General features: G+C 32.9%; 51 protein-coding genes and 1 pseudogene. 7 read left to right on the top strand and 45 right to left on the bottom strand.

Annotated features, from left to right (window positions below):
* The 5 genes from ACIBF5_RS31150 to dut all read right to left on the bottom strand — a co-directional run.
* The coding region (locus tag ACIBF5_RS31150) for a phage terminase small subunit P27 family (protein WP_396816462.1) at positions 1 to 462 on the bottom strand (462 nt) is incomplete at its 3' end.
* A gap of 142 nt (positions 463 to 604) precedes the next feature.
* Positions 605 to 745 carry an HNH endonuclease gene (locus tag ACIBF5_RS31145; protein WP_350666655.1) on the bottom strand — a complete coding sequence of 47 codons (141 nt, stop codon included), beginning with the start codon at positions 743 to 745 and terminating at the stop codon, positions 605 to 607.
* Positions 746 to 1,438: 693 nt separating this feature from the next.
* Complete coding sequence (locus ACIBF5_RS31140; RefSeq protein ID WP_002468152.1) at positions 1,439 to 1,885, bottom strand: transcriptional regulator; 447 nt, start codon at positions 1,883 to 1,885, stop codon at positions 1,439 to 1,441.
* Between the two features lie 208 nt (positions 1,886 to 2,093).
* Positions 2,094 to 2,219 carry a transcriptional activator RinB gene (gene rinB, locus ACIBF5_RS31135; protein WP_350666660.1) on the bottom strand — a complete coding sequence of 42 codons (126 nt, stop codon included), beginning with the start codon at positions 2,217 to 2,219 and terminating at the stop codon, positions 2,094 to 2,096.
* Positions 2,220 to 2,760: 541 nt separating this feature from the next.
* Positions 2,761 to 3,183 (bottom strand): dUTP diphosphatase, encoded by a 423-nt coding sequence (gene dut / locus ACIBF5_RS31130; RefSeq protein WP_002468111.1) that lies wholly within the window; start codon positions 3,181 to 3,183, stop codon positions 2,761 to 2,763.
* A 44-nt stretch (positions 3,184 to 3,227) separates the two neighbouring features.
* Here dut and ACIBF5_RS31125 point away from each other — a divergent pair, with 44 nt between their 5' ends.
* Complete coding sequence (locus ACIBF5_RS31125; protein WP_350666653.1) at positions 3,228 to 3,557, top strand: hypothetical protein; 330 nt, start codon at positions 3,228 to 3,230, stop codon at positions 3,555 to 3,557.
* Positions 3,558 to 3,764: 207 nt separating this feature from the next.
* Here the strand turns inward: ACIBF5_RS31125 and ACIBF5_RS31120 are convergent, their stop codons facing one another.
* From ACIBF5_RS31120 to ACIBF5_RS31090, 7 genes are all read right to left on the bottom strand, one after another.
* A complete protein-coding gene (locus ACIBF5_RS31120; protein ID WP_002468121.1) occupies positions 3,765 to 4,217 on the bottom strand; it encodes a DUF3310 domain-containing protein in 453 nt (150 codons plus the stop codon).
* Positions 4,214 to 4,573 (bottom strand): SA1788 family PVL leukocidin-associated protein, encoded by a 360-nt coding sequence (locus tag ACIBF5_RS31115; RefSeq protein ID WP_002468115.1) that lies wholly within the window; start codon positions 4,571 to 4,573, stop codon positions 4,214 to 4,216. The genes ACIBF5_RS31120 and ACIBF5_RS31115 overlap by 4 nt, the downstream gene beginning before the upstream one ends.
* A complete protein-coding gene (locus tag ACIBF5_RS31110) occupies positions 4,574 to 4,771 on the bottom strand; it encodes a hypothetical protein (RefSeq protein ID WP_002468127.1) in 198 nt (65 codons plus the stop codon).
* A complete protein-coding gene (locus tag ACIBF5_RS31105; protein ID WP_002468165.1) occupies positions 4,772 to 5,179 on the bottom strand; it encodes a RusA family crossover junction endodeoxyribonuclease in 408 nt (135 codons plus the stop codon).
* An 8-nt stretch (positions 5,180 to 5,187) separates the two neighbouring features.
* A complete protein-coding gene (locus tag ACIBF5_RS31100; RefSeq protein ID WP_002468151.1) occupies positions 5,188 to 5,433 on the bottom strand; it encodes a hypothetical protein in 246 nt (81 codons plus the stop codon).
* Between the two features lie 154 nt (positions 5,434 to 5,587).
* Positions 5,588 to 6,358 carry an ATP-binding protein gene (locus ACIBF5_RS31095; RefSeq protein ID WP_038399446.1) on the bottom strand — a complete coding sequence of 257 codons (771 nt, stop codon included), beginning with the start codon at positions 6,356 to 6,358 and terminating at the stop codon, positions 5,588 to 5,590.
* Positions 6,359 to 6,370: 12 nt separating this feature from the next.
* Entirely contained in the window at positions 6,371 to 7,144 is a 774-nt protein-coding gene (locus ACIBF5_RS31090) for a conserved phage C-terminal domain-containing protein (RefSeq protein ID WP_002468137.1), read from the bottom strand.
* A 43-nt stretch (positions 7,145 to 7,187) separates the two neighbouring features.
* Between ACIBF5_RS31090 and ACIBF5_RS31085 the strand changes: the two genes are divergently transcribed.
* Positions 7,188 to 7,670: a hypothetical protein gene (locus ACIBF5_RS31085; RefSeq protein WP_002468164.1), complete on the top strand. Its 483-nt coding sequence runs from the start codon at positions 7,188 to 7,190 to the stop codon at positions 7,668 to 7,670.
* Positions 7,671 to 7,685: 15 nt separating this feature from the next.
* Here ACIBF5_RS31085 and ACIBF5_RS31080 read toward each other — a convergent pair.
* The 6 genes and pseudogenes from ACIBF5_RS31080 to ACIBF5_RS31055 all read right to left on the bottom strand — a co-directional run.
* Positions 7,686 to 8,285 (bottom strand): annotated as a pseudogene (locus ACIBF5_RS31080) (putative HNHc nuclease); the annotation flags it as partial.
* An 83-nt stretch (positions 8,286 to 8,368) separates the two neighbouring features.
* Positions 8,369 to 8,923, bottom strand: coding sequence for a single-stranded DNA-binding protein (locus tag ACIBF5_RS31075; RefSeq protein ID WP_049374172.1), 555 nt, complete (start codon positions 8,921 to 8,923; stop codon positions 8,369 to 8,371).
* A gap of 28 nt (positions 8,924 to 8,951) precedes the next feature.
* Entirely contained in the window at positions 8,952 to 9,728 is a 777-nt protein-coding gene (locus ACIBF5_RS31070; RefSeq protein WP_061749171.1) for an ATP-binding protein, read from the bottom strand.
* Entirely contained in the window at positions 9,729 to 10,214 is a 486-nt protein-coding gene (locus ACIBF5_RS31065; RefSeq protein WP_002468176.1) for a siphovirus Gp157 family protein, read from the bottom strand.
* The gene (locus ACIBF5_RS31060) at positions 10,198 to 10,392 is read right to left on the bottom strand and encodes a hypothetical protein (RefSeq protein ID WP_350666648.1); all 195 of its coding nucleotides are present in this window, start codon (positions 10,390 to 10,392) and stop codon (positions 10,198 to 10,200) included. Before ACIBF5_RS31060 ends, ACIBF5_RS31065 begins: the two co-directional genes overlap by 17 nt.
* 313 nt (positions 10,393 to 10,705) lie before the next feature.
* On the bottom strand, positions 10,706 to 10,921 hold the full coding sequence (locus ACIBF5_RS31055) for a hypothetical protein (protein ID WP_002468180.1): 216 nt from the start codon (positions 10,919 to 10,921) through the stop codon (positions 10,706 to 10,708).
* Between the two features lie 84 nt (positions 10,922 to 11,005).
* Here ACIBF5_RS31055 and ACIBF5_RS31050 point away from each other — a divergent pair, with 84 nt between their 5' ends.
* The gene (locus tag ACIBF5_RS31050; RefSeq protein ID WP_396816460.1) at positions 11,006 to 11,233 is read left to right on the top strand and encodes a hypothetical protein; all 228 of its coding nucleotides are present in this window, start codon (positions 11,006 to 11,008) and stop codon (positions 11,231 to 11,233) included.
* Positions 11,234 to 11,341: 108 nt separating this feature from the next.
* On the opposite strand, the gene ACIBF5_RS31045 is transcribed toward ACIBF5_RS31050, so the two are convergent.
* Positions 11,342 to 11,830 carry an ORF6C domain-containing protein gene (locus ACIBF5_RS31045; protein WP_038399444.1) on the bottom strand — a complete coding sequence of 163 codons (489 nt, stop codon included), beginning with the start codon at positions 11,828 to 11,830 and terminating at the stop codon, positions 11,342 to 11,344.
* Positions 11,831 to 12,117: 287 nt separating this feature from the next.
* The gene (locus ACIBF5_RS31040; protein WP_038399443.1) at positions 12,118 to 12,999 is read right to left on the bottom strand and encodes a DUF3102 domain-containing protein; all 882 of its coding nucleotides are present in this window, start codon (positions 12,997 to 12,999) and stop codon (positions 12,118 to 12,120) included.
* A gap of 48 nt (positions 13,000 to 13,047) precedes the next feature.
* Between ACIBF5_RS31040 and ACIBF5_RS31035 the strand changes: the two genes are divergently transcribed.
* Positions 13,048 to 13,266 carry a hypothetical protein gene (locus tag ACIBF5_RS31035; protein ID WP_038399442.1) on the top strand — a complete coding sequence of 73 codons (219 nt, stop codon included), beginning with the start codon at positions 13,048 to 13,050 and terminating at the stop codon, positions 13,264 to 13,266.
* 175 nt (positions 13,267 to 13,441) lie between these two features.
* Here the strand turns inward: ACIBF5_RS31035 and ACIBF5_RS31030 are convergent, their stop codons facing one another.
* Positions 13,442 to 13,654 (bottom strand): hypothetical protein, encoded by a 213-nt coding sequence (locus tag ACIBF5_RS31030; RefSeq protein ID WP_038399441.1) that lies wholly within the window; start codon positions 13,652 to 13,654, stop codon positions 13,442 to 13,444.
* Positions 13,655 to 13,825: 171 nt separating this feature from the next.
* Here ACIBF5_RS31030 and ACIBF5_RS31025 point away from each other — a divergent pair, with 171 nt between their 5' ends.
* The 3 genes from ACIBF5_RS31025 (at position 13,826) to ACIBF5_RS31015 (ending at position 17,073) form a co-directional block, all read left to right on the top strand.
* Positions 13,826 to 14,437, top strand: coding sequence for a LexA family transcriptional regulator (locus ACIBF5_RS31025; protein ID WP_038399440.1), 612 nt, complete (start codon positions 13,826 to 13,828; stop codon positions 14,435 to 14,437).
* Between the two features lie 214 nt (positions 14,438 to 14,651).
* Positions 14,652 to 15,809 carry a CapA family protein gene (locus tag ACIBF5_RS31020; protein WP_038399439.1) on the top strand — a complete coding sequence of 386 codons (1,158 nt, stop codon included), beginning with the start codon at positions 14,652 to 14,654 and terminating at the stop codon, positions 15,807 to 15,809.
* A gap of 214 nt (positions 15,810 to 16,023) precedes the next feature.
* Positions 16,024 to 17,073 carry a tyrosine-type recombinase/integrase gene (locus tag ACIBF5_RS31015; protein WP_396816459.1) on the top strand — a complete coding sequence of 350 codons (1,050 nt, stop codon included), beginning with the start codon at positions 16,024 to 16,026 and terminating at the stop codon, positions 17,071 to 17,073.
* Between the two features lie 1,578 nt (positions 17,074 to 18,651).
* Here ACIBF5_RS31015 and ACIBF5_RS31010 read toward each other — a convergent pair.
* The 24 genes from ACIBF5_RS31010 to ACIBF5_RS30895 all read right to left on the bottom strand — a co-directional run bounded on the left by ACIBF5_RS31010 (position 18,652) and on the right by ACIBF5_RS30895 (position 41,104).
* Complete coding sequence (locus ACIBF5_RS31010; protein WP_038399459.1) at positions 18,652 to 20,115, bottom strand: SH3 domain-containing protein; 1,464 nt, start codon at positions 20,113 to 20,115, stop codon at positions 18,652 to 18,654.
* Positions 20,090 to 20,500, bottom strand: a complete 411-nt coding sequence (locus tag ACIBF5_RS31005) for a phage holin (protein ID WP_002468157.1) — start codon at positions 20,498 to 20,500, stop codon at positions 20,090 to 20,092. Before ACIBF5_RS31005 ends, ACIBF5_RS31010 begins: the two co-directional genes overlap by 26 nt.
* Before the next feature lie 63 nt (positions 20,501 to 20,563).
* Positions 20,564 to 20,962, bottom strand: coding sequence for a YxeA family protein (locus tag ACIBF5_RS31000; protein WP_038399458.1), 399 nt, complete (start codon positions 20,960 to 20,962; stop codon positions 20,564 to 20,566).
* Positions 20,963 to 21,119: 157 nt separating this feature from the next.
* Positions 21,120 to 21,527: a hypothetical protein gene (locus ACIBF5_RS30995; protein WP_038399457.1), complete on the bottom strand. Its 408-nt coding sequence runs from the start codon at positions 21,525 to 21,527 to the stop codon at positions 21,120 to 21,122.
* Positions 21,514 to 21,939, bottom strand: coding sequence for a hypothetical protein (locus ACIBF5_RS30990; protein ID WP_002497615.1), 426 nt, complete (start codon positions 21,937 to 21,939; stop codon positions 21,514 to 21,516). Before ACIBF5_RS30990 ends, ACIBF5_RS30995 begins: the two co-directional genes overlap by 14 nt.
* Positions 21,936 to 22,559 (bottom strand): poly-gamma-glutamate hydrolase family protein, encoded by a 624-nt coding sequence (locus ACIBF5_RS30985; protein ID WP_038399576.1) that lies wholly within the window; start codon positions 22,557 to 22,559, stop codon positions 21,936 to 21,938. Before ACIBF5_RS30985 ends, ACIBF5_RS30990 begins: the two co-directional genes overlap by 4 nt.
* Positions 22,560 to 22,563: 4 nt before the next feature.
* Positions 22,564 to 23,778 carry a BppU family phage baseplate upper protein gene (locus tag ACIBF5_RS30980; RefSeq protein WP_038399456.1) on the bottom strand — a complete coding sequence of 405 codons (1,215 nt, stop codon included), beginning with the start codon at positions 23,776 to 23,778 and terminating at the stop codon, positions 22,564 to 22,566.
* A complete protein-coding gene (locus ACIBF5_RS30975; protein WP_049386821.1) occupies positions 23,778 to 25,640 on the bottom strand; it encodes a M14 family metallopeptidase in 1,863 nt (620 codons plus the stop codon). Before ACIBF5_RS30975 ends, ACIBF5_RS30980 begins: the two co-directional genes overlap by 1 nt.
* Positions 25,641 to 25,655: 15 nt before the next feature.
* Complete coding sequence (locus ACIBF5_RS30970) at positions 25,656 to 25,829, bottom strand: hypothetical protein (RefSeq protein ID WP_002504159.1); 174 nt, start codon at positions 25,827 to 25,829, stop codon at positions 25,656 to 25,658.
* Positions 25,822 to 27,363, bottom strand: a complete 1,542-nt coding sequence (locus tag ACIBF5_RS30965) for a prophage endopeptidase tail family protein (RefSeq protein ID WP_350666639.1) — start codon at positions 27,361 to 27,363, stop codon at positions 25,822 to 25,824. Before ACIBF5_RS30965 ends, ACIBF5_RS30970 begins: the two co-directional genes overlap by 8 nt.
* A gap of 27 nt (positions 27,364 to 27,390) precedes the next feature.
* A complete protein-coding gene (locus tag ACIBF5_RS30960) occupies positions 27,391 to 28,224 on the bottom strand; it encodes a phage tail domain-containing protein (protein ID WP_002468177.1) in 834 nt (277 codons plus the stop codon).
* A gap of 1 nt (position 28,225) precedes the next feature.
* A complete protein-coding gene (locus tag ACIBF5_RS30955) occupies positions 28,226 to 32,986 on the bottom strand; it encodes a phage tail tape measure protein (protein WP_049386822.1) in 4,761 nt (1,586 codons plus the stop codon).
* Positions 32,987 to 33,014: 28 nt separating this feature from the next.
* On the bottom strand, positions 33,015 to 33,143 hold the full coding sequence (gene gpGT, locus ACIBF5_RS30950) for a phage tail assembly chaperone GT (RefSeq protein WP_396816463.1): 129 nt from the start codon (positions 33,141 to 33,143) through the stop codon (positions 33,015 to 33,017).
* Positions 33,144 to 33,199: 56 nt separating this feature from the next.
* A complete protein-coding gene (gpG, locus tag ACIBF5_RS30945; protein ID WP_002485828.1) occupies positions 33,200 to 33,562 on the bottom strand; it encodes a phage tail assembly chaperone G in 363 nt (120 codons plus the stop codon).
* 70 nt (positions 33,563 to 33,632) lie between these two features.
* Positions 33,633 to 33,818, bottom strand: a complete 186-nt coding sequence (locus ACIBF5_RS30940) for a hypothetical protein (RefSeq protein ID WP_002456405.1) — start codon at positions 33,816 to 33,818, stop codon at positions 33,633 to 33,635.
* Positions 33,819 to 33,836: 18 nt separating this feature from the next.
* Positions 33,837 to 34,466 carry a major tail protein gene (locus ACIBF5_RS30935; RefSeq protein ID WP_145466028.1) on the bottom strand — a complete coding sequence of 210 codons (630 nt, stop codon included), beginning with the start codon at positions 34,464 to 34,466 and terminating at the stop codon, positions 33,837 to 33,839.
* 12 nt (positions 34,467 to 34,478) lie between these two features.
* Positions 34,479 to 34,883: a hypothetical protein gene (locus tag ACIBF5_RS30930; RefSeq protein ID WP_002485830.1), complete on the bottom strand. Its 405-nt coding sequence runs from the start codon at positions 34,881 to 34,883 to the stop codon at positions 34,479 to 34,481.
* A 4-nt stretch (positions 34,884 to 34,887) separates the two neighbouring features.
* Positions 34,888 to 35,286, bottom strand: a complete 399-nt coding sequence (locus ACIBF5_RS30925; RefSeq protein WP_225540280.1) for a hypothetical protein — start codon at positions 35,284 to 35,286, stop codon at positions 34,888 to 34,890.
* Positions 35,287 to 35,288: 2 nt separating this feature from the next.
* Complete coding sequence (locus tag ACIBF5_RS30920) at positions 35,289 to 35,618, bottom strand: hypothetical protein (RefSeq protein ID WP_002456401.1); 330 nt, start codon at positions 35,616 to 35,618, stop codon at positions 35,289 to 35,291.
* Positions 35,608 to 35,949, bottom strand: coding sequence for a head-tail connector protein (locus tag ACIBF5_RS30915; protein ID WP_002456400.1), 342 nt, complete (start codon positions 35,947 to 35,949; stop codon positions 35,608 to 35,610). Before ACIBF5_RS30915 ends, ACIBF5_RS30920 begins: the two co-directional genes overlap by 11 nt.
* 18 nt (positions 35,950 to 35,967) lie before the next feature.
* Positions 35,968 to 37,326, bottom strand: coding sequence for a phage major capsid protein (locus ACIBF5_RS30910; RefSeq protein WP_038399451.1), 1,359 nt, complete (start codon positions 37,324 to 37,326; stop codon positions 35,968 to 35,970).
* 41 nt (positions 37,327 to 37,367) lie between these two features.
* Positions 37,368 to 37,925 carry an HK97 family phage prohead protease gene (locus ACIBF5_RS30905; RefSeq protein WP_038399450.1) on the bottom strand — a complete coding sequence of 186 codons (558 nt, stop codon included), beginning with the start codon at positions 37,923 to 37,925 and terminating at the stop codon, positions 37,368 to 37,370.
* Positions 37,915 to 39,147 carry a phage portal protein gene (locus ACIBF5_RS30900; RefSeq protein WP_038399449.1) on the bottom strand — a complete coding sequence of 411 codons (1,233 nt, stop codon included), beginning with the start codon at positions 39,145 to 39,147 and terminating at the stop codon, positions 37,915 to 37,917. Before ACIBF5_RS30900 ends, ACIBF5_RS30905 begins: the two co-directional genes overlap by 11 nt.
* A gap of 205 nt (positions 39,148 to 39,352) precedes the next feature.
* Positions 39,353 to 41,104, bottom strand: coding sequence for a terminase large subunit (locus tag ACIBF5_RS30895; protein WP_038399448.1), 1,752 nt, complete (start codon positions 41,102 to 41,104; stop codon positions 39,353 to 39,355).
* Positions 41,105 to 41,200: the final 96 nt, after the last annotated feature.

Below are 41,200 nucleotides of genomic sequence, written 5' to 3'. Positions count from 1 at the left end.
TTCATCAACACCAAATTCATCGTAAACCGATTTTGCTTTATCCTTTTCAACCGGTACAACTAAACGCATACGACTATCAATTGTCATACCCAATTTGCCACATATGCTTATAATTTCTCTTGTAGTATCCATGAATGTGACATATGGTCCTGTTTTACGATGGTTATCTGGTTGATACGTACCAACTTGTTGCATTTCTTGGTATGCTTCGTCACTAATGTCGACTAACTGGCAATATTTCTTGATTAAACCATAATCTAGTTCTGCAATTGGTAATTGTTGTAAAAGAGGAACAACACGCACCCATTCTTTAGCCGCACCTTCGGTTAAATCTTCAGGTAATTTTTTTGCATCAATCTGATCAAACTCATAAAGCCCATTTTCAACGTTTTCTGCTTCTTGTAATTCTTCTTTGGTACGGTGCCCTTGTTTTTGTAGGTTCAATTTACGTGGTCTAGCCATCTGACCACCTCCTTTTGTAAAATTACAACATTAAGTTTTGGGAATTTGGTCGGAAATGAGGCCGGCTCGTTTAACTCGAAACTTAGAGCCACAGGGGGTTTAGAACGCCCCGTTAATTTTATAAGAACATATATTATAAAAATTATTTTTTGTGAATTTTATTGTGACACCCGATACAGACTACCTCTAAATTATCCATATCCAGTCTTTTACCCCAGTCCTCTTTTAGTTCTACCTTATGGTGAACAATCAAATCTTTATCATTCACTATGCCCTTATTCAAACAGTGTTGACACAAGTAATTATCACGTAATAATACTTGTTTACGTAACTTACGCCACTGAGAACTGTTGTAGAACGATGTATACTCTTTGTTGCGCTTATTATGCCTAACCTCTTGGTTATACCTTTGTACATTGGCTTTCCTATAGTCTTGTAGCTCGCTTTGACTATAAGTTCTGTTTCCTAATCTAACTTTTGGTTCTTTAAACAAATTTTCTTTTCAACTTCTTTCAAAGAATTTTACTTCAATTACAAATATAAAAAATAAAAGACAAAACGAAATAAGATTTATAATCTCAAATCATTCTGTCTTTTACATAAAAAATATTTTATTATTAGAATGTAAACAAATTAAGAAAACTTTTTATTCATTAATACAAACAACAAACTTCATTTCGTAATAATCTTTTTGTTTCATTCAATCTTTTAAACTAAAGAAACTTTTTAGCTTCATTGAATGTTTGTTACACATAAGAATTTACTTAAATTGATATGATAACCTTCAAAAGATATATTGAAGGTTATATACAACACATGCACTTAAGCACTGCTTTATTAACATAAGCCCTTAAATATAGGTGCTAAGAAACACAAGGTCTTTATAATTGAGGGGTAAATAACCATGTGTTTATATTAGGTACGATACAAGAATACCCTATTGACAACCCGCAATTCACTATACGCCCAATTGCGACTAATCGAAGTATATCCATCCAATCCTTTTTGCTACATCTCTCATTATTTGATTACGCATTCTAATAGCCGAATGTTGACTAATCACCTTGCCATCTTCTCTACATTTAGTTAACTCGTGAGCGATATCTTCCCACTCATATATTAATAAGTCCTTTTCCCAATATCTGTATTCAATAATAGCTTTCTGTTCAGGTGTCGCATTTCTATACACATCTTCAACCGCTGTGATAGTTGCCTGTAAGTTACGATATTTATCATCTTTATGTAGCTCAATTATTTCATTTTCTACAGGCCTGCTTGGAAGATTAGATTTACCCCCACCAGTATTTGTATCTTGAGGCTGATATAATAATTCGTATCGTCTGTATAATAACTGTCCTTTCATATCTTCATAATTACGAAAGAACTGTTCTAACTTTGGTATGTCTTCTTTACCTAGACTCATAAGAAACCTCCGATACTTATTTTCTATTATCTTTAAAATATTTAATCTGCTTATTCAATAATTCATTAAGTTGTTTATGCTCGCTTAGTTTAATTCTCAATCCAGTTTGAACACATAATGATATTAAGAGTGCAATAGCTAATATAATCGAAATGATAATCCACATTTAAAATTCATCGTCCTTTCGTATATAATTTTCTATATCTATTTAATCGTTCTTTTCATAAAAATCTTTAGGTACTTTGACACTATCATATGAGGTAAGCTTATAATATATTTCTCTTCCAATCCATTTACCTAGTTCATACATAGCGATAGTAAACCATATTCTCATTAATCTCTTAATCATTTTATCGACTCCTTTAAAATTACAATTTTGTAAGATTAAGAAAAACTCCTATAAATCTTAAAATTATTGCGTTATATTTGCAGTATAAATTTGGAGGTGTAGCTATGGACAAATCAGCAAATAATATTCTTTCTTCATTTTGTTATTTCAGTGTGTTTTTTGCACCATTTATCTTTCCACTCATAGTTTGGATATTGGCAAGTGGAGATACTTCAAGACATGCTGGAAAAGCTTTACTTTACCATATTTTGCCAATCATCTTTTTCATCGTGTCATTTCTAATCCTTTCTGCATATAGTTACGATCACAATAATATAACGCTGACAGTAGGTCTGATTACAGCCTTCCTTACATTTTACTATATAATTAAAAATTTATATTTAGGAATAAAATTACTTTTCGCATAAAAATAAAAAGTCTTTATAGGCTTTTTATTTTTCTTTTTTAATTATTAATTTATTGCATTTCTTACCCCACTTTTCATTACTCTTTGCGAAGTATTCTTTTAACCTCTTCTAATACGTCTTTATTCTCCTGTGCTTCCATATGCACCTCTATCACTTTCGTTTTCGAACCAATCCACCTGCTTAGGTTTAGGATATACAACGGGAGCTATAACCAATTGTGCAATTCGAGTGCCTTTTTCTACTGTGATAGGTTCATCCCCAATATTGTCAGTAATAACACCAATTTCTTTATTGTACGTGTAGTCTATAGTCCCAAAGTTAACGCGCAATTTAGTTTTTAATGTTTTACCAGATCGTGGTCTTACCTGTGCTTCATAACCAAAAGGTAAATCAATTGCTATATCAGTTTTAACCACTTTAGTTGTGTTTGCAGGTATGTGAATCGTTTCTGATACATAAAGGTCTAATCCGCTATCTGTAGGATTTGCTCTTTTAGGAATTGTCGCGTTCACAGATAATAATTTAATCTCTAAGTACTTCATTCTTATTCTCCTATTCTGATATAATTAACCTATATAAAGATAAGGTGGTCTTAGCTTTGAACATTTCAATGTTTTTGAAGTTGCGTACTTGCGTAAGAGAAGGCAGTGTTAAAATGCCATCTGACTATAAGCACTTTGAATATATGCTATCCAAAAATTGGATTGTTCCAACGATTGTCTACTATAATACTGATTTAAGTGAAAATACTCCTTTAATGACTCCAAAATATAGTGACTATGTTGAAGCAACAAGAGAAGGCGAAGAAAAGTATTATTCAGTAAAAGACTTTTGGATTAAATGGATACTAATTTTCATCTTCTCTTTTTTTGGAACATGCGCAGTTATTACTGGAATATTAATAAAATTGTTATAGTAATAGATAATCAGAATTCATCTCAAGCACTCCCTATTTGTTTTTATATCTTCTATTTTAACTTTCATTTTTACTTTTCTAGATGTCATACCAACTATGAATCCTTTGACACCCAAATTTCTCAATTCATGTTGTACCTCTGTAGGTGTTTTACCCTTAGTTTGGTACTTGTATGTCTGATTAATTGTGTCAGATAGTTCTATTGAGTTATCTGCCATTCTCTAGAGCTCCAACAAATCTATTAGCATATTCTTCCAATTTCTTTTGATTTTGAATATCATTTTCTTTTCTCCCTGTTCTAAGTGAATATCTCATCTGGGTGAATTTCATCGCACCTCTAAATTCCTCTTCAGTGAATTGTTGACGGCAAAATTCGATTAAGTCTATACCTTTCTCACTATTGTAATGTGACGGGTGGTTAACCTTATCATCTAACGTCTTTTTAGTTTCTTCATTTCCATTAGGTAATGAGTAAAAATCATAACAATCATCAATAGTCCAAGTTCTCTCGTCAATTGCTTCTACATCAGCAACCCATTTATCTATATCAAGACTTGACTGAACTAAACGATAAACATTTTTTATTTGCACTGTAATTTCAACACCGTTAACTTCTTGGATTCTGATTCTATCGCCTATAATCAAATCTTTAATACTCATGATCTAACCACCCTTTTTGGAAAAATATCGTACTTCATAAGGTGTACACACCATTCTCTTCTAGGATGTACTTGAGGCACTTCAAATAAGTGCGGTTTCTTGCGTTTCAATTCCTGTAATCTGCGTTGCTCCATTCTCTCTTTATAACTTGTGATTTCGTCCTCTTTAGGTTTCAAACTATCCCACTCACTACGTCTTACTCCAATAGATGCTTCTATTGCATCTTCAAACTTCCAACCAGAAGCCAATCTTTGTCTTAAGATATCTGAATTGATATCTGCTTCTTTCATTTTCTCTACTACATCTGGTGTAATAGAGAAGTATTTATTTTTAACTCTCATTTTTGTCGCTTCCATTTAATTCAACTCCCATCCAGTTTCATCTATATCTACTCTCACAAATTCTGCTTCTGACAAAAACTTGTCTTTATTATCGTGGTATAACTTGTTATAGAATTCTTCCTCTTCATACATATCGCTTACTCTGTTGACTTCAACAGGAACTTTTATTTTCATATCAACTTTCGCTTTAATTTCTATTGTCCCTTTGTACATTCACTCCACTTCCTCTACATTCATGATTATTTTTGGTTCTTCTGCATATTGCTTAAAGCTTTCAATGTGTGCAATTTGGTTATCATCTTTCCATAAGTGATCGTTAGCAGCGTCTAGCACTGTTTTGATTAAATTGTCTATATCTGGTTTCGTACGTTTGTATTGACCTATCGATATTAACTTTTGATTCTTTGTCCAACTCTTAGGTGGTGCGAAGTAAAAATATATTGATACTTTCAATCTACTGTTCAACATCTTTTTAGGTAATTGACTCTGTATATATGCTTTATGCTTCGTATAAGACGTTGGCATGTATGTTTGAATGAATTTACCTGCATTTCTAAAACGTGGACGAGGAGAGCCAATAGGTTCCTTATACGTATCATTGAAATTAATCTCTATTTCCATAACTCACCTCAAAATAATAATTCGTTAATTGTCATTTGTTGTTGCAGTTCTTCTTTTCTGAACAACTTGTGTTTACGTTTGAGTTTTTCTAGTTCATCTTTCGTTACCGTTCCTGAAAATGTGTTTCTAAAGTGTATCCCTGCACAGTTACCTAATTTATAAGTATCTTCTCCTAGCGGCGTTACACTACACATCTTCCAACCGTCAATTTGATACAACATGTATTGCTTTTTAAGTCCGTCGATAAGTCCCATTAGGACACCTCCGTTATTGCCTGTCTGTTGCCTTTTTCTTCCAATTTGTCATTGATTAACTTGATGAGTGCAGCTTGATTCCCACTGCACCAATCAATCATTTTTTTAGCATACACATCGGAACACTCAAGTATTTGCATAACATTCTCTTTCGTTACCATGTGTCACGCTCCCTGTAATCATCTCCTAGTACCTTTACAGTCCTAGCGTTATGTTTCATTCTTGAATTGATCCGTTGCCAATTCATATTTTGATTGAGTTCTTTATCACTAAAATTTGTAGTGAAAATATTATTCTTTCCAACTCTGTTATCTACAATGCTGAATAGTTTATTTAATGTGTGTTCAGTGTTTTCTACACCTATATCGTCGAGTACTAACAAATCTATGTTGCTTAGCAGTTGTACAAGTTCATCTGTTGTTTCTGCAGCGTTCTTGTTGTATGTCGCTTTAATACGCTCCATTAACATTGGAATGTGCATAAAAGCCACTGAATATCCTTCGTTTTTAATTGCTTTAGCTATGGCATACGCTATATGGCTTTTTCCGGTACCGTATGAGCCTTGTAAGATTAAAGACTTAGGTTTATCTACAGAAAAGGTTTTAACGTACTCTATAGCTGTTTTTTTGGCGTATATTTGTTTTTCGTTTTGGGGTTTGTAATTGTTTACTGTTGCATCTCTTAGCGAACCATTTACAGTAGATTGATTGAAGATATTATTTATATATTTTTGCTTACGTTTCTTCTCTGCTTCTTTACCAGCTTGTATCATTGAACAGTCACAACCATGTCTGAACTCATGCCCGTTACTAAACTTGTAATAGTCGTATGTGTTTCCACACTTATTACATTTAAGGTTGTGTTGCTCTTCTACGATGTTTTTACTAGGTTTGATATTTCTAGCTAAACTTTCCATTGATTGCATTTATAATCACTCCTAGTCCCAATAACTCTCGTCATACTTCATACGTTCTAACTGATCCATACCAGTTGATTTTGTCTTTTGATTTAGATAACCTTCAAATTTAGTACCGAATAACGTTTCAGGTCGAAGGTACTTATCACTGTCTGTGTTTAACCACTCATCAGTTTTGACATCAATTACCTTTTTAAAATCGTCCAATCTAAAATCTTGGTTCCATCTTGCTTCAATAAACTTTCTTGTTTTAGCTGTTTTATGCTTGAAGTTTTTACCAGTTTTCTCATTAAGGTAATCAACAATTTCTTTATAAGGTATTCGAGACACAGTCGGGTTGCCCGACAATATATTATTGTTAGTAGTCTCTGTAGTAATGTCTGTGTAGTCTCTGGTATTGGTTGTATCATTTTGATACACTCCATCGTTTCTTTTTGATACGCTCGTCGTATCATTTTGATACGATGGTCGTTTCACATCCTCTAACTTTCCATAATTAATGCTATACCATTTTGTTTTATCGAATTTAGCTTTGTTGTAGTTACCTACATGCAATAAATCTTGTTTTTCTAAACTATATACAGCACGCTTAATTGTCATCACAGACCAAAAAGGAAAGTGTTTTTGCCATTCAGAAAATGAATTGTATATCCAGCGTCTACCATCGTAGTTATGATTGCTTTTCTTTAACCAATAGTGCATTTGTTGTAATACAATTGCTTCATTAAGTCCTATCTCAGTAGCTAACTTTGGTAAAACTAATATAGGATAATCATCAATCAATAAGTTGTTCATCTACTCAACTCCTTTTTGATATAATATTTTCGAGGTGATAAAAATGAATTGGATTTCTTTAATTGCGTTAATAGTTTCAATAATTTCTTTATGTTTAACTGCTTATAAATACTGGCGTGACTACAAAGAAAATCAATTAAATATTTCAGTAGATTTAAAAAATCATTTTGTTTCTGGCGAAAGAAATGTATTTGAACTGAATGTAGTAAATGAAACTAAAAACCCAGTTTCTATTACTAAAATAGTTTTAATAGACGAAAATAAAGGCTTAAAATTCGAGTGTATTCAAAACAAAGTGTTATTAACTAAAGGTAAACATATTAGAAATGAAAGCAGTTTGTTACCAATTAATTTAAACGCTTATGCTTCTCATAAGATGTTTATTGTTTTTGATTTAAAACAAATTTTAGATATTTATAATTTTGAAATTTATACTAGTAAAGGTGTTTATATTACTAATTACAAAGAGAAACAATTGAAAGAACAACCGCTATTAAACTTAGGATCAGTATCGATAAATAAATGATATGATCACGTTTTTTCATACATTTTTCTCTCCTTTCAGGATGGCGTTTAATTTATCATCAACTTTTATCCAACTATCTTGTAATTGGTAATATTTGTTAAAACTGTCTATCCCCATCTGATGTTGAATTGTATGGTGCTTACGACATAACGCTAATACGTATTTATCGTAGTGGTCTATCTTGTTCCTGTTCATACCTCTACCTACTGTTTCAAAGTGTGCTAAGTCTGAATTAGGTTTGCCGCATATCACACAATTTCTGTTAATCGTTGACCAATATAGATAACTCTTATCTTCTTTCATCAACTTACTCGTCTTTAATCTCATAGGAACTTGATGATGAAACATAAAAGCAATAATCATTTCGATTAATTCTCTTGCTATTTTTTTAGAACAATTCTTTAAACTAATAGAATCATAGCCATTCATTATTTCTAATTCGAATTGAAAATCTTGCCTCATAGCTTCTTTAGGTTGACCTAAATGTAATTCAATATCTTCGCATAACAAGAAAATTGTTCTGCGTTGTTTATGAGTTATCTTTTCGTGGTCTGGCACTTCTATATCTGCGTTGAGTGAGTAACCATTTTCCAACAAATCGATATGACTTTGTTCTAATTCAACACCAGTAGCAACGACGGAATAAGTACCGTCGTTATCTCGCTAGTATCTTGTAATAAGCTGCATTTAATCACGTCCTAGAAAGCTAAATCATCATCACTAATATCAATTGGTCCATTAGCATTTGCAAACGGATTATCTTGTTTTGTCATTGGCGTTTGCTGTCCGTTAGCTTGTTGTTCACGTTGTTTCATTTCATCAGTTTTAGGTTCGGGTTTATTTACGATTTCGTCACCTTTGTTCCAAACTTTTACAAAAGATAATCTAACGAAATACTTTCCTTCATCTTCGTTAAATTTATTTTTAAGTACGATTGTTCCTATTTTGTTAATTAATCTGTCTGTATCGAAAGTTAAATCAGGTAAATTAAGTTGAATTCCTAGTCTGCTTAATAATTCAATGTACTGTCTTTCTTGGAAGTCTTGTTGGAATGGTGGTACAAATTGATTATGTTTGTATTGTTTACCTTCGTTATTTTCAAATACGATAGTGAAATATCTTCCTTCTTTGTCATTAAATTCAACATCTTTAACTTTAACTGTGAATTCTCCTGCTCCTAAGAAGTCTCCACCTTTTATAAATGCTTCTTGATTAGTTTCTTTAGTGTGTTGTGATTGTCCTGTGATTTTCATAATTTTATACCGTCCTTATTAGTTATTTTTAATTTCCATTTCTGATTGCTTGTACAACGTCTGTAATGCTTGGGTTTACAAATTTCTTATTGTTAATTGTTATATTGCTTACATGTCTTATTTTGGTTTCAAATAAATTAGAGGGTTCAGCATTAAGTACATACTCATATGACTTTTGTCCGTTTTTCTCATGCTCCTCAATTGTCATTCTTGCTAAAACATCTGATTGACTTACAACTGCTTTTCTTATTTGATCTTGTGCCTCAATCGTGATAGTGGGATTAATCGTGCTGCCCTCATCGTCTTTATCTTTGTTGATACCTTCATGACCGCTTATTGCTAAATGGAATTGATATTGTTCTTGTAACTTAGAAACATATCTGTACATATGCACAATACGTGTCGCACATTCTCCCCAATCATTAAATGTCGGTTTCTTAGTCTTACCGTTCATGATGTCATCTATAGTGATGTCACGAAGTTTTTGTATCGTTTCGATTACTATGACATCGATTTTCTTTCCGTTATCTCTAAGTTTTTCGATAATTTGAGGCAACATTTTTATTACATAAGCAAAGTGTTTGTAGTTTTTGATTTGTACTACTGCGCCATCTTCTGTAACTGTTGTTCCATCTTCATTAATATCAAGCACAAGCGCGTTGTTATCTTTGGTTAAAAAGGTCGTTTTACCTGTACCGAATTTTCCGTAGATAGCGAATTTATAAAACTTGTTAGCATTTTGTTTGCTGATATCTTTAACCCCTAGTTGAGTTAGGATATCTTGCTCTTGTTTTTCTTCAGTCATCTATCTTACCCTCAAACTTCTACTTTGTTTTAGTTCTACTCCTTTGAGTTCTAAACCGCCTTTTATAGCTTTCAATAACTCTTTTTTGTCTAGCTTTGGTTGCTGTTCGATGTAGTATTGTTTAGGTATTAAACTTTCATCTGTAACATCTAAACTAGGTGGATTGTTAGCGATGCTGTACGAATTAAGCGCAGTTTTAAACTTCTCTTTACCTGTCTGCTCCATAACTTCCTGTAAACTTTCTTTTAAACGTTTGACACCGTTTTGATTAGAAGTTTTACGTTGTCTTAAACGCTTTATTTCTTCGTCTATAGCATTGTTATCTGCTTCTAAAGACTTAATAACTGCTACATATCCATCTGCTTTTTCTTCGATTGCATCGTTTATGCTTGCTAGCGTATCTTTTAAAATTTGTTCATCTTCTTGTTCAGCGATAAGGTCATAAACTTGTTGATAATTATCTTTTAATTCAAATAAGTTGCTCATCGATTAGACACTCCCCTGCAATTACTTTTTTAGCAACTTCTAGCTTTTGTTTCATTTTATTAATAGAATCAATGTTTCTAAATTTAAGACTTTGACACCCATATTGATAATGGCTTGAATAGTGCCAAAACTCACAAACTACATTACCGTCATTGTATTTTTTAAATTCAACTTCCACATTTTGATTGCTATACATAACAAGTTCATTCAGTATTCTCGATGTATCTAATAATAATTGTGAATTCATAATTGACTTATCATCACCTTTTTTGGTTTAATTAATTCATAGTATTTTAATACTGTCTCTTTCTCTTACTGGTAGACGTTATTACGTCTACTAGTTTTTTTAGTTACATTTAGCCATTTCTCCCAAAAGAACGAACTAAAAATTAAAGCGAACATCGAAATTCCTAATACTGTCGTGAAACCAGCACCTAACATTAATGTTATTATCATTGCGTTAAACATCGTCATGTAACTTAGTAAGTACTTCATTTTGTTCTCTCCAATTCTTTCAACACCTCATCAGAAATATTATGATAAGGAAATTTTTCTCTAACTAATTGAATAGGTATCTTTCCTCTTATTGCAATGTAACCTTCTTCTTCTAGCTCTTGATTGAGCTCTCTGATTATTAATGATGCTTTTGATTTAGAAACTGATAATATTTGCGCTAACTCTTTTGCTTGAAGTGAGTTTTTAATCATGTTTATATCTCCTAATCTATTATTATTCTTTCGTCTAAAATTAATTTTTAACTCGATTATTACTTCTTTATCTTTTCATGTATAATGAATGGCAAAGGGGGTTTTATAATGAATAAGATTACGAAAGAAGAATTATCTGAGCTGATTAATCAAAGAAATGATTATGCCGAAGAAACATTTGCTGAAATGTTTCTAGAAAGGGATAGTGAAAACCCTAATGTCATAGCAAATAACTATTTTGAATCTTTCGCACTTGCTAATGACAAGATGATTGAAAAATTGTTAAAGAATCTTGATTTATTAGAAGATTAAATTTCCATTAGAGTTTCCTCTTCACTTGTAAAAGTGTGATTAGGAATCTCTTTTTATTAGGTAAATCTTATCCTCTAAAAATTCTTTTCTTTGCCCCATAATTCATTTCTATATCAAACCAGGGATATTCCAACTTGCTTTATCTTCAAGTTCGTTGGGCTTGAAATCTTTAAACGCAATCATTATCAAAAATTGTTTAGTACGGTCATAATCAACTTTTTGAATTGCTGTGTATCTCGGGACGTTGAAATACTCTTTTAAGCGTGTCCACATTGCACGAATAAATTGTCCTTTTTTCTTTTTGAATAATTCATTTTGGTACTTCATATCTACTGGAATACCATTTTTGTAATACTCTCTTGTAAATTGGTTTGCTTTTGACTGAACAATTGACTGCAGTTCCTTTTGCTGTTCATAAGTTATAGGTACTTCTTTCTTGATTTCTTCTACCATATCTTCTACATATGACACTCGATTTTCAACGTGATCTTCCATATCTAACATTCTTTCAATGATTTGTTCTAACTGTTGCCCTTGTTCATTCGTTTGTTTAATATGATTTTGTAAAAAAATTAATTCATCTTTACGCTTTGCCATTTTGAATTCCTTCTTTCTGTTATAATTTTTCTATATACATTCGGTATCTATTCCAGTACTACAACAGCTCGCTACATCTGTTGCTAAACAAATGTTTGGTTTACAGTAATTTGAACTCTAATCCATTAATTAAGACATATAAGTTTTTATTAATTTGTGGAAAGCGTTCAATCAAGTGGTCATAATTATCTACTAACTCATTAGATACAAATATTAGTCGTCTATTACCTTTCTTGTCATAGTAGTAATAGATGACTTTTTGTTTTTCTTCTTGCATTGCTTTCCTCCTAATTTACGACGATTCTTCCGTTTAACATTGCTTCTAAATTGGTTGTAAATTCTTTCAGTAATGCTACATTTTCTTGTAGTCTTTCTTTCGATTTCGTATTCGCTTTGATGACTGTATCTAGTCTGTATGTCTCAACCGAATTTTCTTTGATGAAGTTCTGAATACTAATTGATATCTTGTGTGCGTTGATACTTGATTCACGTTCTAACCTCGTTAATTCTTTTTCTTCGTATGCTTGGTTAGGGTCGCTGAAACTGTTTCTATATCGCTGCAATTCATCTCTAAGTTCATTAGCATTGTTATTTTCACGTTCGAATTTTTGCTTGAATTGTTCGAGTTGTTGCTGAATTTCATCAGGTATAACCTCTTTGATAACCTCTCGCTCAATCACTTCAGGTTCTCTATTCTGTTCATCTTCGAGTTTCTTACGTGCAATTGACTCTGAACGTTGTGCTTGTTCCACTTGTGATTGGAGTTGTGCGTTTTGTTCATCACGTTGTTTGAGTTGACGTTTTAAGTCTTCTAATTCTCTATTTGTCATATCTATAGGTTTTTTCATTTCGCCAGAAGATGTTTCAAATTCTTCCTCTCGTTGTTCCTCGGGAATGGTCGCTAAAGAATATAATGCTTTAATCCCTAAATGGTTCACCGGTGAATCATTTGAGAATTCATCACTTACTTTTATAAATTTAGTTGCTTGCCCTCTACTCATATTTATTGATTGCAACCATTCAGACCACTCACCATGTGCTAAGTCATTTTCTTTAACATGTTTCAATCTTCGACCAATCTCGAAAATAGACTGACCTGCAATATTTTGATAACTCTTGATTTCCGTTTCTATTGTGGTTAAGTCGTTGCTGAGTTGTAATTCTTTCAATCGTTTATGCTCCTTTTTGCTATACTCCTTATAAAAGGAGGTGATATTGTGAACATTGATAACATCCGACAATTTCTGGATCGATACGAGGATATGTCTTTAAAACTTCACTTAGATAATGGCGATAAAGTTGAAGTTTTAGAAAACACACCTTCAATCGCAGGTATTCTTCAAGTCGAAAAACCTGAAAAGATCATCGTTAATTTAGACAGAGTGGTTTGGATAGAATATTTTAATACTAGTTCTGAACCACCAAAATTTATCTAGTGACTTCTTTGTAAGCTAAGACCAAATTCGCAGTTGCCTCAATCAACTGTGGGTTTGGGTTTTTTTGTATTACTTTTAATAAAACGTTAATTGTTCTGAACATTTCAATTGGATCATTTTGTAATTCGTTCAATTAATCCACCTCCTCCAATGTGTCTTTTATGACACTAATTCTTCAAAAAAAAATATCGTTCATTTGGTCTCTAGTTAAATTTAGAACTTTAACTATAGTCTTAATTTCTTTAATGTCGAATTCTTGCTCTCCTCTAATCCTGCTATAATAGGCACTTTTAGAAAGTTTCAGTCCATGTTCGTTTAACTCTTTTAAAAAATAATTTACATGCATCTCTTTCATCGCCAAAGCAGAATAAAGTTTTGCTTTGTTCATTGTTTAACACCTCCGTGTCTTTTAGGATACTTTAATAATACATACTATGAATCTTTAAGTCAACACAAAAGTGTCTAAAAATACATTTTTATTTTAATTTCCTATACAAGTGTTGCTTTTAAGATACTTAAGTGCTATATTTAGTACATACCAATTAGGAGGAAATTTAACATGAAACCCGACATTAAAAGTAGACGTAAAGAATTGAATTTAACTCTAGAACAAGTTGGAGATTTAGTAGGTGTTGGAAAATCAACTGTGAGAAAATGGGAAACTGGCGACATAGAAAATATGAAAAGAGATAAGATTGTAAAATTAGCAAAAGCATTGAGAGTATCTCCTTCATATATTATGGGAATAGAAGAAGAACAACCTCAAATAGAAACCCTACCAGTCAAAAAGATACCAGTCGTTTCTAAAATATCTGCAGGCTTACCTATCTATAGTGAAGAAAATTTAATCGATTATATATACTTTGCTACTAACAAACTTAATTCTGATAAAGAAGAATTTGGCTTAAAAGTGTCTGGCGATAGCATGGATAAAATATTTCAAGACGGCGATATAGTTGTGGTAGAGAAAGATTCTATAGTAGAGAATGGTCAGTTAGGCGTTGTTATGATTAATGGTTATAACGCGACTGTTAAACGTATTAGATACAATGGTGACCAAGTTATATTAATTCCAGAATCAAACAATACAAACCACTATCCACAGGTATATGGCAAAGATGACGAAGTAAAAATAATTGGTAGAGTTGTAGCAAGTCAAAAGTTATTTTAATGAAAGGTCAATTTAATAAACTACATACAAAAGGGGTCTATGAATGAAAATTTTAAATTATCATATTAGCTATGATCATATTGAAGATTTATACACTGTTACAGCCGAAACTGATAACGGAAAAACTTTCTGTTACACATTTTCAGATATGTATACTTTAAAAGATGTTAGAGAAACATTAGAGAGAATTGCAAGTGAAATAGATAAATAAACCATGAAGAAGGTATGTAAATTGAAAAAGATAATAGCTATAGTTTTTTTTAGTCTATTAGCAGTTATAACTATAATATTTGCTGAAATTGACACCCACTTTAATCATGAAAAAGTTTCTTTTGTTGCAGTTGGAGATAATTTAATTCATCCAGTTGTATATAACGATGCAAAAACCCGTCACAATGACTATGATTTTTCACCAATGTATAAAAACGTTAAACCTTATATAAAAAAGTTTGATATTGCTTACATCAACCAAGAATCCCCAATGGGAGGGGATGATATACCTTATTCAGGTTTTAAAAGGTTTAATACTCCTAGCGATTTGTCGAAATATTTGGTTGAATCAGGATTTAATTTAATTAACGGATCAAATAATCATGCTCTCGACAAAGGTACACATGGCGTTAATCATAGAGTTAATCTATGGGAAAAGTATAAAGAAAAAGGAGTTATGTTCACTGGTGTATACAAATCTAAAAAAGATAATGAGAAACTTCAAATTATAAATAAAAATGGAATAAAGATAGCAATACTTAATTATACATTTGGTACTAATGGACTTAAACCAGAAAATAAATATCAAATTAATTATTTAAATGAAAATAAAATAAAGCGAGATGTCAAATACGCTAAAAAAAATAGTGATGCTGTTATCGTTTCAACTCATTGGGGACAAGAGAGTCATCATTATCCAAATAAAAAGCAAGAAAGATATGCTAAAGTATTCGCAAATTCAAATGTCGATGCCGTAATAGGTATGCATCCCCATGTAATTCAACCGGTAAAATGGGTAAAAGGCAAAAATAATCACAAAACACTGGTAGTTTACTCATTAGGTAATTTTTTAAATGGTCAAAATACTGGTAATGAAAGTAATAATCTTTGTGGTAGCATAAATTTTGATATAACAAAAAAAGGGCAAAAAATTGTAATTAAAAATGTTCATTGGAAATCCCTAGTAAATTTCTATAGAGAAAGAATACCAGGCAATAAAGATTCTAGATATGATTTTACTGTTTACCCACTAGACAAATATAACGATAAAATAGCAAATGAACATGGTATGCAAAGTGGTGAAAACAAGGATATGACTAAAGAACATATGGAAAGAATTACTAATGAAATTATTGATAAAGAATTTTTAAAATCTAACTAAATTTGTTGATAGTTTATGAAATAAAAAAGATAACCCCAGGCACATAGTAATGCTCAGTGCTTATGCACTTACTCCTTTTCGGGACCAGCGTTAATCCTTCTCGAGTTATCTTAATTAAATTATAAGTAACATTGACTATTATTTAGAGAGCATATTATCGGGTAGCCCGTCTACCCTTATTATTTTTTACTTTTTTAAGGAGGAATGAGTAAAGATGCCAGTATATAAAGATGAAAGTACAAAAAAGTGGTATTTCTCTATACGATACAAAGATGTTTACGGAAATAACAAACGTAAATTGAAGCGAGGATTTGCCACAAAGCGTGAAGCGAAGAGTGAAGAAGCAAGATTTTTAAATGAAGTTAACGAAGGTTATAGTGACTCTAGAACTTTTGACTATGTTTTCAATCATTACCTGGAAAATAGCGATCTTCGACCTAAAACAAAAAAGCGTAAACGAAACGAATATAATAAACATATAAAAGATAAATTCGAACACATCAATATGAATAAAATAACTCAAAATCAGTGCCAAGAGTTCCGTAAATACTTAATGGAAACTGTACCTTCAACTAATACAGCACGTACCATATGGTCTGGTTTCAAAGTAGTTGTTAACTATGCTAAAAAGTATTTCGGGTTGCGTATAGATCCAACTATATCCATCAAACCTATTCCACGTGTAAAACCTAGACCGAAGTATATGCTAAGAGAGGAATTTGAAGAACGTGTAAAAGATATTAAAGAACAAGACTATAGAGAATTGTTTACTTTGATGTTTTATACAGGATTAAGGGTCGGAGAAGCAATGGCGCTAGTTTGGACTGATTTTAATAAATATAAAAAAGAGATATCCATTAGTAAAACAATGGACATCTCTAATAGAACAATATATCCACGACCTAAAACAGATAGCTCAGAAGATATTGTTCCCTTACCTAAGTTCATCAATGAAATGTTAACTCAACGCTATCAACGTGAGAAATCAGCAAACAAATACTTTGATGAACGTAGTTACTTTATTTTTGGTGGAATGGCTCCTAAGCACTACCAGCATGCTCAGAAGAAATTCCAACAAGCTTTCCCTAATTATAACATACACACGTTAAGACATTCTTACGCATCTTACCTTGCAAATAACGGTGTAGATATTTTTGTTTTACAATCGCTTATGAGACATGCTCAAATCACTGAAACGATGGGCACTTACAGCCATTTATATACTCAGAAAAAACACGATGCAATAGCAATATTTGACGAGTAAATGGTATCAAAATGGTATCAATAGCTGTTTTCAGTGATAGAGAATGGCTCAACCACGCCTTTGAAGGCTATCCAATTGCACCTTCCATTTCGTGTAAAATATCTATTTTCTGTATTTTTCAGATACTAAAAACGTTGATTTTAAGCGGTTTTGGTATCTGAAAATTTTACAATATTTTTAGTTTTAAATTAAATTGGTATCAATTATGGTATCAAAAAACCACGTTCTGTTAAGAACGTGGTTATTAAATAAATACATGAAAATTTGAGAGGAAAGTTAAATTGTATACTTATAAATTAGCACATTTAAAGATATAAAGAAAGTGGTTTAGAATATAGTATTAATATTAAATTAGGGCAAGGGTTATTTTAATATAATGGCCACCTCGAAGTCGAAATAGTTATAGTTTTATCTTAATTGCAAAATCATATAACTTTTCACATTGTTTTAACCCTAAATTATCAAGTGTGCGTTCTCCAAATCTTAGTCGATGAATAGTACTTTGTTCTACACCTGTTTCTGTTGCTATGCAATTGCTTGTTAGATCACTCTTTAATAACTTCTCTATTTCTTTTCTCATTATTCACTTTTCACTTCTTTGATATGATTTTATGTAAATAGTGTTCCATTTGCCTTCAACATAAACATTATGACTTTTGTACTTTTTAGTCATTCATACCATTCAAGTACTTTTCACTAGCTCCCCATAAACAACACACCAGTCTTCATTATAATTGTATTCTATCCTTATTATAATACTTTGTAGCATATTCATATAGTTTTTTGCAGTATGTTATCAGCTTCTATATTTTCAAGTCGTAGTTGTGAGATGACAAATTGTTTTATGCTTGCTCTTTGAAAATCTGATATCCTGTTATAATACTACTAATCAATTCAAGTATTTTTGATTTATACTCGCTCAAGTTTTCTACGTCTATTCTTTTTATCTAAATAATAAAAATGGATCTCTCTTCCTATAAAAGTAGTAATGGTACGCTTAATATTAATAATACAAATATATTTGTTCTTTCATAATTGAAAATATCCCAAAAATATTTTATCATATGATATGGAGAAGTTCTGAAGCTCCAGGTATAATCCTTTCTTTGTTATTTGGCCTTACGGTTTAGTTACCGAGAGGCCATTTTCTTAGTTGCATAACACTTCTTGAATAACCAGTACTGACAATACTGGATGTTCTAGGAGTGTTTTTATTATGTCTAGCATGAGGTTTTATGAAAACTTTTACATAAAAAAAAGGATAGCCGTTAAGACTACCCTTCTGTGAAATGACTTGCAATTTAATTATAACATAGTTACGACAGAAATTGTTGGCGTTCGCAAAAATAACCACGCTCACAAAGAGCGTGGTAGCAAAAAAGTTATAAAGGAGTATAAAAAATTAAATTGTATGTAATTTAATTATAGCACAGACCGTGTAACCAATGTAGTGTTAAACTATGTTTTTTTAATATCAATCTAATATCTTCATATTATAGACATAATTAATTGTAATTTATGAGAGGTAGCCATAGCGACTACCCTTGTATAATGACGTGGTAATTTTATTATAACAGATTAATTGATTGTACCCCACAATTTACCTAAACTATCATTTGTTTTATTCCATGTTCTCACAGCTAACCAAACGTCATTACCATTATAAGCTGTATAACTCACCCAAACGTGACCGTCTTGTTTACATACAGTGTCATATTTTATTGTTTGACCTGGCTGTAATACACCGCTCACAGGACAACTTCTAAACGGTCCAACATAATGAGTTTTAATAGGAGTGTTTGGCGTAAAGTGAGCTATTTCTGATTTATAATAAGTTCCATACTTATTGATTTTCCAACCGTTCATATCTCGTCTATTAGCTGGAGTGGATGCACTGCCAGGTTTGTTTTTAACTGTAGTAACTTTAGGTGTACTACCTTTCATATATGCCCTAATTTGCTTAATAAAGTAATCTTTTAACTCAAGCTGTGTTGCCTTAGTCCATGCTTGTTTTGTTGGATCAATGCCAGCATGTAATTTAGCAGAACGATGAGGACAAGCTGTATAACTAAATTCATTGTGTAAACGAACAGTATTTCTGTTAGCTGGTAACCCCCACTTTTTAAGTTTATGCGCTGCGAATTTAAGCGCAACTTGTTCATTTTTAAGAAAATCTTTATCTCCGGCATACATCGATTGGTTAACTTCGATTCCGTAGAATTCAAAATTACCTGAACCTGGTTGGACACCATCTGATACATGCCAAGCAATTCTATCTTCTGATATAGATTCCCAAATACCGTTTCTATCAGCGTATGCGTGAGCTATGCCTCTTGCTAATCTATTGTAATCAGCGTTTACTAGATTGTTGTAGTATTGTTTTGAATTCATTGTGCCGGCATCGTTATGAATGACTACACCTTTAGGTTTACGACCTCTCTTAGTCATAGTCCAACTTTTTATATGATTAGTGTTGACTTTGATGCTACTATTTTCCTTAACTGACTGTTTAGGAGCTGATTTTGCATCTTTTTTAGGTTCTTCTATTTCTTTCGCTATAGGTGGAACTATAAAGTGTGTTAAACCATAATAATTATCCCATCGTAAGCTAGGTTTTTTATTAGCCCAGCCATTCCAATTTTGTTCTAAAATTTGGAAACTGGTAGTATTACCACCATCATATACTATACCTATATGCCCATAACGTGAATAGGTTCCAGCTGTATATACAGCTATCCAACCTTTTTTGGGTATCGTTGACGGTTTGTTTTCTACAATCTTCCACCCTTTAGGGAATTTGTTTATTATAGAGCTTTTAGCATCGCCCCACATCTCTGTTTGATTATCAGTTAACCACATTACATAATCTATCGCCAAGTCCATACACTGTGCGTGATAAGCACGGTCTTTATCAATGCAACCTGGTTCCATAGCACCAAAGGAAGCGTCATAACTCGTCCAACGTTTAACTCTGTATGGACTATCTACTACACCGTTTTTATAATCTCGTAAACGTTTATTGATTTGAGATTGCGTTTTCATCTGGAGCTCCTCCTCCATCATTATTAAATTCGAATTCTTCTTCATCAGAATCATCAGTAAACGATTCGTTAGTGTCGAAAACTTCAGGTTTCACTGCCCCTGACTCACTTTTAAACTGTACAGGGTGCGTTTTTTGATTACGCGGTTTATTTAGTTCTAGGTCAATACCAGCATCAGCAACGCCTTTAGTGTTAGGGTTTGTAACAATACCTAAAGCTACAAGTATTGTAATAATACTTCCCAGAATACTACTGATTGTTTCAAGTTCACTTGATATATCTATACCAAATGCTTCGGTTACTTGTTTAGAAAATAATAATACTGCACCAACTAAAGCTGTGAGTGTTGTTCCGTTTTTAAAACGATTAATCCAGTTAATTTTCAAAAAATACATCTCCTTTATAGTAAAATAAAAGAGCCTAGGATTCATGTCCCAGACTCTAAGATATTAATTTAAATGTTTACGTGCTTCTTTAGGAATGTCATCTTTTTTAACTTCTTCATAACTTTTAACTGTATCTAATTTTTGTTTAATTTTTAAATAGTGATTGAGTTTTAGTCTTTTCATTCCTACATATTTGATTTTTTTACTGTTACCTTTTTTATCATAACCTGTTGTTTCGTATTCATGAGTTTGATCTGCCTCTTTTTTAGGCTTTTCTTTTACTGGTTTAGTAGTTTTTACATAATATTCTTTTGTCGGCTCAAGAGGGTTCTTCATATTCAAACTTTTTACATTTTCATTACTTGGATGATAATCACCGTAAATTCTCAATCCGAAAAGTAATCCCATTACTAATAATATAATGATTATTATAGGAATTAATAAAATTTTTAAATCTCTCATTAATGAACTCTCCTTCAATTTAATTACAATTTAATTGTAGAAGATTCTAATGAAAATTACTTTTATCTATTCTTACAAAATGACATCTTAAACTTACAAAGTTGAAAGATTTTAAAACTATATATGCCTTACTATGATTTTTTCTTTAAATACCACTTTAATTAATCACATTTTTTAAAAAGTCGAACAATGGGTGGATAAGCCAAGCCACACCGCCTCCACCAACAAATATACCGGTAGCTTTTAAAATAAACTCTTTATTTTCTTTACCTTTCTCTTTTGCTTCTTGTTCTTCTTGACTTAAATGTTTCCTAAACATTTGAGCATCCTTTTCGACGACAGACAATCGATGGCCTTGTTCTATGATTTGTTGGTTTGTCTTTTTCTGTTCAGCACTCATCTCTTTAGTTGCTTCAACCATTTGATTAAGTGTAGGTTTAAATTCTGCTAATAGCACACTTAAATTGTTATAATTATTCGTATGTTTTTCATCGACTTCTCTTATTCTTTTATGAATAGCATCCCTATCGTCATAATAACTTTGGGGTAATTCATTGTTTGGCATAATGCAACACTCCAAAGTAAGCATAACCACCACACGTTAAAGTAGTTAAAAAGTAAATGAGAGGTGACATCCAATTTAAAGAATCACTAATACCAGCTAACGTGATTACAAAGAAAAACACAGAACAAATAATCCCTCCTAAAATAAGAGTGATACTATAGACTTTGTTAATATTTCTATAAGGTAAAGCCATAGCTGCAATAGCTAAGCATAAACCACCTATAAAGAATGGAATACCCCAAATACTTAAGGGTATTATTTCATTAATACTGCTATACAATGGACTTTTATCGACTTGAGTTTCAGAAGCAAATATAAAAAAAGACCCACGAGCCATACCTATTGTTCCAATAAATAATAAAGAAATAACATTAATATATTCCATTTCAGTCATACTGTGTGTTTTCTTCATGTTTCTACCCACTTTCTATCATTAAGTGCAGCACAAATAGCATTAGCATAGTAATACATATCTTCTGTCCAATTATGTGTATTTTCTCTATTCTTTTGACTAAAATCGTTTCGACTAAAAAATTCTTTTCTTTGTTGAGTTGATATTTCAATCTGTACACCCATGCCATAGGCATTTTTATTAGTTATATTATTAATTTCTCTGCCCGCAATTCTGTCAGAAGCAGCTTCCACATTAAAACCTGAAACTTTTAAATTGTGAGTAATAAGAGATATAAGTCTTTCATCTAGTCCACCAATATAACTATTCGCTTCACTGCTTGAATAACCATGTATGGCTATCGTTACATTCATAAATTGATTCCAATATAGTAAATTGGGGTTATCATAATTTGTTGAAGTGACGTGTAGAGTTCTATTGTTTTTCGGTTTTAAACCTTTAAAAGTGAAATAGTTTGAATTCGATAATTCTGCAACCAATAACGCTAATTCAGAAGTGCCGCACTCTATACCACCTCCGTGTATAGCAGTTATAAGTGATTTACTATTTCTATCTTGCGTCTCAATCATCCAATCTTTTTCATTTCTCACAAGTTCAGTCATAGATTTATAAGTATCCATCACTTTATTCACCTCCTTTATCTATCATTCTAATTTCTCCGTAAATATAAGCTTCACGACTTACTGACCACTGATCGCTCTGAGAAATATAAACTTTAACATCTCCATTAGGTTCAATAGTTAATTGAGCACCACCAGCTTTAACAGGCACCGCTCTTAGGAACGCAGTTTGCGTACTTGTAATTAATTCACTCGGTAACTTCGCTATAACAGTTCCACTTTTAAAGTTGTCAGCGTTAATTCTTAAAATCACTTCCTTGTAGTCTTGATGTTGAATGATTTTATAAGCGCAATTAAAACCATTTTGTCCTTCAGCTTTATAATGCCTATTTTTTATAGCTCCATTAATCAAATCATATTCAATCCAATCTGAAGATTCAGGTAACTTTTCTTGTATTTCAGTAATGATTTTACGATGTTCATCAATTGTGACGTATCCCTCTTGACTTAATATATTTTCAATATTCCTAACTTCGATTCTTAAATCTTTCAAATATTGACTTCCTTTTGTGTCAATTTCGTTGTCATATTCTTCATAAAGATTTTGAATTGTATTTTTAGCCGCGTTAAGAGATTCCTCGACGTCTTTTACACTTTTACTATGTTGTTGATTAAGTTTGTCCAATCCTTTTTTTGTTTCAATCTGAATCTTTGTAATTCCTTCATCACTTGCATCTTTCACTTTAACAACGCAATCTTCTAAATTATCTAATTGTTCTTGTATTTCAGTGGCTCGTGCATTAATTTGTCTTTTTAATTCATCAAACATACGGATATATTTAATTTTAGTTGCACCATTAATTTTATTTATTATTGCGTCACCCACTTCGAATTCAAATTCAGTTAAAACTGCAGTTGATGATTTATCGCTATCTACCTGATTTTGATGGTTAATCGAAATATATATTTGACCTATAACAGTTGTATTCGTTGAAGCTTGTAAGAATTCAATAGGTATAGTTACTTCAATAACACCATTTAAAGGGTCAATAAAACGCACATTTTCTACTACTTGATTAGAACCGTTAGAGGACTCAAGATATATGTACGTTTCAGTGTTTTCTTCACTAATTAATAAAGGCTTTTTGTTTTTAGTCACATAAAACCTTAAAACAGCAGTTTTATCATCTAAATTATAAAAACCGATACCTTCATCAGATATCGGTTTTAAGTAAGGCTCGTTTTTAACTTCAATTTTACCAATCTTTTTTAATTCCATTATTTATCCTCTCCATTTATAACGTTTCTTAAATCATCATCGTATATAGTATTAGGGTAAATTTGTGTGAACGTATCTTCTTTAAGATTACCGTATTCTCCAGATTTTAATATCTGAATAGAATTAGCAGAATGCGTAGGAGTGAACTTCGCAAATAATTTAATTTGTTTGATTGTTACAATACCAGCACCTTTTTTCTTAACATCTAATACTGGCATTACTGTATCAGTACGTTTTGTACCTGGTTCAGTAATCGTCGACATTTGAACTCCAGCAGCAGCGTAAATAGGGAAAGTTGTATTTCCTTTGTTGAGTCTATGTTCAATTGAAAATAGATTACGTTTTCTACTTTTATTAAACCCAAAGAATGGATGATAATTCTGAACAATATTAGGACTAATCCCGACTGTGACATCTCTATCAACGTTTATAGTCACATATCCATAGAGCTCTACAAATCCATTCGCTAAAACTTTGAAACGCTGCTGACTCATCATTATACGTTGCCATTCATTCCTTTCTGCACGTAGGGTAATGACTTCAGACGTTTTATTGTTAAATCTATCATCATATACCATCACTTTAATGAAAGGATCTAATGATGTTTGACCATTTTGATAAGATTCAAATTGTGCCATTCTGAAAATTACATTACCAACCCAGCGTACTGAACGTCTCATTTCTTCGGGACTTTTCTTTTCACCGACACGTTTTTCATTTATTTCTGAAAGATATGACGTTGTTTTATTTCGGATTCCTACCCAATTACTAAAAGATGATAATGTACTGGAACCCCAAACAACGAGATCTCCCTTACTTTTTAAATTGTTAATAAGATGAGTCATATTATTATTTTTTTGATTAGCCCAACGCGGATAAAATAAACAGTAATCATTATTTACTGAAATAATATCATGCAAATCTAAGTGAGCAGTTAAATTATCTATACGTTGAACTAAGCTACGCATATTTTGTGATTCTTTTTCAGAAAAAGGACTTTTACCTTTGAAGTTAGATTTATCAGGATCTGTCCCTTTACCTGCCTTCCAGTTATAATCAAAATTTCTGTTTAAATCTACATTGTTCACATTCTCTCTTTTTTGATTTGCGAATCCCCACGGGTTAACCATAGGAACATAAATTAAACGTACATTTTTTCTTAAGTAAGTTAGTTGAGGATACTTTTCCCACTGATTGACCAATAGGTTGAGTATATGGCACATATCAAAAAATCCAGTAGTTTCATTACCGTGTATACATGAAGTAATAAGTAGCGTTTTATTGTAATTTTGTGGTTCAAACGTAAATTTGTACACATTATATTTTCCTGATGTATCTTCTCCTATAACTTCTTTTGTAACGTATTGATTATCAACTAAAGGGTTTAAAAATGCTTCAATATGGGCTTCTGGTTCCCAATTATTTGGTGTCCCATTTTCTCCTAATCTATTTCCTGATATATATGGAGGATTCCAAATAAAGTCAACTGCACCATTAGAATGTATTTCTTTATCTAATTTTCTGTTAATTCCTAAAAAGTCATGAAGCAGTCTTTCTTGCAACAAAGGATGTACGGTACCATCTATTGATACTCTGGCTTGTTTTGTTTCAGCTATACCGTCTCCATTTGCTCCTAAAACAAGCCCATTAATATTACCGTTAAGATAATCCAAAAATGCAGAAACGTTTGTATTTCTATAATCAACCTGCATGGCTTGATGTGCATGAAGGTTAGTTTCTGTGTGTGCGCGATGCTGATGATCTAATTCATTATAATAATTAAGTATTGTTCTAAAATTATTTATCATCTTGGTTCTAAATGTGTGTCCTATTTGAATAGGAAAGTCTAAAGTTAATAACATTTTATGAACCTCCTTTTATTCCTTCTCTAAATGAGATATTCTCTTTTTAAGTTCTTCATTTTCTTTTTCCAAAATTTCTATTTTATCTAAGTAAACACCTAAACCGATGACTGCCTCTATGTGCGTGACTGGAAAATATTCTTCTCCATCTCTATCTTGTAGATATCTTATCGATACTTCTTTACTCATCAATCAATACACTTCCTACTGTTTCGTTATATTCCTCTAACACATTTAAAGAATAGTCACTAGTTTTGAATCCTTTTTTCATAAGATTATTAACCTTTCTTAACCTACGATTGAACTGTGATTGCATTTGTATAATATCTTTCTGAGCATTACTGAATTCCACTTCAATAGGCTGCGAAACAAGGGGGTGATATTCAGTAAGTTTGACAACTTTTAAATCAGTATTAAATCCGATAGGTTTGTGAATAAATCGAATAGTATTATTTTCATGAATACTTTCTAATCCTAAATAATTCGTTGCTACTTCGATTGTTGGAATATCATCAAGCGTTTCTTTTAATTTCTTCTTTAACTCTGATTGATTTGTAATATTATCATCATATATTGTAGGGGCTTCTGATTTACCATATTGCTTATAATATGGAGACTTATATTCAGCATATACATGATAAATATCTTTGCCTTTAAGAACTGCAGTTAGATTTAAAACACTACTTTTACTCGTACCAACATACATGACTGGATTAGACTTCTTATAATCAATACCAGGTTTTTTCGATTTAAAAACGCCTCTAAAAGAATGTTTACCTTTTGATAATCCTTTAGCTAAAATAACTTTTTGCGTCGAAGCATGAGCGCTGTAACAATCAAAAGTCCCTTTCGACTTATCATCAATAAATACTTCGATAATTCCACCTTTAGGTCCTTTTTTTAGATTCCAAGTTAAGGTTTCATTCCCCCACTTACAATCAAATGTCTTATAAAACGAATCTCCTATATGTTCAGTAGACCAAGTCCCTTCTTTATTAAAATTTCCAGAGTATGAGAAATCTTTAGGTTTTATAGGTTTATAGTTTTTCGTTTCGGATTTTGACTTTTTCTTTCCATATCCTTGAATATAGGTGCGTAATTCAGTTGTGATTGTTTTAGCCGAAACCGAACTATTATTATATTTATAAACTAATATTTCATCTGATTTTTTATAAAAATTATCAGGTGTATAAATATGGAAAGTTTTATTATTAGCAAAAAATATATAGCCAAAATACTCAGCACCTTCAATAAGATGTTCTAAACCATTTTTATCTCCTAACTGTTCAATATATTTACTCTCATTAAATTTTCCATGTAACTTATAATCGAAATTAAGTTTATTATTTTTGAATGCAAAATCAAGGTACTCTTTAACTTTCATGGAAATTTTTGCTTCAGTCTCATCTTCATCATTCAGTGACTCATCATCTAAATCTTTAGGTACATAATGATTTTGAAATTCCATAGAAATATGCTTAGCCTCAATTTCATTAAGTATTACACCTTCTTCATACTTAAGCTCAGTCGATTTAATAACATATTTCTGGCCCTTCCAAATTAAATAATTTTCATTAATCAAACTATCGAATATATCGGCGTTAACATTAGTTTTATAAGCAGTGAGAGATATGGATCGCTCATTATTTTGTTCATATTCATATTTAAAGGAACCAAAATCAAAGTCATTAACAATTTCCGAAAATGTCCCTTCTCTATTCATAAATATTAGATTTTCCAATATTCTCACCTACCTATAGATGTAATTAAATATAAATTCTGTTTTAGGACTATTGGATATATTGTGACCTCTAATTAAAATTTCATTCCAACCCGGCGCTAAAGTAATAAAATCATAATTTGTGTCTTTACCAACTCTTTTATTATTAATATAAGGATGCACTCCTATAATAGAAACCGTATTACGCTTTTTGAGCGGTTTTTTATATTCAAATATATCATTTGTGGTTAGATTAACGATTTCAAATCCATAAGGTGCTGTAAGTGTGCAATTAATATTTAATTTGTGTCTTAATAAAGGGTTAATAGTATCTTTAGAACCGTTAAATATTTTAAAGTAACGAATATTGTGTTTATATTTAACTTCATCACTTCCTATAACACCTTGTTCAAATTGCCAACTTTCATCAGTCCAACTAAATTCAGAAGTATCTTTTAATGATTCTGCATATCCTTTGTAGACAGAATAAGTCACCTCAATAAGTCCAAATTGACTTGTTAAATTTTCATTACTGACACCCTCTGGTATAACTGCATATTTTTTACCTGGCATATCTGAATGCCATACGAAATAAGGATCTCTCCTATTTATCAATTGACGTAACTTTTCTTTTGCTAATCTATATTCTTTATAATCCATGCCTTTATATGAAAATCTCAGTATCAAATTAAAAGGACCGAAATTCATCGGTCCTTGTAAAACGCCATCGCTACCATTAACTTCAATCTGATTGGACTTCCTATCTAAATCCTCTTCTTCAAATTCTAGAAACTTAAGATGAGGAATATCCGTTAGTGTTTCTTCGAAATGATCGTTAAATATTTTTACTTTTTTATTTTCCAATTTATAAACCTCCCTGGCTATAAGCAGCGAGTCTTAACCTTGAACCTTGTGCCTGACTTACATCGCGTTCTGAAAAACCTTTCGGTTGTTTTTCAATAGTTTTATTACTTCGTGCTATTTCCATTAACACGTTTATTTGTTTCTGTTGATTTTCTATCATTTGTAGTAGTAATTCTGCATTATCAACTGTATTACTAGTAACATTAGGTGTACGTAATTGGTTAGGTCGTTTATTTCTGTTATTTCCACTAATTTTACTTGCAGCAAGATGTAACAATTTCATCGCATCTGATTGTCTGCTTGGATCTGTAGGGATTACTATCTCAGGGTATCCATCTTCTGCCAAATTATATAATCCAGCAGTGTTAATAACCCCGCCTGTAGCATAAGCATAATCTCCAGCACGTTTAAATGCACTTCTCCAACTCCCCATAATAGGAACCCACTTACCTACAATGTAACGCATAGCAGATATAGCTTCGTCAGTTGGATTTAAGATGTTTCCGTGTCCTGGTTTAGCATATGCTCTAAAAGATGGTTCAATCATTTGGAACATACCTTTAGAAGGCGTTCCTTTTTGTGCGTTGATGTCCCAGTTATTAACCGCATCTGATTGGAAGTTAGACTCACGTTTGGCAACTCTCATCATTTGTTCGGTAATATAAGACGATTTATAACGTCCACCTAAAATAGATTGTGCTTTTTGAATTGCTCTACGTGCGTTTGCAGAACCACTACCACCAACTTTTCCGCCACCGCCATGACCTTTAAGCCATTTAGCAGGGTTTACTGTCCCTCTGTTTGTGATGTCATCATGGCGACCTCTTTCAACTTGGAAGTGTACGTGTGGACCAGTAGTCCATTGACCTGAATTACCTGTTTTAGCCATTGGTTCTCCAGCTTTGATTTTACCTTGTTTTAATATTTTAGATAAGTGCATAAAGAACAATGTGAACTGACCTGTTAAAAGTCGTGCAACAAGTCCTCCACCTAAGTTGTGGATAGCTTTTACATTTCCATCATTGGTAGCATTGATAGTTGTACCATATGGAGCGCCATAGTCAATACCAAAGTGAGCACCACCATTAAAACTATAACCAGGAGCACCACCATTAGGATAATACCCCGTAGTAATTGGGAATTTAGTGAACGAAGAACCATCTCCACCGCCTGCAGAGTCTAAACCTTCATTAAAGAAGTCTTTAATACCATTTTTAAGTTTCTTAATCATAGCTGTCATTAAATCAAATGGTAATGGTGCATTTTTCATAAAGTCTAGGTTAAAACCAACTTTCTCAAAGACTTTATTTACCAATTTCATAGGATGACCTACATAATCAAAAACATCTCCAATACCCTTGATAACAGTGCTAGACACATCTTTAGCTTTATCAAGTGCTTTTGTACCTATGTCTTTTGCTTTGTCAAACGTAGTACCACCTATGTCTCTTGCTTTACCACCAATGTCTTTTACTTTATTAACATCATTTTTTACACCAGAGCTAATAACATCTAATATACCGTCTTTCTTTTTAGTACCTTTACTAAATTTAGGTAGTTTTTTCTTCTTAGTGTCATATCCTGAATTAGATAAAATAGCATGTGTTTGGGCGCCATTATAAACTTCTGATTTCTTAGGTAAGAATGTTAAAGTATCTTTATTAGGAGTTAAAGCTAGTTTTCCATTAGGGTAACGAATCATTTCATTTCTGAATCCATTAGGACCATTACCTTTACCTTTGTCCCCTACTGTTGCCATTGTACCTTTATTGATTTTACCGTTGGTAATATAACTTTGTGTATGCGTAGATTGAGTACCTGTAGATAATTTAATCTTAGGTATTTTATCCATACCTAATTTATCTGCGACCCAGTTAACACCTTTGATTAATCCATTAAGGCCTTTTTTAACGCCTTTAACCATTCCGCCAAAAAGATTCCCAATTTTACCGGTAACTGTTTTGATACCGTCTCTCATTTTATTCATGGTGCCCATAACTTTCGATTTCATGCCATTTACTATAGATACAGTAGTACTTTTAATTCCATTCCATTTCTTGCTCATGAAGCCACCTACAGCATTCATGGTGTTATGAGTACCTTTTTTAAGTGATCCCCAAGCACCTTTGACGCCTGACCATAGAGCTTTCGCTTTATTAACAGTACCTTTTTTAATACTGTTCCATTTAGAACTCATGAAACTGCCAACTGCTTTAAATATGCCAATTGTACCTTTTTTGAGTGCATTCCATGTATTTTTAACTCCAGACCATAATGCTTTTGCTTTATTCACTACTGATTTTTTTATAGCCGTCCAGATTTTAACTGTGGCATTCTTTACAGCATTAAATATTACAGAAACACCTTTTTTTAATGCGTTAAATACAGATAGAACACCTTTGCGCAAAGCTCGAACGATTCCTAACACACCATTTTTTAATGCAGTCCACACTTTAATAGAAAAGCTTTTAATAGCATTAAATATCGTAACTACAATGCGTTTAATAAGGTTGATATTAAATTTTACTTGCGCAACATATGCTTTAATAATTGCTATAACGCCGTTCTTTAAGGCGGTCCAGATTTTAATAGCAGCATTTTTCATGCCATTCCATAAAGCTGATAAGACATTTTTTAATGCTTGAATAGGATGTTGAACAGCAAATTTAATAGCGTTCCATATTATTACAGCACTTCTTTTAATCGCGTTCCAAATGGCAATTGTAGAGTTTTTAATTGCGTTCCAAATATTAATAATATAAGGTTTGATAAAACCAAATATAGCTATTGCAGCATTTTTTATTGAATTCCAAATGCCGATAACTGCATTTCTAAACGAGCTATTTGTTTTCCATAAATGAATAAGCCCTGCTACTAATAATCCGATGGCTGTAATAACTATACCGACTGGTCCAGTCATAAATCTTATTGCTAATCCCAAGCCTTTAGTTGCTAAAGTTGCACCTTTAGTAACTGTAGTCCAAGCTGTTGTTGCAGCTGCAGCAATTTTAGTTTTCATAGCCTGTATTGTCTGAGAAGTGGTTAATGCAGCCACCGCATATCTATAACCATTTGCGATACCACGAGCAGTGGCAGTAACGCCATTCCAAATACCAGTCGCTGCTGCACTGGTTTTAGATAAAAATGATAGTGTTCTCATACTCGTCATTAAAGATCCTAATACTGTTATAGCAGTGCCAATTGTTGATGCCATAACGCCAAAGACCATTAGTAGTGGACCAATAGCTGCGGCGAGTAATCCTACAACTGCAATCGTTTTTTGAACGCCAGTAGGTAAATTAGAAAACTTATTCGCTAATGATGTAATCCATTTAGCAGCTTTATATAACATTGGGGCTAATGCATCACCTAATGAAATCGCTAAACTTTCAATTGCCGATTTCATTTTACGCATTGCGCCACCAATACCGCCTTCCATTTCTTTAGCCATTCTTTTTGAAGCACCTTTAGAGCCGTCTATGGATTTAGTTAGCTTTTTATAATCTTCGTCTGATGCATTGATAACTGCTAATGCACCACTCATAGCCTCTTTACCGAATATTGTACTAGCTGCGGCTGCTTGTTGATCTTTGGATAAACCACCCATTTTAGTTCTAAGCTGGTCCATTACATCTCTCATAGGCAGCATTTCACCGTTGCTATCAGTAATAGATATTCCCAGTTTATCCATTTCGTCTTTCATTGCTTTTGTTGGTTTAGAAAGGTTGGTAAACATTGTTCTTAATGCTGTGCCGGCTTTTTCACCTTTTATCCCAGCATTAGACATCAAACCAATAGCTACTGATGTATCTTCTATCGTGTAACCTAACGCACCAGCAACTGGAGCAGCGTATTTAAACGCTTCACCTAAACCACGTACATCAGTATTAGCTTTCGAACTCGTTTGAGCCAAAACATCAGCAAAGTGAGTACTATCTTTAGCTTTCATGCCAAATGCAGTTAAGTTGTCGGTTACAATATCAGACACGCTTGCCAAATCTTCACCAGATGCGGCAGCTAAATCCATTACACCACCAATACCTTTTAGCATATCTTTGGTGTCCCAACCTGCAAGTGCCATGTAGTTCATCGCTTCAGCAGATTCCGAAGCAGTGAATTTAGTATCTCGACCCATTTGAAGTGCTTTTATTCTAAGTTGGTTAAACTCATCGCCAGTAGCACCAGATGTGGCTTTTACTTTGCGCATAGTATCATCGAAGTCTATACTTTTCTTCATCGCAGCACCAAAACCTGCCACAATTGGTGCGGTAACGTGTAAACTCATGTTACGCCCAACCGACTTCATTGAGTCACCAATAGATTTTATCTTAGGTCCTATTTCAGAAAATGTTTGCCCAAGTCTACCGACAGACGATTTACTTACTGCAATCATTTCTCTATATTTATCTCGCGTTTGGTCGAGTTCGTTTTGTAAATAATTAAGATTGTCAGCTTGTCGACTATATTCCTGCCTTAATTGAGCAGCTTTTTTGCTATTCACACCAGATGCTCTTGCTGCTTCTTGGTATTTTGCTTTCAACGCTGCAACGTTAGCTTTAGATTCTTTGACTGCTTGCGATAATTCTCTAGTTCTTAACTTATATGAATTTAAACTTTTTTCGGAATACTTAAAGTTGTTGTTAGATAGTTTTAAGTCAGCGTTTAATCCTTTGAAACTACGTTTTATTTCCGAAATACTACGTTGAACGCCCATATCTTTCATAGATAGGTCAATCTGCAACCCTTTTATTCTTTCTGGCATCACTCCACCTCCTTACTTATAAAATGTATTACATGAACGCGTCGATCATACTGTTTGTTTTCTTGACGTTTTTCTTATTACTTTCGTCAACTAACTCCATGAAAAAAGCAAAAGGCATATCTAAAATATCGTTAATATCCTTACCGCCTTCTTCCATCATTTTCAACATTAACTTCTTCATATTTTCCTTATGTTCTTTATAATTGATAGGTTTTAAATCATTTTGGCTAGTTGCTTTTTTCTTTCTTCATCCATTTGACCTTGTGCAATAAATTGAATTTGTTGTTGTAACTCTTCTACAGCATCTGGTGCATGCAATCTGTCTAGTAAATCATCTTTTGTAAATTGATTGTTGTAAATATCAACTACCATGTCTAACATTTGATCGATATTTTCTTGCGCAGAAGTGTTCTCATCTGATGCACCGTCCATTAAATCAGCTGCATCATAGATTTTACGAAAAGGAATTTGTGTAGGTGTAATATAAGTGTCGAATTTTGCGTTACCTTCTGAATCAGTTACTGCGTTACCCTTTTTATCGATTTGAATTAATTTAATAAAATTACGTTTAGCCATATTTTAATTGCTCCTTTAATTTTGATTTTTATTTGCAAATAAAAAGAGGACACGAAGTCCTCGATAATAGTTATTCTTCTAATTCTTTGATTAACGCTTTTCCACGTCTGTTGTTGCTTGTAGAAAGCTCTGAAATACGCTCATCAGAGATTTTTTTGTTCGCTGGTTTAGGATAAGTATCTCCAGTATCGTAAACTTTCTTCTTATCCTCTAAATCAATGAATTTGTGTAAAACTTCATACTTATTTTTAGCCATAATCAAACCTCCTGTATGTTATGCGCCTAGTTCTGATTCTGTTCCACTAGATTCTTTTGGATCACTGCTTGGTGCAGATTCGCCAAAAACAGCCTCCCAAATAGCGTCTTTCATAACGGATGTACCTTTAGCATCGTGACCTAATAACATTGCTTTTTCTTCTTCGAAGCCTTTAACTTTAGCTTGCATGAATTCAGCAGTAGTAGAGTCAGAACTGAATTCTACGCCATCTTCTTTTGTATTACCTTCTAATTCAGGGAATGTGAATAATCCTTTAGGTAATCCCACATACTCGCGTGAACCATCTTCCATAGTTTTCGCAAACATAACAGCTACATATGGTGGTGTATCGTTACCAACTGACACGATGCCGTCCTCTGATTTTTCTAATCCGAACAATGCAACTCTGTCCTCTAATGGTAACTTATGGAAACCAGCTTCTACTTCGATTGTTCCGTTAGCAACTGCCATTTCTGCTACTTGGTTATCACCATATGCTTTTTCGATGTCTTGATCTTTGGATACTGAAATTTCTTGTAAATATTTAATGCGTTCTGGATCAGCAACTTTTTTAACGCCACCTTCACCATGCACTTTATAATAAAATTCTGTTAACCCTGTAAATGAACGATAGTTTTTCTCTGCCATATTAAAACACTCCTAAATTTTAAAATATTGTTTACCTTCAAACCTTTTAGTTTGTCGGTAGATACTAAATTCTTTGATATATTCGGGTTTTATTGATGATGTCTCTCCAAAACCTAATACTTCCCACATCATTCGTTGTATTAAAAAAACGAGTCTATCTGATAAGACTCGTCCGTTTACTCCTTGTTTTTGTTTTACAAATACATCTATTTGATAAAAATATTCGTAAGTGAGATTATCATTATCACCAAAATCAGTAGGTGTAGGTGTATCTAATGGATCTATGACAATCACTACATCTTTAATTTCTTGTGCGTTTGGATAATCAAAGAATTTAATATTGTTCTTTTGAACATGATTCATAATTTCTTTGTTATCTATAATCGCTTCGTATATTTTCATTGTGATGTCATCCAATAAATTACACCCTCTTTCTCATTTCTTCTTTTACTGTTCTGAAATACGTTTCTCTGCCTTCACGCATAGCGTTTTCAATAACACCTTTACCAGCTGTATTAACCCACTTTCCAGAACGATCAAAGTGACCATATTCATTTAGGTGGATAATACGATAACGTTGTTTAGGACCTCGCCAATGAATTTTAACGGCCCTTACTCCTTTTATCGTCATCGGCTTTGAAAGTGTAGTTTCTTCTACTGATTCTCCAGTATCTTCAAAACTTTTCATATTACCTTTGATAATACTTACAACTTTATTGCCAGCTTTAGTTAGTGTAAAGTCAGTTATGCGTTTAGTAGCAGATTTACCGTATTTCGTTTCTAAATAGGCGATTATTTCTTTATCACCTTTCAATGTCATAGTCATTCTTCTTCACCCACCACTTTGACATAGTTAGGCGACTTAGCAGGTGCTACATTTTTGACATTAAAAAACAACCCTGCATACATACCATTTTTTATCTCAAATACGTGTTTTGAGCTTGGTATAAATTGAGGTTGTGCATCTCTAATATTTAATGTAACTGACCTTTTACTAAGTTCTAAATTACCTAACTGTACATCTTTTTGTGTTGGTTCGTACATTCCAGCGAAACAACTGTATATTTCTTTTTGTTCATTCATTCCTGCTTCTGGACCATCATTCACAACTTCATAAAAAGTAACTCTGTAATCTAATTGGTTAAGGTTCATCGACTATCACCTCAATGTTATCCTTACGCCATTTAATCAAGCTACTTCTTAATGTCTGAACGAGCTTTACAGAAGATGCAGGTACTTCGAAAGTTTGTTCGTTGGAAGTAGTTGAACGGTTATCGTAGTGATGTGCTACAACATTCAATACTGCAAGGTTAAACAATCCGTTATTTTCATAAAAAGGTTGATCTTCTTCCCTTAAAGATACAGCTGTTTTAATTTCGTTAATCGCACCTGGTAAATACACTTCCATAATTAAGTCATCATCGAAATCATGGTCGACGCGTATCGCTTGTTTAATGGCTTCAACGTCATCTATTTTGAACATTGAAATCACCTACTTTACTTATGCTCCTAGATCCCCACTAGGTTCTGTTGCATCTTCAAACGTTACGAAGAAACCAGCATTTTTATCAGCCTGTTTCACATCGAAACGGAAAGCACCCATTAAGTATTTACCGTAGATTTCATTTTCAATCCATTGAACAGAAACATCTGTACGGTCTGCAAATAACACACCACGTTTTACATCACCGATAAATGCTAGTGCATCTCCATTTTTACCTAACAAGTCATCACGCACAACTGTTACATTCATACCTAACACAGTATTACCTGCAGTGTTGATAATACTGTCTTGTAGTAAATAACGACCGTTACCATCTTTTAATGTATCAAGTTTTTGATAGAAACTTTGTGTACAGATGATTTGGCGGTCATAACCAGGATCTAATTTAACGTTGATAATTTCTTTTAAGTCGTCAACATTAGAAACACTAGTAGGATTGAATGCTTTTAAAACTTCACCAATACGTTCATTTAAAGTGTTGATTTTTTGTTCGTTAATATTTTCAGAAACAATAGCAGTTAAGTTAGCAACTGAATCATCTAATGCTTCTTGTGAAATCGGAATAGATCCACGATAAGTGTCTACTTCCCAAGTGATTGTTTCGAATTCCGGACGAGCTAACTCAGGGTTTTTCTCTAATTCAGCCACAGTGTTGAATTTAGCGTTAGCACGTTTTAAGATCGGGTATTTCCCACTTGCAGTTGATACTGAAGTTTTTTGTACCAATTCTGATAAGTCTTGGACTGTCTTAACTTCTTTTTCAGGAATATATTTAATATCCTCTGGGATAGTTACGCCAACGTCATCAGATTTAACATTGTCACGTTTAGCCCCTTTTGATTTCATGTACTGTTCAAATGCTAGAACTTCTTCGTTTGTTTCTGGGTTTTGGTTTAATTTCGCCATAGAACGTTTCGCTCCTTCTTTTTTGTCTTTTTCTTTTTTTAATTCTTCTTCTGTTGGCTCTTCCACCTTCTCAATTGTAGGTGCCTCTGGTTTCGGTTTTGCTTCAGATTCAGGTTTGTCATCTGGTTTTGGTTTATCATCAGGTTTTTCTTCGTCAGACGGTTTCTCCTCTTTGTCATCAGATGGTTTACTTTCTGACCCTTCTCCAGTGTCATCACCTTTGTTATCTTCGACTTCTGCACCCTCGTCTTTGGGTGGTGTTTCTTCTAACTTAGGTGCTGATGCTTCAATTTCTTTTGAAAGTTGTTCGAGTTCTTCGTACTCTTTCTTTTGAGCATCAATATCAGCTTTTAAATTACGAGCAGTTTCGAGGTCGCCCTTTTCGACTGCTTCTTGCGCTTTAGAAATCAGATTAGCGATTTCTTTTTTGCGGTCATCTAAATTGGCCATGCAATATCACTCCTTATTAAATTTGGGTATAAAAAATAGCCTCACGTTTCAAAACGAAGGCTTTCTAAATCCAATGCTATCTTCATTTGTTCCAACTGTTTGAATTTCTTTAAGTCTTTCGCACGTTGACCGACTTCAACCGATGTATCTTTGTAGGCTGGCACTGTAACAATGCTAACTTCAATCAGTTCATCAATTTTATTTATGGTTTGAACATACTCATTATCTAGGTTTTGCCATGTACGAGCTGTTGAATCATTAGGAGGTAATGTATAGAAGAAACTACACTGATTTACGTTGCCCGCCTTAATATTTTCATAAATATCTCTGGCGTAAGATGTGTTAGGTAGGTGACATTTAAAGTACAAGCCTTTTTCATCTACTTTTAACTCAAGTGTTCCAGCCTGTGTGCGTCCTATAACGTAATTGAAATCATGATTGATTAAACATTTCACATCGCTTATATCTACATCATCTAAGGCGTTAGGTGCTACAATTTCTCTGAACCCACCCAAGTCATCACTCATTATATTAAAGATAATTGCGTACCCCTTAATAACCATATCTTGTGGTCCAGTGTCAACGTTACTATTCGTCATACTCATCACCCCCTTTAATGGAGTTCTTTTCAACTTCTTTGTCAATTTTCGATTTTTGATAATTTTCTAAAGTGTTAAGTGGCGCTCTGTTAAGGTCAACCAATGGTTGTTCACCATGTTCAATAGGTTGATAACCAAATACACTTCTTGCTTCGTCTGTTGAAATAATTCCTTTACTATGCAATTCGGTAATACGTTGTAATTGTAGCTCTGGATCAATGTCGATGAGACGTGATGAATCAAACTCTAATTCGTAACCCGAATCAATAAACTTAAATATTTTTGTTTCGAGTTCTGCAATCATCATTTTAAATATTGGATCTAATGTACTTTGCAAATATTCTAGGTTAGCTTGTGTGATAGATGTGTTTACTGTTTCAATACCTAGCTTCGATACTGGTAAACCAAACGCTTTAGCAACTTGAGATGTACTGAACTTATAACTATTTAAGAAGTTCAATACTTCGGTAGGAATTTGCAACCTGCTGAATTCCATTGTGTCGTCGATAGCAACTAAGCCACTATTGTTTTTTAATTGGCTTTCTGAGAAATTCTTTTTCAAATCTCTTAATTGTTCAGCATTGATTTGCCCTTTTCTATACTTCAATACTGATGTCGAAGTCCCACCATTATCGAAGAAGTTACGTAGGAAGCTCTTAGAACCTTGAGAAATACCAATTTCGTGTGCTAAAGCATACAAAGGACTATAACCCACATATCCATCTAATGTAATGTATCTAAAATGCAATATATCCTCACTGGTTATCTTTGCAGCGTTACCTTCCACATCTTCGCTCACGTTGTAGACAATATCTCCGTCTTTTTCCTCAACTCCTACTAAATCATTATGTAAGAAATAGAAGCCTACGGGGAAATCGTTTTTATCACGTACAATTTCAACAAAAGATTGACCGTTAAGCAGCATATTCGCGATGATTATAAACTTAAAGTGCCAACCCGGTAAGTCCGAATACGGATTGTTATTAAATAGATCCAGTATTTGGTCCATCACTGTATTTGTTTCGTGACCTTTAACTTTCAACTTGGTGCTTGCAATGTCTGCAGATATAATACGTGTAGCAGTAAATACATCACTGTTACGTAGCGCGTTTATACCAACATAGCTTGCATGTGTGCCATGTTCTTGCCAATACAATAATCGTTCTAAATCTCTGTTCATCTTTTCTTGTTTGCTTGTAAATCCTAAATCAAGTAATGGCATCTTTAACTGTCACCCCCTTTCTGACTTATCGAGGTATTGTCGTACGCTTGATTTAAAACGCCTGAGAGGCCTATGAGCAGCAAGCCACCAATAATATATAACGGCTTCCAAAGTATAAATAAGCCATAGAATAGACCTATTAAGCCCACAACGAATAATAGTATTACTACAAGTGCGTATAAGAATTTTTTCATCATCACACCTCCTATAAGAACAATGGCATTAAAGTTTCACTATCCCATTCATGTTCACAAGCCATCACATAAGCGAATATAGTCGACATGAGCGGATCTATCTTTTCTCTATTCATTTTCTTTTCAATCATCAATGAGTCATTAGTATCTTTAGCTACTGCATTTTTTATCGCAATATCTAGTAACGGATTTTTATGATGTTTAATGTCGCCATTAATTACTTTCAATCTAAAATCTAGTATCGGATTAGATAACGTTTGTGGTCCTTGTCTGATTTCTACTAAATCATAAGGCCAATCTCTACGCTCAATTTCTGCAATAACACCATGTATTGAGTAAGGATCATAACATAACGCTTGTACGTCTAATTTATATTGGTCGATATAATCCTCTATATAATTCAAAACTTGATCAGTATTGATAATTCCACTTTGTAAATCGGTAATCGTACAATAACCGTTTTCTGCAATTTGTCTATAATCTATAAAATCTCTATCAATTTTTCCATCTAGTCCACCTTTAGTAGCCACAAACGAATGACTGGTTACATAATACTCTTGATTATCTTCATTAAGATGAACGAACGACACTGCGGTTAAGTCATCAGCACGTGATAAGTCTAGGCCGATATAAGTTTTAGACCCATGTATATCAAAATCTGTTTCATTCTTTTTCCAATCATTGAAATCTAAGTAAGATTCTGTACTTGCTTGTAACCAATAATTGAAGTTTTTAACAAGCACCTTGAACATAGATCCTTTTTTATTAGCCTCTGCTACGCGTTTTTCCAAATACTCTTCAATTTGTTCTTTTAAGTCGTCTGATTCATTGATTAATGGATTGGACTTGGCCCATGTTGTTTTATCTTGCCATTCATCTTCCGAGTCTTGTTCATAGATAATCGCAAAGTATTCTGGATCATCATAAATTTCAGCTAAAATATCTTTAGCATAAGGCCATTCATTTACAAACATCGGTGAATTTAAGTTAAAACCTGCGGTACTGATGATAAATATAAGTGATTGGTATAAGTTACCTTGACCTGATTGGATTAATTCGACCATTTCATCTGTTTTCGCTGCATGGTATTCATCAATAACTGCTAGGAATGGTTCGAAACCATCGACTGCACTTGTATCACGTGATAATGGCATAACGAAAGAGTCATCACGCAAGTTATTAAGCAACTCGCGTACTTTTTTAACGTCTTTCTTTAATTCTGGTACTTTTGATACTAAATGCATAAGTTGTTTAGTTACCATGTTGAATACTACGCTTGCTTGTTTCTTGTCATTAGCTGCACAAAATATCTGTCTGCCTTCTGCTGGTTCCCTATCGAATAAAAAAGAATAAAGTACAAGTCCACTTACTAAAAGTGACTTACCTCCTTTTCTTGACATTGAGATAAAAGCTTTTCTAAATCTCAGCATATCTCTGTCTTTCGTGAACCAACCTCTGACATTTGCGACAATGAACTTTTGAAACAATGTCAATTTGTGTATCTTACCTTTTGTATCAGGTAGTGTTTCCATGAATTTAATAACCTTTTTGGCACGTTTAGGTTTATAGATATAATTCCATTCAGGATTATCTATTGACTTGTGTATGTCTTTTAAATGACGAATACAGGCAAGTCTAGTATCCTTACATGTAATGTATGCACCAGATAGAACCATGACACAGTATTTGTATGCATCATCTCTTAAATCATTGGGTATATTTAGAAGCTTTTCATACACTTTAGGTATTTTAACGTTAGTCATCTTCATCAACACCAAATTCATCGTAAACCGATTTTGCTTTATCCTTTTCAACCGGTACAACTAAACGCATACGACTATCAATTGTCATACCCAATT

This window comes from Micromonospora sp. NPDC050417 (assembly GCF_044458865.1).
Classification (GTDB): Bacteria; Actinomycetota; Actinomycetes; order Mycobacteriales; family Micromonosporaceae; genus Micromonospora_G.
The sequence above is the reverse complement of the archived record's forward strand: the minus strand, read 5'-3'. Positions and strand labels throughout refer to the sequence as shown.

What these genes read in the sequence shown, in the direction of transcription:
- ACIBF5_RS31140 (WP_002468152.1), bottom strand. Translation starts at nt 1,885, where the DNA reads ATGAGTCTAGGTAAAGAAGACATACCAAAGTTAGAACAGTTCTTTCGT.
- rinB (WP_350666660.1), bottom strand. Translation starts at nt 2,219, where the DNA reads ATGAGAATATGGTTTACTATCGCTATGTATGAACTAGGTAAATGGATT.
- dut (WP_002468111.1), bottom strand. Translation starts at nt 3,183, where the DNA reads ATGAAGTACTTAGAGATTAAATTATTATCTGTGAACGCGACAATTCCT.
- ACIBF5_RS31120 (WP_002468121.1), bottom strand. Translation starts at nt 4,217, where the DNA reads ATGAGTATTAAAGATTTGATTATAGGCGATAGAATCAGAATCCAAGAA.
- ACIBF5_RS31115 (WP_002468115.1), bottom strand. Translation starts at nt 4,573, where the DNA reads ATGGAAGCGACAAAAATGAGAGTTAAAAATAAATACTTCTCTATTACA.
- ACIBF5_RS31110 (WP_002468127.1), bottom strand. Translation starts at nt 4,771, where the DNA reads ATGTACAAAGGGACAATAGAAATTAAAGCGAAAGTTGATATGAAAATA.
- ACIBF5_RS31105 (WP_002468165.1), bottom strand. Translation starts at nt 5,179, where the DNA reads ATGGAAATAGAGATTAATTTCAATGATACGTATAAGGAACCTATTGGC.
- ACIBF5_RS31100 (WP_002468151.1), bottom strand. Translation starts at nt 5,433, where the DNA reads ATGGGACTTATCGACGGACTTAAAAAGCAATACATGTTGTATCAAATT.
- ACIBF5_RS31095 (WP_038399446.1), bottom strand. Translation starts at nt 6,358, where the DNA reads ATGCAATCAATGGAAAGTTTAGCTAGAAATATCAAACCTAGTAAAAAC.
- ACIBF5_RS31090 (WP_002468137.1), bottom strand. Translation starts at nt 7,144, where the DNA reads ATGAACAACTTATTGATTGATGATTATCCTATATTAGTTTTACCAAAG.
- ACIBF5_RS31085 (WP_002468164.1), top strand. Translation starts at nt 7,188, where the DNA reads ATGAATTGGATTTCTTTAATTGCGTTAATAGTTTCAATAATTTCTTTA.
- ACIBF5_RS31075 (WP_049374172.1), bottom strand. Translation starts at nt 8,923, where the DNA reads ATGAAAATCACAGGACAATCACAACACACTAAAGAAACTAATCAAGAA.
- ACIBF5_RS31070 (WP_061749171.1), bottom strand. Translation starts at nt 9,728, where the DNA reads ATGACTGAAGAAAAACAAGAGCAAGATATCCTAACTCAACTAGGGGTT.
- ACIBF5_RS31065 (WP_002468176.1), bottom strand. Translation starts at nt 10,214, where the DNA reads ATGAGCAACTTATTTGAATTAAAAGATAATTATCAACAAGTTTATGAC.
- ACIBF5_RS31055 (WP_002468180.1), bottom strand. Translation starts at nt 10,921, where the DNA reads ATGATTAAAAACTCACTTCAAGCAAAAGAGTTAGCGCAAATATTATCA.
- ACIBF5_RS31050 (WP_396816460.1), top strand. Translation starts at nt 11,006, where the DNA reads ATGAATGGCAAAGGGGGTTTTATAATGAATAAGATTACGAAAGAAGAA.
- ACIBF5_RS31045 (WP_038399444.1), bottom strand. Translation starts at nt 11,830, where the DNA reads ATGGCAAAGCGTAAAGATGAATTAATTTTTTTACAAAATCATATTAAA.
- ACIBF5_RS31030 (WP_038399441.1), bottom strand. Translation starts at nt 13,654, where the DNA reads ATGAACAAAGCAAAACTTTATTCTGCTTTGGCGATGAAAGAGATGCAT.
- ACIBF5_RS31025 (WP_038399440.1), top strand. Translation starts at nt 13,826, where the DNA reads ATGAAACCCGACATTAAAAGTAGACGTAAAGAATTGAATTTAACTCTA.
- ACIBF5_RS31020 (WP_038399439.1), top strand. Translation starts at nt 14,652, where the DNA reads ATGAAGAAGGTATGTAAATTGAAAAAGATAATAGCTATAGTTTTTTTT.
- ACIBF5_RS31015 (WP_396816459.1), top strand. Translation starts at nt 16,024, where the DNA reads ATGCCAGTATATAAAGATGAAAGTACAAAAAAGTGGTATTTCTCTATA.
- ACIBF5_RS31010 (WP_038399459.1), bottom strand. Translation starts at nt 20,115, where the DNA reads ATGAAAACGCAATCTCAAATCAATAAACGTTTACGAGATTATAAAAAC.
- ACIBF5_RS31000 (WP_038399458.1), bottom strand. Translation starts at nt 20,962, where the DNA reads ATGAGAGATTTAAAAATTTTATTAATTCCTATAATAATCATTATATTA.
- ACIBF5_RS30995 (WP_038399457.1), bottom strand. Translation starts at nt 21,527, where the DNA reads ATGCCAAACAATGAATTACCCCAAAGTTATTATGACGATAGGGATGCT.
- ACIBF5_RS30990 (WP_002497615.1), bottom strand. Translation starts at nt 21,939, where the DNA reads ATGAAGAAAACACACAGTATGACTGAAATGGAATATATTAATGTTATT.
- ACIBF5_RS30985 (WP_038399576.1), bottom strand. Translation starts at nt 22,559, where the DNA reads ATGGATACTTATAAATCTATGACTGAACTTGTGAGAAATGAAAAAGAT.
- ACIBF5_RS30980 (WP_038399456.1), bottom strand. Translation starts at nt 23,778, where the DNA reads ATGGAATTAAAAAAGATTGGTAAAATTGAAGTTAAAAACGAGCCTTAC.
- ACIBF5_RS30975 (WP_049386821.1), bottom strand. Translation starts at nt 25,640, where the DNA reads ATGTTATTAACTTTAGACTTTCCTATTCAAATAGGACACACATTTAGA.
- ACIBF5_RS30970 (WP_002504159.1), bottom strand. Translation starts at nt 25,829, where the DNA reads ATGAGTAAAGAAGTATCGATAAGATATCTACAAGATAGAGATGGAGAA.
- ACIBF5_RS30965 (WP_350666639.1), bottom strand. Translation starts at nt 27,363, where the DNA reads ATGAATAGAGAAGGGACATTTTCGGAAATTGTTAATGACTTTGATTTT.
- ACIBF5_RS30955 (WP_049386822.1), bottom strand. Translation starts at nt 32,986, where the DNA reads ATGCCAGAAAGAATAAAAGGGTTGCAGATTGACCTATCTATGAAAGAT.
- gpGT (WP_396816463.1), bottom strand. Translation starts at nt 33,143, where the DNA reads ATGGAAGAAGGCGGTAAGGATATTAACGATATTTTAGATATGCCTTTT.
- gpG (WP_002485828.1), bottom strand. Translation starts at nt 33,562, where the DNA reads ATGGCTAAACGTAATTTTATTAAATTAATTCAAATCGATAAAAAGGGT.
- ACIBF5_RS30940 (WP_002456405.1), bottom strand. Translation starts at nt 33,818, where the DNA reads ATGGCTAAAAATAAGTATGAAGTTTTACACAAATTCATTGATTTAGAG.
- ACIBF5_RS30935 (WP_145466028.1), bottom strand. Translation starts at nt 34,466, where the DNA reads ATGGCAGAGAAAAACTATCGTTCATTTACAGGGTTAACAGAATTTTAT.
- ACIBF5_RS30925 (WP_225540280.1), bottom strand. Translation starts at nt 35,286, where the DNA reads ATGACATTGAAAGGTGATAAAGAAATAATCGCCTATTTAGAAACGAAA.
- ACIBF5_RS30920 (WP_002456401.1), bottom strand. Translation starts at nt 35,618, where the DNA reads ATGAACCTTAACCAATTAGATTACAGAGTTACTTTTTATGAAGTTGTG.
- ACIBF5_RS30915 (WP_002456400.1), bottom strand. Translation starts at nt 35,949, where the DNA reads ATGTTCAAAATAGATGACGTTGAAGCCATTAAACAAGCGATACGCGTC.
- ACIBF5_RS30910 (WP_038399451.1), bottom strand. Translation starts at nt 37,326, where the DNA reads ATGGCCAATTTAGATGACCGCAAAAAAGAAATCGCTAATCTGATTTCT.
- ACIBF5_RS30905 (WP_038399450.1), bottom strand. Translation starts at nt 37,925, where the DNA reads ATGACGAATAGTAACGTTGACACTGGACCACAAGATATGGTTATTAAG.
- ACIBF5_RS30900 (WP_038399449.1), bottom strand. Translation starts at nt 39,147, where the DNA reads ATGCCATTACTTGATTTAGGATTTACAAGCAAACAAGAAAAGATGAAC.
- ACIBF5_RS30895 (WP_038399448.1), bottom strand. Translation starts at nt 41,104, where the DNA reads ATGACTAACGTTAAAATACCTAAAGTGTATGAAAAGCTTCTAAATATA.